Origin of the sequence: Brachybacterium paraconglomeratum, assembly GCF_003994255.1 — a bacterium.
Classification (GTDB): domain Bacteria; phylum Actinomycetota; class Actinomycetes; order Actinomycetales; family Dermabacteraceae; genus Brachybacterium; species Brachybacterium conglomeratum.
In genome coordinates this window covers 1-57083 of record NZ_ML133861.1, presented here as the reverse complement: position 1 = coordinate 57083, position 57083 = coordinate 1, and the positions used below count along the sequence as shown (strand labels likewise).

48 protein-coding genes and 3 pseudogenes are annotated in these 57083 nt (G+C 71.3%); 29 read left to right on the top strand and 22 right to left on the bottom strand.

Annotated elements, in window-relative coordinates:
• Positions 1 to 147: 147 nt before the first annotated feature.
• Positions 148 to 1491 (top strand): septation protein SepH, encoded by a 1344-nt coding sequence (sepH, locus tag DS079_RS14770; RefSeq protein ID WP_126988586.1) that lies wholly within the window; start codon positions 148 to 150, stop codon positions 1489 to 1491.
• 60 nt (positions 1492 to 1551) lie between these two features.
• On the opposite strand, the gene DS079_RS14765 is transcribed toward sepH, so the two are convergent.
• The 3 genes from DS079_RS14765 to DS079_RS14755 are packed head-to-tail and all read right to left on the bottom strand — an operon-like array spanning position 1552 to position 6066.
• Positions 1552 to 2685 (bottom strand): alkaline phosphatase family protein, encoded by a 1134-nt coding sequence (locus tag DS079_RS14765; RefSeq protein ID WP_126988585.1) that lies wholly within the window; start codon positions 2683 to 2685, stop codon positions 1552 to 1554.
• A 17-nt stretch (positions 2686 to 2702) separates the two neighbouring features.
• Positions 2703 to 3278 (bottom strand): DUF5998 family protein, encoded by a 576-nt coding sequence (locus tag DS079_RS14760; RefSeq protein ID WP_053917252.1) that lies wholly within the window; start codon positions 3276 to 3278, stop codon positions 2703 to 2705.
• Between the two features lie 37 nt (positions 3279 to 3315).
• Complete coding sequence (locus tag DS079_RS14755) at positions 3316 to 6066, bottom strand: bifunctional acetate--CoA ligase family protein/GNAT family N-acetyltransferase (protein WP_126988584.1); 2751 nt, start codon at positions 6064 to 6066, stop codon at positions 3316 to 3318.
• A gap of 103 nt (positions 6067 to 6169) precedes the next feature.
• Between DS079_RS14755 and DS079_RS14750 the strand changes: the two genes are divergently transcribed.
• From DS079_RS14750 to DS079_RS14735, 4 genes are all read left to right on the top strand, one after another.
• On the top strand, positions 6170 to 8626 hold the full coding sequence (locus tag DS079_RS14750; RefSeq protein WP_164736273.1) for a DNA gyrase/topoisomerase IV subunit A: 2457 nt from the start codon (positions 6170 to 6172) through the stop codon (positions 8624 to 8626).
• Positions 8627 to 8629: 3 nt separating this feature from the next.
• Positions 8630 to 9766, top strand: coding sequence for a DUF998 domain-containing protein (locus DS079_RS14745; protein ID WP_126988582.1), 1137 nt, complete (start codon positions 8630 to 8632; stop codon positions 9764 to 9766).
• A 20-nt stretch (positions 9767 to 9786) separates the two neighbouring features.
• The gene (locus tag DS079_RS14740; RefSeq protein ID WP_126988581.1) at positions 9787 to 10695 is read left to right on the top strand and encodes a D-hexose-6-phosphate mutarotase; all 909 of its coding nucleotides are present in this window, start codon (positions 9787 to 9789) and stop codon (positions 10693 to 10695) included.
• Between the two features lie 484 nt (positions 10696 to 11179).
• Positions 11180 to 11440: a hypothetical protein gene (locus DS079_RS14735; RefSeq protein WP_126988580.1), complete on the top strand. Its 261-nt coding sequence runs from the start codon at positions 11180 to 11182 to the stop codon at positions 11438 to 11440.
• A gap of 154 nt (positions 11441 to 11594) precedes the next feature.
• On the opposite strand, the gene DS079_RS14730 is transcribed toward DS079_RS14735, so the two are convergent.
• From DS079_RS14730 to DS079_RS14720, 3 genes are read right to left on the bottom strand one after another with little or no spacing between them, the layout of a single operon-like run.
• The gene (locus DS079_RS14730; protein ID WP_126988579.1) at positions 11595 to 12500 is read right to left on the bottom strand and encodes a metallophosphoesterase; all 906 of its coding nucleotides are present in this window, start codon (positions 12498 to 12500) and stop codon (positions 11595 to 11597) included.
• On the bottom strand, positions 12497 to 13282 hold the full coding sequence (gene hisF / locus DS079_RS14725; protein WP_010550608.1) for an imidazole glycerol phosphate synthase subunit HisF: 786 nt from the start codon (positions 13280 to 13282) through the stop codon (positions 12497 to 12499). The genes DS079_RS14730 and hisF overlap by 4 nt, the downstream gene beginning before the upstream one ends.
• On the bottom strand, positions 13279 to 15396 hold the full coding sequence (locus tag DS079_RS14720) for a DNA gyrase/topoisomerase IV subunit B (protein WP_126988578.1): 2118 nt from the start codon (positions 15394 to 15396) through the stop codon (positions 13279 to 13281). Before DS079_RS14720 ends, hisF begins: the two co-directional genes overlap by 4 nt.
• Positions 15397 to 15549: 153 nt before the next feature.
• Here DS079_RS14720 and DS079_RS14715 point away from each other — a divergent pair, with 153 nt between their 5' ends.
• Positions 15550 to 15768: a DUF7455 domain-containing protein gene (locus tag DS079_RS14715; protein WP_010550606.1), complete on the top strand. Its 219-nt coding sequence runs from the start codon at positions 15550 to 15552 to the stop codon at positions 15766 to 15768.
• Between the two features lie 194 nt (positions 15769 to 15962).
• On the opposite strand, the gene DS079_RS14710 is transcribed toward DS079_RS14715, so the two are convergent.
• The 5 genes from DS079_RS14710 to DS079_RS14690 form a co-directional block, all read right to left on the bottom strand.
• Positions 15963 to 16553: a GNAT family N-acetyltransferase gene (locus tag DS079_RS14710; RefSeq protein WP_126988577.1), complete on the bottom strand. Its 591-nt coding sequence runs from the start codon at positions 16551 to 16553 to the stop codon at positions 15963 to 15965.
• An 86-nt stretch (positions 16554 to 16639) separates the two neighbouring features.
• Positions 16640 to 18031, bottom strand: a complete 1392-nt coding sequence (locus DS079_RS14705) for an RNA polymerase sigma factor (protein ID WP_126988576.1) — start codon at positions 18029 to 18031, stop codon at positions 16640 to 16642.
• Positions 18032 to 18215: 184 nt separating this feature from the next.
• Positions 18216 to 18614 carry a universal stress protein gene (locus DS079_RS14700; RefSeq protein WP_010550603.1) on the bottom strand — a complete coding sequence of 133 codons (399 nt, stop codon included), beginning with the start codon at positions 18612 to 18614 and terminating at the stop codon, positions 18216 to 18218.
• Between the two features lie 43 nt (positions 18615 to 18657).
• Complete coding sequence (gene metX / locus DS079_RS14695; protein ID WP_126988575.1) at positions 18658 to 19875, bottom strand: homoserine O-acetyltransferase MetX; 1218 nt, start codon at positions 19873 to 19875, stop codon at positions 18658 to 18660.
• A gap of 50 nt (positions 19876 to 19925) precedes the next feature.
• Complete coding sequence (locus DS079_RS14690; RefSeq protein ID WP_126988574.1) at positions 19926 to 21080, bottom strand: hypothetical protein; 1155 nt, start codon at positions 21078 to 21080, stop codon at positions 19926 to 19928.
• Between the two features lie 160 nt (positions 21081 to 21240).
• Between DS079_RS14690 and DS079_RS14685 the strand changes: the two genes are divergently transcribed.
• A complete protein-coding gene (locus tag DS079_RS14685; RefSeq protein WP_126988573.1) occupies positions 21241 to 22374 on the top strand; it encodes a polyprenyl synthetase family protein in 1134 nt (377 codons plus the stop codon).
• Positions 22375 to 22425: 51 nt separating this feature from the next.
• Here DS079_RS14685 and DS079_RS14680 read toward each other — a convergent pair whose 3' ends face one another.
• Entirely contained in the window at positions 22426 to 22779 is a 354-nt protein-coding gene (locus tag DS079_RS14680; RefSeq protein ID WP_126988572.1) for an Rv2175c family DNA-binding protein, read from the bottom strand.
• Between the two features lie 116 nt (positions 22780 to 22895).
• Between DS079_RS14680 and pknB the strand changes: the two genes are divergently transcribed.
• Positions 22896 to 24950, top strand: a complete 2055-nt coding sequence (gene pknB / locus DS079_RS14675) for a Stk1 family PASTA domain-containing Ser/Thr kinase (RefSeq protein ID WP_126988571.1) — start codon at positions 22896 to 22898, stop codon at positions 24948 to 24950.
• A gap of 114 nt (positions 24951 to 25064) precedes the next feature.
• Here pknB and DS079_RS14670 read toward each other — a convergent pair whose 3' ends face one another.
• The gene (locus DS079_RS14670) at positions 25065 to 26462 is read right to left on the bottom strand and encodes a class II 3-deoxy-7-phosphoheptulonate synthase (protein WP_373877737.1); all 1398 of its coding nucleotides are present in this window, start codon (positions 26460 to 26462) and stop codon (positions 25065 to 25067) included.
• Positions 26463 to 26571: 109 nt separating this feature from the next.
• Entirely contained in the window at positions 26572 to 27306 is a 735-nt protein-coding gene (locus tag DS079_RS14665) for a lysophospholipid acyltransferase family protein (protein WP_126988570.1), read from the bottom strand.
• A 72-nt stretch (positions 27307 to 27378) separates the two neighbouring features.
• On the opposite strand from DS079_RS14665, the gene DS079_RS14660 reads away from it, so the two are divergent.
• A complete protein-coding gene (locus DS079_RS14660; protein ID WP_126988569.1) occupies positions 27379 to 28152 on the top strand; it encodes an alpha/beta hydrolase in 774 nt (257 codons plus the stop codon).
• Positions 28149 to 28670: a hypothetical protein gene (locus tag DS079_RS14655; protein ID WP_126988568.1), complete on the top strand. Its 522-nt coding sequence runs from the start codon at positions 28149 to 28151 to the stop codon at positions 28668 to 28670. The genes DS079_RS14660 and DS079_RS14655 overlap by 4 nt, the downstream gene beginning before the upstream one ends.
• Before the next feature lie 84 nt (positions 28671 to 28754).
• Here DS079_RS14655 and DS079_RS14650 read toward each other — a convergent pair whose 3' ends face one another.
• Complete coding sequence (locus tag DS079_RS14650; RefSeq protein ID WP_010550593.1) at positions 28755 to 29690, bottom strand: ROK family protein; 936 nt, start codon at positions 29688 to 29690, stop codon at positions 28755 to 28757.
• A gap of 168 nt (positions 29691 to 29858) precedes the next feature.
• Between DS079_RS14650 and DS079_RS14645 the strand changes: the two genes are divergently transcribed.
• The 3 genes from DS079_RS14645 (at position 29859) to DS079_RS14635 (ending at position 33845) form a co-directional block, all read left to right on the top strand.
• Entirely contained in the window at positions 29859 to 31667 is a 1809-nt protein-coding gene (locus tag DS079_RS14645) for an AMP-dependent synthetase/ligase (RefSeq protein WP_126988567.1), read from the top strand.
• Between the two features lie 181 nt (positions 31668 to 31848).
• The gene (locus DS079_RS14640) at positions 31849 to 33513 is read left to right on the top strand and encodes a DEDD exonuclease domain-containing protein (RefSeq protein WP_126988566.1); all 1665 of its coding nucleotides are present in this window, start codon (positions 31849 to 31851) and stop codon (positions 33511 to 33513) included.
• Between the two features lie 50 nt (positions 33514 to 33563).
• Positions 33564 to 33845 carry an Lrp/AsnC family transcriptional regulator gene (locus tag DS079_RS14635; protein WP_010550590.1) on the top strand — a complete coding sequence of 94 codons (282 nt, stop codon included), beginning with the start codon at positions 33564 to 33566 and terminating at the stop codon, positions 33843 to 33845.
• Positions 33846 to 33855: 10 nt separating this feature from the next.
• Here the strand turns inward: DS079_RS14635 and trpD are convergent, their stop codons facing one another.
• On the bottom strand, positions 33856 to 34938 hold the full coding sequence (gene trpD / locus DS079_RS14630; RefSeq protein WP_126988565.1) for an anthranilate phosphoribosyltransferase: 1083 nt from the start codon (positions 34936 to 34938) through the stop codon (positions 33856 to 33858).
• Positions 34939 to 35175: 237 nt separating this feature from the next.
• On the opposite strand from trpD, the gene ctaE reads away from it, so the two are divergent.
• The 4 genes from ctaE to qcrB all read left to right on the top strand — a co-directional run bounded on the left by ctaE (position 35176) and on the right by qcrB (position 39541).
• Positions 35176 to 35910 (top strand): aa3-type cytochrome oxidase subunit III, encoded by a 735-nt coding sequence (ctaE, locus tag DS079_RS14625; protein WP_126988564.1) that lies wholly within the window; start codon positions 35176 to 35178, stop codon positions 35908 to 35910.
• 85 nt (positions 35911 to 35995) lie between these two features.
• Positions 35996 to 36796: a cytochrome bc1 complex diheme cytochrome c subunit gene (gene qcrC / locus DS079_RS14620; protein ID WP_029360453.1), complete on the top strand. Its 801-nt coding sequence runs from the start codon at positions 35996 to 35998 to the stop codon at positions 36794 to 36796.
• An 8-nt stretch (positions 36797 to 36804) separates the two neighbouring features.
• A complete protein-coding gene (gene qcrA, locus DS079_RS14615; RefSeq protein WP_126988563.1) occupies positions 36805 to 37866 on the top strand; it encodes a cytochrome bc1 complex Rieske iron-sulfur subunit in 1062 nt (353 codons plus the stop codon).
• Between the two features lie 4 nt (positions 37867 to 37870).
• The gene (gene qcrB / locus DS079_RS14610; RefSeq protein WP_010550585.1) at positions 37871 to 39541 is read left to right on the top strand and encodes a cytochrome bc1 complex cytochrome b subunit; all 1671 of its coding nucleotides are present in this window, start codon (positions 37871 to 37873) and stop codon (positions 39539 to 39541) included.
• Between the two features lie 173 nt (positions 39542 to 39714).
• On the opposite strand, the gene DS079_RS14605 is transcribed toward qcrB, so the two are convergent.
• The gene (locus DS079_RS14605) at positions 39715 to 39888 is read right to left on the bottom strand and encodes a hypothetical protein (RefSeq protein ID WP_192808033.1); all 174 of its coding nucleotides are present in this window, start codon (positions 39886 to 39888) and stop codon (positions 39715 to 39717) included.
• Positions 39889 to 39992: 104 nt separating this feature from the next.
• Positions 39993 to 41261 carry an IS256 family transposase gene (locus tag DS079_RS14600; protein WP_126988562.1) on the bottom strand — a complete coding sequence of 423 codons (1269 nt, stop codon included), beginning with the start codon at positions 41259 to 41261 and terminating at the stop codon, positions 39993 to 39995.
• A gap of 109 nt (positions 41262 to 41370) precedes the next feature.
• Between DS079_RS14600 and DS079_RS14595 the strand changes: the two are divergent.
• Positions 41371 to 41568: pseudogene (locus DS079_RS14595) on the top strand (IS3 family transposase); the annotation flags it as partial.
• A gap of 224 nt (positions 41569 to 41792) precedes the next feature.
• Here DS079_RS14595 and DS079_RS14590 read toward each other — a convergent pair.
• From DS079_RS14590 to DS079_RS14580, 3 genes and pseudogenes are all read right to left on the bottom strand, one after another.
• Positions 41793 to 42803: pseudogene (locus DS079_RS14590) on the bottom strand (PepSY-associated TM helix domain-containing protein); the annotation flags it as partial.
• The gene (locus tag DS079_RS17655; protein ID WP_126988560.1) at positions 42761 to 43168 is read right to left on the bottom strand and encodes a PepSY domain-containing protein; all 408 of its coding nucleotides are present in this window, start codon (positions 43166 to 43168) and stop codon (positions 42761 to 42763) included. The gene DS079_RS17655 and the pseudogene DS079_RS14590, both read right to left, overlap by 43 nt.
• Before the next feature lie 45 nt (positions 43169 to 43213).
• Positions 43214 to 43705 (bottom strand): DUF5134 domain-containing protein, encoded by a 492-nt coding sequence (locus tag DS079_RS14580; RefSeq protein ID WP_126988559.1) that lies wholly within the window; start codon positions 43703 to 43705, stop codon positions 43214 to 43216.
• A gap of 244 nt (positions 43706 to 43949) precedes the next feature.
• On the opposite strand from DS079_RS14580, the gene DS079_RS14575 reads away from it, so the two are divergent.
• The 11 genes from DS079_RS14575 to DS079_RS14525 all read left to right on the top strand — a co-directional run bounded on the left by DS079_RS14575 (position 43950) and on the right by DS079_RS14525 (position 56114).
• A complete protein-coding gene (locus tag DS079_RS14575; protein ID WP_029361023.1) occupies positions 43950 to 44333 on the top strand; it encodes a BlaI/MecI/CopY family transcriptional regulator in 384 nt (127 codons plus the stop codon).
• Positions 44333 to 45181, top strand: coding sequence for a M48 family metalloprotease (locus DS079_RS14570; protein WP_053917221.1), 849 nt, complete (start codon positions 44333 to 44335; stop codon positions 45179 to 45181). Before DS079_RS14575 ends, DS079_RS14570 begins: the two co-directional genes overlap by 1 nt.
• A gap of 138 nt (positions 45182 to 45319) precedes the next feature.
• Complete coding sequence (locus DS079_RS14565; protein ID WP_234695668.1) at positions 45320 to 47194, top strand: cytochrome c oxidase assembly protein; 1875 nt, start codon at positions 45320 to 45322, stop codon at positions 47192 to 47194.
• Positions 47191 to 49464 carry a heavy metal translocating P-type ATPase gene (locus DS079_RS14560; protein ID WP_010552341.1) on the top strand — a complete coding sequence of 758 codons (2274 nt, stop codon included), beginning with the start codon at positions 47191 to 47193 and terminating at the stop codon, positions 49462 to 49464. The genes DS079_RS14565 and DS079_RS14560 overlap by 4 nt, the downstream gene beginning before the upstream one ends.
• 207 nt (positions 49465 to 49671) lie before the next feature.
• On the top strand, positions 49672 to 50049 hold the full coding sequence (gene cmtR, locus DS079_RS14555) for a Cd(II)/Pb(II)-sensing metalloregulatory transcriptional regulator CmtR (RefSeq protein WP_053917220.1): 378 nt from the start codon (positions 49672 to 49674) through the stop codon (positions 50047 to 50049).
• Between the two features lie 407 nt (positions 50050 to 50456).
• A complete protein-coding gene (locus DS079_RS14550; protein WP_306609766.1) occupies positions 50457 to 52184 on the top strand; it encodes a heavy metal translocating P-type ATPase in 1728 nt (575 codons plus the stop codon).
• Complete coding sequence (locus DS079_RS14545; RefSeq protein ID WP_010552338.1) at positions 52163 to 52813, top strand: DsbA family protein; 651 nt, start codon at positions 52163 to 52165, stop codon at positions 52811 to 52813. Before DS079_RS14550 ends, DS079_RS14545 begins: the two co-directional genes overlap by 22 nt.
• Positions 52814 to 52862: 49 nt before the next feature.
• Positions 52863 to 53465, top strand: a complete 603-nt coding sequence (locus DS079_RS14540) for a vitamin K epoxide reductase family protein (protein ID WP_269366800.1) — start codon at positions 52863 to 52865, stop codon at positions 53463 to 53465.
• Positions 53466 to 53514: 49 nt separating this feature from the next.
• Positions 53515 to 54114, top strand: coding sequence for a TlpA family protein disulfide reductase (locus DS079_RS14535; RefSeq protein ID WP_010552336.1), 600 nt, complete (start codon positions 53515 to 53517; stop codon positions 54112 to 54114).
• Positions 54111 to 54950, top strand: a complete 840-nt coding sequence (locus DS079_RS14530) for a cytochrome c biogenesis CcdA family protein (RefSeq protein WP_029361016.1) — start codon at positions 54111 to 54113, stop codon at positions 54948 to 54950. Before DS079_RS14535 ends, DS079_RS14530 begins: the two co-directional genes overlap by 4 nt.
• 336 nt (positions 54951 to 55286) lie before the next feature.
• The gene (locus DS079_RS14525) at positions 55287 to 56114 is read left to right on the top strand and encodes a C40 family peptidase (RefSeq protein ID WP_010552334.1); all 828 of its coding nucleotides are present in this window, start codon (positions 55287 to 55289) and stop codon (positions 56112 to 56114) included.
• Between the two features lie 286 nt (positions 56115 to 56400).
• Here DS079_RS14525 and DS079_RS14520 read toward each other — a convergent pair.
• A pseudogene (locus DS079_RS14520) lies at positions 56401 to 56952 on the bottom strand (transposase); the annotation flags it as partial.
• Positions 56953 to 57083 lie beyond the last annotated feature (131 nt).

Below are 57083 nucleotides of genomic sequence, written 5' to 3'. Positions count from 1 at the left end.
ACACGACGTCCCCGCCCCGTCGGCGTCCGGTGCCGACGGCCCGGGCGCGTCCGGCGCGCACCCAGGCGTCGCACTGTAGGGTCACGGCCTAGACTGTGCCTGCGAGCGACCAGGCTCCGAGACCAGGCTCGGACGGAGAGGACGACGATGCGCGAGCTCGATCTCGACGGGATCCACGACGACGGGGAGCATCTGCTCCTGGTCGACTCCGACGGCGATCGGTACACCCTGCGGATCGACCGCGCGCTGCGCGCCGCGGTGCGCTCGGACCGTCCCGCGCTGAACATGATCCAGGCGGCCGACGCGACCCCGCTGCGCCCCAAGGAGATCCAGGCGATGCTCCGCGCCGGCCGCAGCGCGGAGGAGATCTCGGAGACCTCCGAGATCCCCCTCGAGCACGTCCGCCGCTACGAGGGGCCGGTGCTCGCCGAGCGCGAGTGGACCGCCCAGCGGGCGCGCACCTTCCCCGTCGGCCGCGGCGGCCCCGCCCTCCAGGAGGTCGTCGCCGAGCGGCTCGCCGCCCGCGAGGCGACCGGCGAGAGCGCCTGGGACGCCTGGCGGCGCCCCGACGGCACCTGGACCCTCGAGCTGACCTTCTCCGCGGGCGGTCGCACCCGGCAGGCCCACTGGGCCGCCGATGTCGAGACCCGCTCCGTGTCCCCGCTGGACGACGAGGCCCGATGGATCAGCGACGAGGACGCCCCGCCGGAGCCCAGCCGCGGCCGCGGCCGGCTCCAGGCCGTGAAGTCCTCCGTGTACGACCTCGAGGCCGACGGCTCGCTCGAGGGCGAGTCGCCCCGCGCCCGCACCTGGCCGCCCCGCCGTCCCGTGGCGGACGAGCACCCCTCCGCGCTCGAGGACAGCGAGCTCGATGCGCTCAACGCCCGTCGCGGGATGCGCTCCGTGCCCCGCCCCGACGACTCCGCGACCGTCTGGTCGGGGCTCGACGAGACCGTCGAGGAGCCCGGCGACGACGGCACCGATGCGCAGGGCTCCGGGCTCGCCGCCGATCCCGCTCCGCACACCGATCACGCGCGTCCCGTCGCACCGGTGCTCGCCGGCCCGGCGCCGGCTGAGGCCGGATCGGGCGCCGGGGCGGACGAGTCCCCCGCCGACCACGACCCGGACGCGGAGGCCCTGCGCGAGCACTCCTCGGCGCCGGAGGAGCAGGACGGGCAGGCCGCCGACGAGGAGCTCGCCGCCGAGGACCCCTCGGACTCCCCGAGCGCGCAGGACGGCGCCGACGACCCGGCCGAGGAGACCTCCGACGAGGCGGGCGACGAGCCCGAGGAGCCGGGGATCCAGTACCAGGACACCGTGGACCTCACGCCGCTGCCCGGCTTCGACGACGCCTCCGCCGCCGCGCGGGGAGAGGGCTCCGGCGAGTCCGAGGAGCCCGCGAAGCCGGCCCGGAAGTCCTCCCGGTCGAAGAGCAAGCGCGCCTCGATGCCCAGCTGGGACGAGATCGTCTTCGGCTCCCGGAACGACTGAGCCGTCTCCCGGGGCCGCCGCGGGTGGCCCTGCCCACCGGGCATCGCGCCGCGGCAGGGCTCAGGTGATCGTGCGCAGCAGCGGCACGACCGCCTCCGCCGAGGTGAGCGATCCGTGCACCCCGATCATCGACCGGGCCGTCTCGGGGCGGCGTGAGAAGTCGTCCACGCCCCAGCGTCCGCGGGCGAGGACGAGCACGTCGGCGATCCGTCCCCGGACGTGCGCGGGGATCGCCGTGGCAGCCGGGCCGAGCAGCCCCGAGGCGAGCACCTGGTCCCGGGTGAGGACCAGGGCGCGCTCCCCCATCAGCACGCGCATCCGCTCGGCGAGCTCCTCGGCGGCGCCGTCGCCGGGCACCGCGTGCAGGGCGAGCGCCCTCGCCTCCCCCGTCACCTCCTCGACCAGGGACAGGATCGCCGGCTCCTCCGCGAGGTCGACGGTGTGCGCGGCGGAGGTGTCGACCATCCCGTGATCGGCGGTGAGGTGGACGCGGGTCCCCCGGGGGACGCGTCGAAGCAGCGTGCCGATCAGCGCGTCGACCTCGGCGAGCGCGGTGCGCCACGTCTCGGAGTCGATGCCGTGCGCGTGGCCCGCGTGGTCCACGTCGTCCACGTGCAGGTGCACCAGCGCGTCCGGGCCGCCGCGGTGCAGCGCGGTGCGCACCGCCTCGACGCGGTCCCCGCGCCCCTGGGCGAGGAACTCCCAGCCGCGATAGGCGACGCCGCTGAGATGGGAGCGGGCGTGCTTGGCGGGGGCGACCTGCACGGCGCGGCGCGCCCCGGCCTCCACCGGGGTCGTGAGCGGCATCCAGGCGTGGGGGTCCAGGCCCGGGGCGCCGGTCAGCTGGTTGACGGCACGGCGGCCCACGGGGTCGAAGCCGAGATAGCCCAGCACCCCGTGCTCGAGCGGTGCGAGCCCCGTGTGCAGGGAGACCATCGCGCTGGCGGTCGTCGACGGGGTGACCGTGCGGATCCGCTCGACGGAGCCCTCGAGGCGCCTCAGCGTCGGGGTGAGCGCCCGGTGCTCGGCCAGCAGGTCCGCGCCGACGCCGTCGAGCAGCACCACCAGGTCCCGTCCCTCCTCGGGCGCGGAGGCGAGGGGGGCGAGCACGTCCAGCAGGCCCGGCCGCTCCCCCGCGGCGAAGGGCGGGGGGAGCAGGTCCTCGGGCCAGTCGGGCAGGGCGGGATCGTCCATCTCGGCCATGCTCCGGCTCAGGCCCCGAGGTCGTCGATCGCCTCGAGGAGGCGGTCGTGGAAGGCGAGCGCCTCCTCGACCGCGGCCTCGCCGTCGGCCAGCGCGCTGACCCGCAGCGCGAGGTCCGCGGGGGCGGAGCTGCCGGTGTAGCCGTGGTCCGCCTGGCAGGTGGGGTCGCCGCAGTCGGCCGGCTCGAGGTCGAGGCGACGGCTGCCGTCCCAGGTCACTCCGAGGGTGATCTCGGACTCGCGGCCCGTGGCGAGCTGCCCGTCGGTGTCGAAGACCTGGGACAGGCCCGTCGAGGTGATGCGGCGCAGACGCACCCGCTCGGTGGTGGAGACGACCTGGCTGGGGTTCAGCGCGTCCGCGGGGTCGTCGTCGAGATGGGTGATCAGCAGGTGCGTCGCGGTGAGCACGACGACGGTGAGGTGCCGTCGCACCTCGGGGCCGTCGAAGGTGGTCTCGGCGCGCACGAGGTGCGTGAGCACGGCCGCTCCGCGCAGGGAGCGCTCGATGCTGCGGGAGGCGGCCTGGGGGAAGTACCCGGCGGTCTCGAGGTCCTTCCGGAGGTCGGCGGGCAGGGCGGTGGTCATCGCCCCAGTCTCCCACGCGGCGGCGGCCGCACGGTCCTCAGGCACCGGGCGGTCCGGACAGCGTGCGGCGCGCCCCGTCGGTGCGGTTCGGCGCGGGGGCGAGCCGTGCTCCTGCCCCGACCACGGTGAGGCCGTGCTGGGCGACCAGCACCGGGTACAGCTCGAGGAAGGCGAGCTCGGGCAGGTCCTCGGCGAGGAGGCCCACCCGGACCACCAGGTCGGCGAGCGCGTCGCGGTCCGCGGGCGGCAGCCCCCGGGTGCCGCGGAGCTTCACGGCGCTGGCGGGGGCGTCGACGAGCCGGTGCGCACCGGCCTCGCTGAAGGGCGGGATCGCATAGGCGATGTCGTCCAGGAGGTCGGTCGCGTCCCCCGCCACGGACAGGGAGAGCACCGGCCCCAGGGAGGGGTCCTCGACGCTGCGCACCACCATCGGCACCCCGGCCGGCGCCATCGCCTGCACCTCGAGCGGTGCGGAGGAGTAGGAGAGGTCCTTGTGCATGGCCTGCACCGCATGGCGCAGCTGGACGGCGTCGGGGATCCCCAGGCGCACCCCGCCGAGGTCCGCACGATGGCGCAGCACGGGATCGGTGCTCTTCAGCGCGACGGGATATCCGATCTCGGCGGCGCGCGCGAGCGCCTCCTCCTCGTCGACGACGCGTCGGCCCTGCAGCAGCTCGATGCCGTAGGCGGCCAGGAGCGCGGCGACGTCGTCTCCCCCGACCTCGACCTCGGCGCCGGTGCGGTCCCCGGGGTCCGACGGGCTCCCCGCGCCGGGGTGGTCCCTCAGGAGCCGCTCGGCGATCTCCCGCGCCGCGACGCGGTCCACGTCCTCGCGCCGGGCCGGCTCCTCGTCGTCGGCCGCAGGGCGCAGCGCCGCCTCGAGCAGGCCGGAGGCGGCGCGGACGACGGCGAAGGGGGTGGCGTGCACCGGCGGGAGCTGCGGGTCGACGCGCACCCGGCCGCGCAGCGCGTCGAAGCGGTCGCTGCCGGTGACCACGCACACCAGCAGCACCACCTCGGAGTGGCGGGCGACGATCGCCATCTGGCGCAGCACCTCCTCGGCGTCCTCGCCCTGCGCGTCGAGCACCCCGGCGATCACGAGGTCCACCTCGCCCAGCGCCGCCATCGTGGTGAAGGCGCGCTGGATCAGACGCGGGTCCGGCGAGAGGGGGACGGAGCGGTTCTCGGCCACGATGCGCAGCCCGGCACGGTCAGCGGCGCCGCGCAGCGAGGCGCCGAGCGCCGCCGTGTTGGAGAGGATCCCGACCCTCGGCCCGAGCGGGAGGCCCTGGCGCTCGATGCCGTCCACGACGTCCAGGAGGTGGTCCACTCCCCCGGTCTGCACGACCCCGGCGGAGTCGAGCACCTGGTCCAGGGCGCGCCGAGGCAGGGTGGAGCGGCGCACGTCGTGGCCGGGCGGCAGATGGGACTCGCTGCCGGGCGGGCGCAGCACGATCAGCGGGGTGCGGCGGGTCAGGCGCCGGGCGATCCGGGTGAACTTGCGCGGGTTCCCCATCGACTCCAGGGCCAGCCCGATCACGCCCACCTCCTCGTCGTCCTCCCAGTGCTGGAGGGTGTCGTTGAGAGAGACGTCGGCGCGGTTGCCCACGCCCACGAACTCGTGCAGGCCGATCCCGCGGGCATCGGTGCCGGCCAGGAGCATCGCGGAGAGCGCGCTGGACTGGCCGGCGAGCGCGGCCCGCCCCGCGCGCGGCATGTGCGGGGCGAGGGAGAGGCTGAGCGGCGAGTCGCCGGTGCGCAGCATGCCGAGGGATCCCGGGCCCAGCAGCCGCATGCCGTGGCGTCTGATCCGCGCCACCAGCTCGCGCTGGAGGCTCCGGCCGCGCTCGCTGTCGGCGAATCCCTCGGTGGGGATCACGACGCTGCGCACCCCGATCTCTGCGCACTCCTCGACCGCGTCGAGGCAGGCCTCGGGGCGCAGCGCGATCACGGCGAGGTCGACCGGTCCGGGGACCTCGGAGATCCGCGCCCAGGCGCGTCGGCCCCGCAGCTCGAGCGCCTCGCGGGAGACGAGGTGGACGGTGCCGGCGTAGCCGGATCCCTCCAGCGCGGTGAGGAAGCGGCCGCCGACGGAATCGCGGTGGGAGGAGACCCCCACCAGGAGCACGGACTCGGGGTGGAGCAGCCGCTCCATGGCGCGCGCCTCGGCGCGGTGCTCCCGCTCCGCCATCACCGCGAGGGACCGGGCGGTGGGGTCGATCCGGAAGGACACCATCACCACCCCGTCGTCGAGGGTGCGGTCGACGTCGAAGCCCGCCTCGGTGAAGACCTTGATCATCTTCGTGTTCTGCGGGAGCACCTCGGCGGTGAACACGTCGATGCCCTGCTCCCGCGCGGCGGCCGCGAGGTGCTCGAGCAGCACGGACCCCAGGCCCGAGCCCTGCCGGGAATCGGCGACGTTGAAGGCGACCTCCGCCGAGCGCGGGGAGGTCCGGTCGTAGCGGCCGACGGCGACGATGTCCTTTCCCACGAGCACGACGAAGGCGACCCGGTCGCGGTGGTCGACGGTGGTGAAGCGGGTCAGGTCCCGCTCGGACAGCCGCGGCATCGGCGCGAAGAACCGCAGGTACCGCGAGTGCTCGGACTGGCGCTGGTGGAAGGCCTGGAGCGCCTCGGCATCCTCGGGCAGGATCGGGCGCAGGTGCGCGGCCGAGCCGTCGCGCAGGGCGATGTCCGCCTCCCAGTGCGCGGGATAGGCCGGGCCGGCGTCGGTGCCGCCCCGGGCACGTCGTCGCAGTGACCGCAGGCCGTCGCGTCTGTCCGCCATGGCGCGATCCTAGTCCGGCAGGGGCGGGCGTTGACGGGATTCACGTCCCGTCGGGGGCGCGGGATCCCGGGATCATGGCCGGTCATGCGCCATGATGTCCTCCATGGCACGATCACGCAGCACCGCACCGCCCGCAGGGGACGACGCCGTCGACGAGACCATCGTCGACATCGACGTCACCAGCGAGATGGAGTCCTCGTTCCTCGAGTACGCCTACTCCGTGATCTACTCCCGGGCGCTGCCCGACGCGCGAGACGGCCTCAAGCCCGTCCAGCGCCGCATCCTCTACATGATGGCGGAGATGGGCCTGCGCCCCGAGAAGGGGCACGTCAAGAGCCAGCGCGTGGTCGGCGAGGTGATGGGCAAGCTCCACCCCCACGGCGACACCGCGATCTACGACGCGCTGGTGCGCATGGCGCAGGGCTTCAACATGCGCCTGCCGCTGGTGGACGGGCACGGCAACTTCGGCTCCCTGGACAACGGCCCCGCCGCGGCCCGGTACACCGAGGCGCGCCTGGCGAAGGCCGCGCTGCTCATGACGGACTCGCTGGACGAGGACGTCGTGGACATGGTCCCGAACTACGACAACCAGCTCACCCAGCCCGAGGTGCTCCCCGCGCAGTACCCGAACCTCCTGGTCAACGGTGCTTCCGGCATCGCCGTCGGCATGGCCACGAACATGGCGCCGCACAACCTGGTCGAGACGATCGCCGCGGCCCGCCATCTCATCGAGAACCCGGAGGCGGATCTCGAGGAGCTGATGCGCTTCGTGCCCGGCCCGGATCTGCCCACGGGCGGTCGGATCGTGGGCCTGGACGGGATCCGGGACGCCTACCGCACCGGTCGCGGCTCCTTCAAGATGCGGGCCACCACCCGGATCGAGAACGTCACCTCGCGCCGCAAGGGCATCGTCGTCACCGAGCTGCCCTACCAGGTCGGCCCCGAGCGCCTCGCCGAGAAGCTGCGCGATGCGGTGCAGGCCAAGAAGGTCACCGGTATCACCGACTACCAGGACCTCACCGACCGCCACCACGGCTTGCGCCTCGTGCTCACGGTGAAGTCCGGCTTCGAGCCCGAGGCGGTGCTCGAGCAGCTCTACCGCTTCACCCCGCTGGAGGAGTCCTTCGGCATCAACAACGTCGCCCTGGTCGACGGGCAGCCCCGCACGATGGGCCTCAAGCAGCTGCTGGAGGTGTTCGTCGCCCACCGCCTGGCCGTGGTGCGGCGCCGCACCGAGCACCGCCTCGGCAAGCGCAGGGCGCGCCTGCACCTGGTCGAGGGCCTGCTGCTGGCGATCCTCGACATCGACGAGGTCATCCAGATCGTGCGCCAGAGCGACGACGCGGAGACCGCCCGCACCCGCCTGATGCAGGTCTTCGACCTCACCCAGGTGCAGGCCGAGTACATCCTCGAGCTGCGCCTGCGCCGCCTGACGAAGTTCTCGCAGATCGACCTCGAGGCGGAGCGGGACGAGCTGCGGGCCGAGATCGAGCATCTCGAAGAAATTCTGCGATCCGAAGACGTCTTGCGCCGCCTGGTCTCCGACGAGCTGGCCGCCGTCGCGGCCGAGCACGGGGACGCGCGCCGCACGGTGCTGCTCGAGTCCGCCTCCGCCCCGTCGGCGAAGGCGGGCGCCTCCCTCGAGGTCGCCGACGAGCCCTGCGGCGTGCACCTGACCGGCACGGGGCTGATCGCCCGGGTCTCCGGGGAAGGGCCGCTGCTGCGGGAGGGCCCGCGGGGCGCGCACGACGTGATCGTCTCCTCGGTGCGCAGCACCACCCGCGCCGAGGTGGGCGTCGTGACCGATCGCGGCCGGGTGCTGCGGCTGTCCGTCGTGGACCTGCCGAACCTCGCCCCGACCGCCTCGGCGCCCTCCCTCGCCGGCGGCACGCGCCTGGTCGACCTGCTGGAGCTCGAGCGGGACGAGCGCCCGCTGGGCCTGATCCGCCTGGCCGAGGCGGACATCGCCCGCGGCGGCGCGATCGCGCTGGGCACCCGCCAGGGCGTGGTCAAGCGGGTCCAGCTCGACTTCCCCCGCACCGACGGCTTCGAGATCATCTCGCTGAAGGACGGCGACTCCGTCGTCGGCGTCGTGGACCTCGAGGACGACGCGGACCTCGACCTCGTCTTCGTCACGACCGACGCGCAGCTGCTGCACTTCCCCTCCTCCGGCGTGCGCCCCCAGGGCCGCGGGGCGGGCGGCGTGGCCGGGATCAAGCTCGCGGGCGACGCGCAGGTGCTGTCCTTCGGCGTGATCGACGTGACCGCGCCCGCGGACGTCGTCACCGTCGCGGGCAGCTCGGCGACGCTGCCGCTGCTGCAGACCGGCTCGCTCAAGGTCTCCTCGCTGACGGAGTTCCCGGCGAAGGGCCGCTCCACCGCCGGCATGCGCTGCCATCGCTTCCTGCGCGGCGAGGACTCCCTCATCGGCGCGTGGGTGGTGCCGCATCCGGCCCGCGCCTCCTCCGAGGCGGGCCAGCCGATCGACCTTCCCGAGCCCACCGGTCGACGCGACGGCTCCGGCACCCCCGTCCCGGTGCCGATCGCCGCGGTCGGCTGATCCGTGGCCGCCCCCGCCGCGCACCGGGGAACCGGGGCGACCCGCGCCGAGAACGGGCATGTCGCGATCGGCGTCGCCGGCGCGGTCGTCGGCCTCGTGGTGGGTCTGATCGCGCTGCGGGGCACCGCGGCGCTGTCGGGGACCGGATCGATCGGCCAGGTCGCGGCGCTCTCCGTGGCCGGATGCGGGACCGCGACCTCGGTGCTGGTGCTCGTCGCGGACCGGGTGCGCACGATGCCCTGGTTCGGCTCCCGGCCGCTCTGGCGGCGCGCCCTGGACGTGGTGGGGCTCTCTCTCATCCACGGCCTGCTGGGCCTGTTCCTCACCGGCGCGCTGTTCGCGGTGTTCCAGCAGGCCTTCCAGGGCGTGGCGCTGGACCGCTTCGCCGGCACCTTCTGGGTCGCGGCCGCCAGCGGCGGCGCCGCCTACATCGCCTCCTCCTCGGTGATGGCGCTGACCGGCCGCTCGCTCGCGACGCTGCTGGCCGCCTTCGTCACCGTCGGCGTGCTCGCCAGCGCGCTGAGCGCCCCGGACCCGTACTGGTGGGAGCGCTACTTCTCCGAGCTCGGCGAGGGGACCGGAGCCTCCAGCACGATCTTCAACCTCACCCTCCTGCTGACGGGCATCGCCCTGCTGACGGTGGTGGAGTTCATCGCGCACGACCTCGACCGGTGGGCCCGCGCCACGGGCGAGGACCATCGCGCGGTGACCGCGGTGCGGGTGATGCTCACCCTCGTCGGCGTGCTCGTCGCGCTCGTCGCGCTGGTCTCGCGGAGCGTGAGCGTGCTCTGGCACGACATCGTCGCCCAGTCGCTGGTGGTGGTGTTCGGGCTGACGCTGCTGGTGCTGCCGGTGCTGCTGCGCCGCCTGCCCGGGGCCCTGATCGGCTTCACCGCCGGCGCCTTCGCCCTGCTGATGATGGTGGTCGTGCTGTACGCCGGGGTGGGCTACCTGAACTTCACGGCCTTCGAGATGGGAGCGGCGGTGATCGTGTTCGTCTGGCTGCTGCTGCTCATCCGCGCAGTCTCGGCCGCCGCGGAGGGCCTGCCCGAGGACGGCGCCGGGGCCGCGGGTTCGCCGCAGGAGGGTCCTGCCGTGATGCCCGGCCACGAGGACGAGGAGCCCGGCATCTCCTCCTGAGGGCGTGGGACGATAGGCCCATGAGCACCGATCCCCAGTCCCCCGCCGTCCGGGACCCTGCGGCCGCCGCCGCCCGCGACGCCGCCGTCCCGCTCCCCGAGGGCGTCGCCCTCGGCATCGCGCACGGCGTCGACGCCGTCCTGGTCGACTCCCCCGCAGCGACCGGCGTTCTCCTGCTCGACGGCGCGCAGCTGACCAGCTGGGTCCCCGCCGGCGGGCAGGACCTGCTGTGGATGAGCCCGAGCTCCGAGTTCGGGCCCGGCGTCGCCGTCCGCGGCGGCGTGCCCCTGGTCGGCCCCTGGTTCGGGCCCGGCCGCGATCTCGCCCGCACGGTCAAGCACGGCTGGCTGCGGAACATCCGCTGGGAGCTCGCCTCCGCCCGCCGCGAGGGCGACGACGTCGAGATCACCCTCGCCACCCCCGAGGACGCGGTCGCGCTGCGCGGCGAGGCCGTCTTCCGCCTCGGCGCGCAGCTGGACGTGGACCTCACCCTGACCGCCGGCTCGCGCCCGGTCGAGCTCGAGGCGGCGCTGCACACCTATCTCGCCGTCGGCGACGTGCGCGAGATCGAGATCCTCGGCCTCGAGGGCGCCGCCTATCTCGACAACACGCGGGACCTCGCCGCGGACGTGCTGCCCGAGGAGCCGCTGCGCCTGACCGCCTCCACCGACCGGATCACCGAGGCGACCGGCGAGGTGACGGTCGTGGACCCGGTGCTCGGCCGACGCCTCGTCTCCACCCCGCGCGGCACCTCCCGCACCGTGGTGTGGAACCCCTGGGACACCCTGGTGACGGGGATGGCGGACATCCCCGATGCGGACTGGCCCCGCTTCGTCTGCCTCGAGCCCGCCGTCGCCAAGGACGGCTTCGTCGCGCTCGAGCCCGGCGCCTCCCACCGCCTCGGCGTCACCTACCGCATCGAGAGCTGAGCACGGCTCCTCCCCTCGTCGGGAGCCCTCCAGGGCCCGGTCGTCCCCAGCGGACGGCCGGGCCCTCGCCTGTTCGGCCGCCGGCCGCCGGGTCCCCGCGGTTTATTCGCTGGCCCCGTCGGTCGCGGGATGGTGGACTGTGGTCATGGAGATGCACCCGACCTCGACCCCGGCCCCGACGGGTCCGCGCGCGTCGACGCTCGGCACCACGGCATCCCTCCACCGCCCAGGCGGAGCGGTCACGGCGTCCGCCGCGTCCGACGGGGGCCGTGCCCCCGTCGTCCTCGCCGCCGGCGCCTGCTGACGCCGACCCGCCCCTGACCCGCCCTGCCGCTCGCCGCCGCGCGAGCGCGTCCCGGTGCGCCCTGGCGCGCCGCGTGCCGCACACGGCCCGGCCCGCACCCTCACCCCGCCGCTCGGCGGACAGCATCTGTCCGCCCGCGGCGGCAGACTCCTTCACGTCCCTGTTCCCAGGAGGAACGCCATGTCCACTCTCCAGCTCCCCACCACCAGGCCCCCGACCGTCCAGGACCTCCCCGTCCAGGACCTCCCCCAGCTCGTCGACGCCGCAGTCGCCGATCCCTCCCGGGACCGGCAGCTCGACCGGCAGCTGCGCGGCGTGCTCGCCGAGCTCCGCGCGCGGCGGCGGAGGCGCCGGGCGCTCGAGGCCGAGCGCGCCCGCCGCGAGCACGAGCGCACCGCCGAGCACGCGCTGCTCCTGTTCGGCCAGCTCCACGTGCGCTGACCCCCGGCCCCTCGGGGCCCCGCCGCGCGGCCCGTCCGGCTCCCCTGCCGGGCGGGCCGTCGCGCGTCCCGGGATCTCGCGGCCCAGGACGGGCGCGGCGCGGCCGGGTCGCTGCCGGCCCGGAGCCGCAGCGCGCGGTCCGGCCCCTGGCGGCTCAGCCCTGCGGGGATTCCTGCAGGAGATCGACGACGACGAGCTCGCGCGGGTTGTTCACCCGTACGCCGACGACGCTGTTGCCGAGCCCGCGGCTGATCACCAAGGCGGTGTCTCCCTGGCGGTGCACGCCCTCGGTGAGCGCCGGGAACCATCCCTGGTGCGGGGCGAAGAGGGGACCGATCAGCGGCAGCCGCACCTGCCCGCCGTGCGCATGCCCCGAGAGGACGACGTCCGCGCCGTGATCGGCGTACTGGGCGAGGAACTCGGGGCGGTGGGCGAGCAGCACCGTCGGGCCCGGTGCGGACTCGAGCGCGAACCGGTCCAGCACCGCGGCGGGCTGGGCCGGGGTGCGTCCGTCGACCACGGCGACCCGTCGGTCCTCGAGCCCCGCGACCGTCACCTCGGTGCCGCGGATCTCGAGGCTCGTCACCTCGTCGCGCAGGATCGTCACCCCGGCGTCCTCGAGCCCCGCCAGAAGCTCCTCGCGCAGGGCGGAGTCGCCCTCGTGGTTGCCGAGCACGAAGAAGGTGGGGGCGACGGCGCTGAGGTGCTCGGCGAGGTCCAGGACGGGGCCGAGATCGGTGGTGCGCATGTCGATCAGGTCGCCGGTGAGCGCGACGAGATCGACGTCCCGCTGCTCGATCTCGGCGGCGAGCCGGTCCTGGAAGTCGCCGTGGTCGGCGGCGTGCAGGTCGGAGACGTGCGCGATGCGAAGCCCGCCCTCCGGGGTCGCGGCGACCTCGACCGCCTGCTCGGTGACCACGAGTCGACGGTTGTCCCAGAGCAGCCAGCCGGCACCGAGCAGAAGCACGAGCGCCGCGACGAGCGCACCGACGACCAGGCGCTGACCCCGGGCGCGGCCGGTCCCGGCGCGCCGCGGGGCGACGGACAGCGGGGCGCTCACCGCACGGTGATGCCGTCGGCCGCCATCGCGGCCTTCGCCTCGCCGATCGTCATCTCCTGGAAGTGGAACACGCTCGCGGCGAGCACGGCGTCGGCCCCGGCGTGGACGGCGGGGGCGAAGTGCTCGGGCCGTCCGGCGCCGCCGGAGGCGATCAGCGGCAGGCTCGTCGCCTCGCGGGCGACGGTGATCAGCTCGAGGTCGAAGCCGTCCTTGGTGCCGTCGGCGTCCATCGAGTTCAGCAGGATCTCTCCCGCGCCGCGCTCGGTGACCTCACGGATCCACTCGATCGCGTCGATGCCGGTGCCGCGACGGCCGCCGTGCGTGGTGACCTCGATGCCGGAGCCGGTGCGAGCGGTGCCCTCGGGGGTCTCGTCGGTGACGCGGCGGGCGTCGATCGAGAGGACCAGCACCTGGTTCCCGAACCGGCGGGAGATCTCGGAGATCACGCCTGGACGGGAGATCGCGGCGGTGTTCACGCCGCACTTGTCGGCGCCGGCGCGCAGCAGCTGGTCGACGTCCTCGGCGGAGCGGACCCCGCCGCCGACGGTCAGCGGGATGAACACCTGCTCGGCGGTGCGGCGCACGACCTCGATCATCGTCTCCCGGCCGCCGGAGGAGGCGGTGACGTCGAGGAAGGTGAGCTCGTCGGCGCCCTCGGCGCCGTAGCGCGCCGCGAGCTCGACGGGGTCCCCGGCGTCGCGCAGGTCCTTGAAGTTCACGCCCTTGACGACGCGGCCCGCGTCGACGTCCAGGCACGGGATCACACGGACGGCGACACTCATGCGTCGATCCTCTCCAGGTCGAGCTCTTCGGCTCCTTCGATGATGAACTGCTTGCGCGGCGCGACCTCGGAGCCCATCAGCAGCTCGAAGACGGCGCTGGCGGCCTCGGCGTCCTCGATCCGCACCCGCCGCAGCATGCGGTGGCGCGGATCCATGGTGGTGTCCGCGAGCTGATCGGCGTCCATCTCGCCCAGGCCCTTGTAGCGCTGGATCGGCTCCTTGTACTTCTTGCCGCGGCGCTCGAGGTTCTTCAGCAGCTTGTTCAGCTCGGCCTCGGAGTAGGTGTAGACCAGCTCGTTCTTCTTCGAGCCGCCGTGGACGATCTCGACCCGGTGCAGGGGCGGGACCGCCGCGTAGACGCGGCCCGCCTCGACCAGGGGGCGCATGTAGCGGTGGAAGAGGGTCAGCAGCAGGGTGCGGATGTGGGCGCCGTCCACGTCGGCGTCGGTCATCATGATGATCTTGCCGTAGCGGGCGGCCTCGAGGTCGAAGGTGCGCCCGGAACCGGCGCCGATCACCTGGATGATGTTCGCGCACTCGGCGTTCTTGAGCATGTCCGTGATGGACGCCTTCTGCACGTTGAGGATCTTGCCGCGGATGGGCAGCAGCGCCTGGAACTCGGAGGAGCGGGCGTTCTTCGCCGTGCCGAGCGCGCTGTCGCCCTCGACGATGAACAGCTCTGAGCGGTCGACGTCGTGGGTGCGGCAGTCCGCGAGCTTGGTCGGCATCGTGGAGGACTCCAGCGCGTTCTTGCGCCGCGAGACCTCCTTGTGCATGCGCGCCGCGATGCGGGCCCGCATCTCGGAGACGACCTTGTCGACGACGAGCGCCGCCTGCTCCTTCTCCCCCTTCTTCGTGGAGGTGAGGAAGTCGGTGAGGCGGTCCTCGACGACCTTCGCGACGATCTGGCGGATCGCGGGGGTGCCGAGGACCTCCTTGGTCTGGCCCTCGAACTGCGGCTCGTCGATGCGGACGCTCACCACGGCGGTGAGGCCGGCGAGGGTGTCGTCCTTCTCGATCTTCTCGTTCTTCGCGTTGAACTTCACGCGGCGGGCCTGGTTCTCGACCTGCTTGCGCATCGTCTTGACCAGCGCCTGCTCGAAGCCGGTGACGTGCGTGCCGCCCTTGGGGGTCGCCACGATGTTCACGAAGGAGCGCAGCGTCGAGTCGAAGTCGGAGCCCCAGCGCAGGGCGATGTCGACCTCGCAGGTGCGCGCGACGTCGGTGGAGACCATGTGCCCGTTCTTGTCGAGGACAGGGATCGTCTCGGTGTAGTCGCCCGAGCCCTGGAGGCGGATCACGTCGGTGATCTTCTGGTCCTGGGCGAGGTACTCGACGAACTCGCTGATGCCGCCGTCGTACTTGTAGGTGCGGGTGGCGGGCTGGTCAGGGTTCGCCTCGGGACGGTGGTCGGTGACCGAGAGCTGCAGGCCCGGGACGAGGAAGGCGGTCTGGCGGGAGCGGCGGGTGAGGTCGTCCAGGGAGAAGTGGGAGCCCTTGACGAAGATCTGCGGATCGGCCCAGTAGCGCACGCGGGTGCCGGTCACGCCGCGCTTGGCCTTGCCGACCACGCGCAGCTCGCCGGGACCGTCGGCCGGGGTGAACCGGGACTCCGGCGAGGGCTCGCCCTCGTCGGCGAAGACGCCGGGCACGCCGCGCTGGAAGCTCATCGCGTAGGTCTTCCCGCCGCGGTCCACCTCCACGTCGAGGCGGCCCGAGAGCGCGTTGACGACGCTCGCGCCGACGCCGTGCAGGCCGCCGGAGGCGGCGTAGGAGCCGCCGCCGAACTTCCCGCCCGCGTGGAGCTTGGTGTAGACGACCTCGACGCCGGTGAGGCCGGTGCGGGGCTCGACGTCCACCGGGACACCGCGGCCGGTGTCGCGCACCTCGACGGAGTGGTCGGGGTGGAGGATCACCGCGATCGACTCGCCGTATCCGCCGAGCGCCTCGTCGACGGCGTTGTCGAGGATCTCCCAGAGGCAGTGCATGAGGCCCCGGGAGTCGGTGGAGCCGATGTACATGCCGGGACGCTTGCGCACGGCCTCGAGGCCCTCGAGGACCTGGAGGTTGCGGGCGTCGTAGGCGGACTTCTTCGCGGCGGTGGTGGTGGACACCCTCCGGATCCTACGACGAACGACGCCGCGAACAGCGCATCCGCCGCTCGCGGTGCGCGGCGGCGCGGTCCGGCTCACAGGGCTTTGCGCCCCTGGCGAACCAGGGCTGTGGACGCTCCCGTCGGCGCCCGGGTCGGTGCTACAAAGGATCCCATGAACCTCACTCTCGAAGCCCCCCGGCTCACTGCCCACGACCGCTGCGACCGCTGCGGCGCCCAGGCGTACGTCAAGGTGCTGCTCGAGGCGGGCGGCGAGCTCATGTTCTGCGCCCACCACGCCCGCGCCCACGAGGACGCCCTGAAGGGCATCGCCTCCGAGGTCATCGACGAGACCGAGCGGCTCCACCTCAAGCCGGAGCCCGTCGAGGACTGATCGACGTGCTGCGAGGAACGAGCGGCAGGAGATCAGTCGGAATGACACAGGACTGATCGACGTGCTGCGAGGAACGAGCGGCAGGAGATCAGTCGGATTGACACAGGACTGATCGACTCCCCCTCCCCGCTTCCACGAAGGGTGCCCGCCATCTTGGCGGGCACCCTTCGTCGTGTCCGGGGGCGGGCCGCGCCTCAGCCGCGCAGCAGCTCCTCCGCGCCGAGCACGTACTCGATCCAGGCGCTGTCGCGGCCCTCGCGCGGCTCGCGCTGGCCGGTCGCGCGGAAGCCGAGGCGCTCGTAGACGGCCCGTGCAGAGGAGTTGGTGTCGTCGACGTCGAGGCTCAGCTCGGGCCGGCCGATCGAGAGCGCGAGCTCCGCGACGCTGCGCAGGAGCAGCGTGGAGATGCCGCGGCCCCGCGCCGTCGGCCGCACCCAGAGCGAGACGATGTTCGAGCGGTCCTCGGGGATCGGGTGCTCCGGCGTGTAGCCCTCGGGCAGCAGGGCGATCCCGCCGAGCACCGTCTCGCCGGCGCGGGCCTGGAGGTGGATCCGGGGTCCGGCGATCTCCTCCCGCCACTGCGCCTCGGTGCGGGAGCGCACCTCGGCGAGGTCGGCCCAGAAGGCGTCCGGGTCGGCCTCGAGCATATCCAGGCGCAGTTCGCGGTGCGCACGCCACTGCTCGGGCAGGACGCGGTGCACCTCGACTGGCAGCGGTGCGGCGTCGTCGAGCGCGGCGCGAGCGGGCTCGACGGTGTGCGGCGCTGCGCCGCGGTGCTGCGACATGGCTCCTCCTGCGTGGTCCGACGGAGGGCGGGCCCGGGATCCGCGGAGGATCCCGGGCCCGCCCGGTGATGAGAGGTGCGCCCTGATCAGTCCAGGTAGTCGCGCAGCACCTGGGAGCGCGAGGGGTGTCGCAGCTTGCTCATGGTCTTGGACTCGATCTGGCGGATCCGCTCACGGGTGACGCCGTAGACCTTGCCGATCTCGTCGAGCGTCTTGGGCTGGCCGTCCTCGAGCCCGAACCGCATGGAGACCACGCCGGCCTCGCGCTCGGAGAGGGTGTCCAGCACCGAGTGGAGCTGCTCCTGCAGGAGGGTGAAGCTCACCGCGTCCGCGGGGACGACGGCCTCGGAGTCCTCGATCAGGTCGCCGAACTCGCTGTCGCCGTCCTCGCCCAGCGGGGTGTGCAGGGAGATCGGCTCGCGACCGTACTTCTGGACCTCGACGACCTTCTCGGGGGTCATGTCGAGTTCCTTGGCGAGCTCCTCCGGGGTGGGCTCGCGGCCCAGGTCCTGGAGCATCTGGCGCTGCACTCGGGCGAGCTTGTTGATGACCTCGACCATGTGCACCGGGATGCGGATGGTGCGGGCCTGGTCCGCCATGGCGCGGGTGATCGCCTGTCGGATCCACCAGGTGGCGTAGGTGGAGAACTTGTAGCCCTTGGCGTAGTCGAACTTCTCGACCGCGCGGATCAGGCCCAGGTTGCCCTCCTGGATGAGGTCCAGGAACAGCATGCCGCGGCCGGTGTAGCGCTTGGCGAGGGAGACGACGAGGCGGAGGTTCGCCTCGAGCAGGTGGTCCTTCGCGGCGCGGCCGTCGTCCGCGATCATCGTCAGCTCGCGGCCGGCCTTGGTGAGGCGGCCGTTCTTGTCGCGATAGGACTCGTCGCCCTTGAGCTTCTGCTCGGCGTAGAGGCCGGCCTCGATGCGCTCGGCGAGCTCGACCTCCTGGGCGGCGTTGAGCAGCGCGACCTTGCCGATCTGCTTGAGGTAGTCCTTGACCGGGTCGGCGGTCGCGCCGGCGGTGACGACCTGCTGGGCAGGGGCATCGTCCTCGGCGGCGTTGTACACGAAGCCACCGGACTCCTCGACCTTTCGGTCGCCGGGGGAGGCCTTGGGCGCCTCGGCCTCCTCGGCGGAGTCCTCGGCCTCGGGGGCCTCGGCCTGATCGGAGGTATTCGCGGCGGCCTTGGCGCTGGTGCGCTTGGCGGAGGCTCCCCGGCTCGAGGGGGCGGCCTTCTTCGCGGCCGTCTTCTTCGCGGCCGTCTTGGTGGTGGTCTTCGCGGCACCGCCCTCGTCGGTCACGGGGGCACCGCCCTCGACGGCCTCGTCGGTCGTCGAGGCCGCGGCGCTGGTGCTGTTCTTCGCCGCGGGGGCGGTCTCAGCAGTCTTGGAGGAGGTCACAGAGTTCCTTCTTCCGGCGGCGGCCCGGTGCGGGCGGTCCGCCGCACTCGGGCGATCGGTCTTCTCGGCGCGGCTCACGGTGTGCGCCGCGTGTCGCGTTCCCGGTCTGTACCGCGGAAGGGGCGCACGAAGGCACGGTGCCGTCAAGCCTGCTCAGTGTAACGCTCTTCAGGGGCAGGTATTCCCGCACCCCGCTCCCCGGCCGCGCGGCACGTGATCGGCGCCTCCGCGCCGTCGCGTCCCGGGCAGCCCCGGCCGCGGCTCAGGCGGGGTCCTGGTCCTTGACGGTGAGCACAGGGCAGGGCGCGCCGAGCACGACCCTGCGGGCCGAGGCGCCGAGGTTCAGCTTGCCGATCGGCGACTTGCGGCGCAGGCCGATCACCACGAGCTCGGCCTGGACGTCCTCGATCGTGGCGAGCAGGAATTCGCCGATCTCGCGGTCGGGGCCTCGGCGGATCGTGACGCCCTCGAGGTCCGCGCCCTGCTCCTCGAGCTCAGCGCGCACCTCCTCCTCGGTCGCGGCGGCCCCTCCGCTGCCGGGCACGGCGTGCTGATGGGCGGCGACGAGCAGCGGCGAGCCCGTGCGCTCGGCGTAGCGGATGCCGGCGCGCAGCGCGGCCCTCCCCTGCGTGGACGGGGCGTACCCCACGACGATGGTCACGCGACGTCTCCTCCCTGCGCAGCGGTGCTGCGGCGCGGCCAGCTTAATGGTCCAGCAGGTCGCCGATCCACTTCTCCAGTCCCGGATGGGCCAGCAGGAAGGCGTCGTGCCCGATCGGCGAGCTCGCCAGCTGCCAGCGGGCGACCGGGACGTGCTCGGCGATCTCGCGCACGAGCTCCGGCGGGAAGAGGCGGTCGGAGTCGATCGCGACGACCAGGGTCCGGGCACGCACGCGCCGCAGGGCCGCGGCGGTGCCCTCGCGGTCGCGGCCCACGTCATGGGTGCTCATCGACTGGGCGAGGGTGGCATAGGAGTTCGCGTCGAAGCGGCGGGAGAGCTTGACCGCGTGATGGTCGAGGTAGCTGGTCACCTGGTGCCGGCCGCTGCCGTCGAGGGGGTTCTCGGGGCCCTGGGAGCGGTTGCCGAAGCGCGCCTCGAGCTCGTCGGCGGTGCGATAGGTGGTGTGGGCGATGCGGCGGGCGATGCCGAGCCCGGCGTGGGGGCCCTCCTCCGGCGGGAGGTGGTAGTAGTCGCCGCCGTGGAAGGCGGGGTCGACGCGGATCGCCGCGACCTGGGCGCTGTTCCAGGCGATCTGGTCGGCGCTCGCGCGGGCCGACGAGGCGATCACGGCGAGGCGCTCGACCTGCTCGGGGTGGGTGACTCCCCATTCGATCGCCCGCATGCCGCCCATCGAGCCGCCGATCACCAGCGCCCAGCGGGGCAGGCCCAGCTCCTCGGCGAGGCGGTGCTCGGCCGCGACCTGGTCGCGGATCGTCACCTGCGGGAAGCGGGAGCCGTAGGGCCGTCCGTCGGGAGCGGCGGAGCTCGGTCCGGTGCTGCCCTGGCAGCCGCCGAGCACGTTGGGGGCGATGACGAAGTACCGGTCGGTGTCGATCGGCCGCCCGGGGCCGACGATCTCCTCCCACCAGCCGGGCGTGGGGTGGGACGGCCCGGCGGCGCCGCGCACATGGGAGTCGCCGGTCAGGGCATGGAGGACGAGGACGGCGTTGCCGCGGTCGCGGTCGAGGGTCCCCCAGGTCTCGTAGGCCATCGTGACGTCCTCGAGCACCTCGCCGCTCTCGAGCGGCAGCGCGCCGATCGAGGTGAACCGTCGGTCTCCCGCGCCGCGGTCGGGGTGCCATGCCCCGAGCAGGGCGGGGGTCCCCGTGCGGTGCTCCGCCGCGGCTTGGGCGGCGGGCCCTCCGTCGCCCTGCGGGTCGGTCGGGGCGTCGGGGCCGCGGTGCTCTCCGAGGAGGGTCATCGGCAGCGTTCCTTCCTGCCCGGCGCGGTGCTCCCGGGCTCCCCCTCCCCTCAGGTGCTGGGCCACCAGGCGGGGAAGACGGGGGTGTCGGTCATTCTCGACAGCAAGGGTGCCAGAGTGGAGTCCGGTTCCCGATGCCGGAGCTCGTCGACGAGGCTCCCCGCGGTCGCGAAGCGGTGGTTCCACCAGGCGAGCAGGACCAGCAGAGCGGTCAGCGCCCGCCACGCAGGGCGCGCAGTGCCGCGCGCGGCGGGCCCCGCGGCATCGAGCGCCGCCGAGGCCACGCAGCGCATCTCCTCGAGCAGCACGTACACCCTGCCACCTGCGCAGACGTCCGGGTGGGGGCGTCTGGTGGGATCGGCGACGAGCTCCTGGAGGAGGGTCTCGCGGGCGATCGGCGGCGCCCCGCCGTGCTCGACCAGCTGGGCGAGGAGCTCCCAGTGGAGGCGGTCCACGGCGAGCGCCGCGAGCAGCTGCGCGATGTGTTCACACTTCGTCATCCCGTCCGCGCCGACAGCCCCCGGCCGGCCCCGCCGCAGGGCACGGAGGGCCGCGCCGGCCTCGGCGAGGAGGAGGCCGGGATCGGCGGCGGAGGCGAGGTCCGGGGGCGGCAGGTGCAGGGCGCGCCCGATCTCCTCGAGCAGCGGCTCGGGGCGGGCCTCCTGGGGGATGGCTCGCCCCGCCAGGACCGCGCGGGCCGCGGCCTGCGTCGCGGCGAAGTCGCGCAGCGGCCCGGCCGGCACGGCCAGAAGCTCCTCGTCCCCGCCCGTCGCCGCTCGGAGCTCCCAGCGGCGTCCGTCGGCGGCGCCGCGGAGGCTGAGCAGCTGCGCCCCGCCCGGGCCGAGCGCGGCGGCGGTGGCGGCCACGAGGCCGCCGGCGCGGGCGAGCACCTCGCGCACCAGCGGCTCGAGCACGCTCTGCCGGCCGTCGCCGATCACGATCAGGGCGTGCATCCCCTCCGCTCCCCGCTCGGCGACGAGGCGGACGTGGCGGCGGAGATTCTCGCCGCCGCACGGAGCGAGGAGGTCGTGCAGGGAGGACCGGGTGATCAGGGGCTGGCGGCCCGGTGCGGCGGTGCCGGAAAGGAGCAGGCAGTCCGAGGGGGCCTCGTACAGGCTGAGCCGCGCCTCGGCGAGGAGTTCGGCGGGGTCGGCGGCCGCGCCGAGGTGGCGGCCGGGATCGGCGGGGGTGATGTGCGTCGTCATGCCCCGACCCTGCGCGATCGGGCGGCCGAGCGGGCGGGAGGAGCGCGCCCTGGGGACGGAGCCCCGGTGGGGAGGAACGGTCGCGTCGCGCCCGGGCGTGCGCGGGAGGTCCCAGGCGTGCATGGGAGGATCAGGGGCACCCGTGCGAAAGGACCCCTCGATGACCGCTGCCTCGCCGACTCCCCCCGCCGCTCGCCTCTCGGATCTCGACGCGCTGCTCGTCTCCCGGATCGAGGAGGTCACGTCCGCCGAGCTCTCCGAGCGCAGGGCGCAGCTGGGGCGGATCTCGATGGAGAGCGCGGCGCTGGTGGACGACCTCAAGGCCTTCCTCGAGGGCGGGAAGCTGCTCCGTCCCCGGTTCTGCTTCTGGGGCGGGGTCGCGGCGCTCCGCCGGGAGCCGACGGCAGAGGAGGTGGAGGCGCTCGCGAGGCTGGGCGCGGCGATCGAGCTCGTGCAGGCGGCGGCGCTGCTCCACGACGACGTGATCGACCACTCCCCCGTGCGGCGGGGACGCCCGGCGCAGCATGTCCGGGCCCAGCGCTCGCACGAGGCCGCCGGGCTCTCCGGCTCCGCCGAGGAGTTCGGCGTCGCGGTCGCGATCGTGCTCGGCGACCTCGCCCTGACCTGGGCGGAGCAGATCGCAGCGGCGATCCCGGGTCCCGCCGCACGCGTCGCGGCGGCCCGCGCCGAGTTCGAGGCCATGCGCACCGAGGTGATGTCCGGGCAGCACCTCGACATCCTCCATCAGGCGGGCGGCTTCGCCTCCGCCCCCGATGCGGAGCAGGCCGCGCTCTCGGTGATCCGCTGGAAGACGGTGCCGTACACCGTGCTGCGGCCCGTGCGGATGGGGGCGGCGCTGATGGGCGCCGAGGAGCCGGAGCTCGAGGCGCTCTCCAGCTGGGCGATCGAGGTGGGGACCGCGTTCCAGCTGCGCGACGACCTGCTCAGCGTGGTCGGGGACCAGGACGCCACCGGCAAGCCGATCGGCGGCGACATCGTCGAGGGCAAGCGCACCGTGCTCCTGGCCCGCACCGAGGCCGCGGCCGACGCCGAGGGACAGCGCCTGCTCTCGCGCGTGGTCGGCGATGCCGAGGCGGACGAGGCGGCCGTCCACGCCGTGCACGAGCTCATGGTCGCGACGGGGGCCGTCGCCTCGGTCGCCGCCGACGTGCGCGCTCGCGCCACCCGGGGCCGGGAGCTCCTGGAGGCCGCCGAGGGGCTGGGAGAGCTGGGCCGCGCCGGGCTCGAGGCCCTCGCAGTGCGTGCGACGGACGTCGACTCGCTGCGGGCCTGAGGCCGGCGCCGACCGGGACGGGACGTCCTGGTCGGCCTGCCAGGCGGCGACTCAGAGGGCGAGGGCGAGCGCCCGGCGGCGCACCTCGCCGCGCTGGCCCCGGCGGAGGTGGTCGATGGGACGGCCGGGGAGCGAGTCGTCCTCCTCGAACAGCCAGGCCAGCAGCTCCGCGTCCTCGAAGCCGCCGTCGCGCAGCACGGTGATCGTGCCGGGCAGGTGCGGGGTGATCTCGCCGTCCTTGAGCAGCAGCGCCGGCACCATGCGCACCACGGGATCCCCGCGCCGCACGGCGACCAGCTGGCCCTCCTCGATGAGGCGGCGGACGCGCGAGACCTCGACGTCGAGATGCTCGGCGACGTCGGGGAGGGTGAGCCATTCGGTGATGAGGGTGTCCAGGTCGTTCACGGGACCAGAGTGCCACGGCTCCGGCGGCCCGCGCATCCCGTCGACCCCGTCACTGTGCCGCGCGCCGCGTGTGTCGTTCCCGGTTCCGGGGCCCCCCGCCCCATAGATTCGGACACGTGAGCTCGGCGACGTCGACTTCCCCCGGCATCAGCCTGCTCCTCGACGACCGCTACCGGGTCGAGGAGCCGATCGCGCGCGGCGGAATGGCGACCGTGCACCGCGGGCACGACCAGCGGCTGGACCGCGTCGTGGCCCTGAAGATCATGCATCCCCACCTCGCGATGGACGAGGACTTCCGCCGTCGCTTCGGACGGGAGGCGCGCTCCGCCGCCCGCCTCGCCCACCGCAACGTCGTCGGAGTCTTCGACCAGGGCGAGGACGAGGACCGCATCTACCTCGCCATGGAGCTCATCGAGGGCGAGACGCTGCGCGCCCGGATCGTGGAGCGCGGCCGCCTCACCGTCGGCGAGTCCCTCGAGATCACGGCGCAGGTGCTGGAGGCGCTGGTCGCCGCGCACGGGGCCGGGATCGTCCATCGGGACATCAAGCCCGAGAACATCCTGCTGGACCGGCAGGACACCGTGAAGGTCGCCGACTTCGGGCTCGCCCGCGCGATCGGCGCGAACAACTCCTCCACCGGCGCCGCCCTGCTCGGCACCGTCGCCTACATCAGCCCCGAGGTGGTCACCCGCGGCGAGGCCGACGAGCGCAGCGACCTCTACTCCCTCGGCGTGGTCCTGTTCGAGATGCTGACCGGACGGCAGCCCTTCCGCGGCGAGCAGCCGGTGCACATCGCCTTCCAGCACGTCCACGAGGACATCCCCGCGCCCTCGACGCTGGTCTCCGGCATCCCCCGCCCTCTGGACTCCCTGATCACCTGGGCCTGCGCGCGCGGGGTCGAGCAGCGACCCGCCTCCGCTGCGGACCTGCTGAAGGCGGTGCGGGAGCTCCTCCGCACGCTCCCCGCGGCGGTGCTCGCCGCCCGGCCCGAGGAGATCGAGCCGAGCGACACCGGCGACGTCCCCCACCCCACCTCCTCACTGGACGAGGTCGCGGCCGACATCTCCCGCGGCCCGCGCGTCTTCGCGCCCGGCGGCGCCGATGCCGAGACCACCGCGCCCGACGCCGGCGCCGGTGGGGAGGCGGAGGACGAGGACGGGACGGACGCCGAGGAGCCCGAGGGCGCCGCCGCCGAGGAGGACGAGAGGACGCGCAGCCTCGTCGTGCGCGCTCCCCGCGCCCGGCGCGGACGGCACCTGCCCGTCGGCGCGCGCCGCCGCTCCCGGCCGATGGCCGCGCTCGCCGCGCTGAGCCTCGTGGCCGTGCTGGCGGGCGGGGCGTGGACCGGCGCCGACTGGTATCTCGAGACCGGCCCCGGCGCCGACCGGACCGTCCCGCTCGTCACCGGCACCCCGCTGCAGGACGCGGAGGCGGAGCTGACCGCCTCCGATCTGACCGTGCGGACCCAGGAGCGCTTCGACGACACGGTCCCGGCCGGGCACGTGATCTCCGCGGAGCCCTCGACCGGCACCACCCTGAAGAAGGGCAGCGACGTCCACCTCGTGGTCTCCAAGGGGGTGGAGACCTTCCCCGTCCCCGCGCTCGAGGGCACCGGCCTCGAGGAGGCGCGCGAGCAGGTCGAGGCGCTCGGGCTCGAGCTGGTCGAGGACGAGGCGGAGTACTCCGAGACCGTCCCCCAGGGCGTGGTGATCTCCCAGTCGGCCGACGCCGAGGCGCTCCCCGAGGGCGGCGAGGTCCACGTGGTCGTCTCGCAGGGCCGTCAGCCGCTGTCCGTGCCGGACCAGACCGGCGCCCCCGCGGCCTCGGCGCGCTCCACCCTCGAGGCGGCCGGCTTCCGCGTCACGAGCGCGGAGGCGCACTCCCCGTCGGTCCCGAAGGGCTCGGTGATCTCGCAGTCCCCCGCCTCCGGCACCCTGCACCGCGGGGACACCGTCCACATCGTCACCTCCCTCGGCCCCGAGATGGTCACGGTCCCGGACGTCTTCAAGAAGCCCGAGGCCGAGGCCCGCTCCGCCCTCGAGGCGGCCGGGTTCACGGTCGAGGTCGTCCATGACAAGGGCGAGCCGGTCTTCGGCCAGGTCTACGAGCAGACCGCCGCGGCGGGAAGCCAGCAGGCCAAGGGCTCGACGATCACGATCAAGGTCTTCTGAACCCCGGAGCCGGGGCGGCGAGGCTCCGGCGCTCCCGCCTCCCGGGCACGACGACGGCGCCGCCCCGATCGGGGCGGCGCCGTCGTCGTCGGGCTACCGGGTGCGCGAAGCCGCTCAGCGGCGGGAGAGCATCTCCGCGACGAGGAAGGCGAGCTCGAGGGACTGCTGATGGTTCAGCCGCGGGTCCACGAGGGTCTCGTAGCGACGGGTGAGGCCCTCCTCGTCGATCTCCCCGGTGCCGCCCAGGACCTCGGTGACGTCGTCGCCGGTGAGCTCCATGTGCAGGCCCGCCGGGACGGTTCCGAGCTCCTGGTGCACCTCGAAGAAGCCCACGACCTCGTCGAGGATGTCCTCGAAGCGGCGGGTCTTGTAGCCGTTGGAGGAGGTGATGGTGTTGCCGTGCATCGGGTCCGTCACCCAGGCGACCTGGGCGCCGGAGTCCCGCACGCCCTCGACCAGCGCCGGGAGCCGGTCACGGATCTTCCCGGCGCCCATGCGGGTGATGAAGGTGAGACGGCCCGGCTCGCGCTCGGGGTCGAGGCGGTCGATCAGACGCAGCGCGTCGTCGAGGGAGGCGTCGGGGCCGAGCTTCACCCCGATCGGGTTGCGCAGACGGGACATGAACTCCACGTGCGCTCCGTCGAGCTGACGGGTGCGCTCGCCGATCCACAGGAAGTGGCCCGAGCAGCCATAGATCTCGCCGGTGCGGGAGTCGATGCGCGCGAGCGCCTCCTCGTAGTCCAGCAGCAGCGCCTCGTGGGAGGCGTAGAACTCCACGACCTTCAGCGCGTCGAAGTCCGCGCCGATCGCGTCCATGAAGCGCACGGCCTTGTCGATCTGCACCGCGAGCTCCTCGTAGCGGTCGTAGCCGACGCCCGAGGAGGTGAAGCCCCGGTTCCAGGAATGGACCTCGCGGAGGTCCGCGAAGCCGCCGTTCGTGAAGGCGCGCAGGAGGTTCAGCGTGGAGGCGCTGGTGGTGTACGTCTTCCACAGGCGGCGCGGATCCGGGATCCGGGCCTCCTCGGTGAAGGCGTGCTCGTTGACCGCGTCGCCGCGATAGGTGGGCAGTGTCACGCCGTCGCGGGTCTCCTCGTCGGCGGAGCGGGGCTTGGCGAACTGTCCGGCCATCCGGCCCATCTTCACGACAGGCACGGAGGCGCCGTAGGTGAGCACGGCCGCCATCTGCAGGATGGTGCGGATCTTGTTGCGGATGCGATCCGCGGTGGAGTCCGCGAAGGTCTCGGCGCAGTCGCCGCCGGCGAGGAGGAAGGCCTCGCCGCGGGCCGCGGCGGCGACGCGCTCGCGCAGCACGTCGACCTCGCCGGCGAAGACCAGCGGCGGCGCGGCACGCAGGTCGTCGAAGACCTGGGCGCGGGACCCCTCGTCGGGCCACACGGGCTGCTGCACGCGCGGGAGCTCGCGCCAGGCGCCGAGCGCCGCCAGGCCGTCATCGGCCGAGGACAGCGAGAAGTCGTGGGCGCGGGCGGGGGCGTCGGGGCTGAATGGAGTCACGCCGACAGGGTAGCCAGTTCCGCACGGGTGCGTGCGCAGGGACCGATCGCCGGGCAGTGCGCGGCCCGTCGCGGGCACGGCGCGGGCCGGGCGAGAGCCCGTCACGGGCTCAGCGCCGTCGGCGCCGCGTCCCCGCGGGTTTCGCGGCGGCCTGCTCCGCGCGCAGCCGGCGCTTCACGTCGCTCGCGTACTCCGGGGCCCGCTCCTGCCCGGAGAGCGCGGCGATCCGGTCCATGACCTCGTCGGTCACGGCGCGCAGCCGTGTCGCCTCGTCGGCTCCGGGATGGCGGGCGAGAACCTCCGCCGGATCGATCGGCGCCCCGACCTCCACATGGATGCGGGGTCGGCGGCGCGGGAAGTACTTCCGTCCCCGCTGCGCCTCGAAGGCGCCGATCATCGCGACCGGCACGATCGGTGCCTCCGCGGCGAGGGCGAAGCGCGCCACCCCGGTCTTCCCGCGATGCAGCCGGCCGTCGGGACTGCGGGTCCCCTCGGGATAGATGCCGAGCACGTCGCCGCGGGAGAGCACCTCGAGCCCCGCCTGGATCGCGGTGCGCGCGGCACCGCCGCCGCTGCGGTCCACGGGCATCACGTGCAGCCCCCGCATCACCGCGCCGGCCAGCCGCGCGATCGGCGAGCGGCCGGAGAAGATGTCGGACTTGCCCAGGAAGTGCACGCTGCGCCGCACCTGTCCGGGAAGGAACACGGTATCGGCGTAGGTGAGATGGTTCGACGCCAGGATCACCGGTCCCTGCTCGGGGATGTTCTCGTGGCCGCTGAGCGTCGGCGCCCACACGGCCCTCACCACCGCCATGACGAAGGGCTTGGCGATCTCGTACAGCACGTCGGCCCTCCTGCGGGCGCTCGAGGACGGGGCGAGGATGCCCCGGGCGGAATCGGATGCGACGATGTCCCCATGGCTTTCAGCGAACTGTCCCTGCCGTGGCGCGCGCGGGGTCACTCTAACCCGCGCGGCGGGCTCCTCCTGTGCCACGGGTTCACCGGCTCGCCGCAGTCGTTGCGTCCCTGGGCGGAGCACCACGCCGCGCTCGGCTGGGAGGTCGAGCTGCCGCTGTTGCCCGGCCATGCGCGCACTGAGCAGGACCTCGCGCGCACCAGCTGGCAGGACTGGTACGGATGCGTGCGCGAGGCGGCGCTGGAGCTGTCCGGCGAGCTCGGGCCGATCGCGGTGGGCGGGCTGTCGATGGGCGGGAACCTCGCCCTCGCGCTCGCCGAGGACGAGGAGCTCGCCGGGGCGATCTCCGCCGTGGTCGCGGTGAACCCGGGGATGACGCTGCCCCGGATCGCGGCCGCGGCCGATCTGCTCGCCCCGGTGGTGCGCACCCTGCCCGGGATCGGGTCGGACATCGCGCGCGCGGACGTCTCCGAGGAGGCGTACGAGCGGCTGCCGTTGCGCGCCGTCGGCCAGCTGCGCCGGCTGTTCCGCCGCACCCGCGAGGGACTCGGCGCCGTCGAGGCGCCGCTGCTGCTGGCGACCTCCCGCGTCGACCACACCGTCCCGCCCTCCGACAGCGATCTCGTCGCCTCCCGGGTCCGCGGGCCCGTCGAACGGCTCTCGCTCACCCGGAGCCACCATCTCGCGACGCTCGACCACGACGCCCCGATCTTGTTCGAGACCTCGGCCCGGTTCCTGGACGCCCATGTCCCGTTCCCCGAGGGGTCCCGATGACCGGGGAGGACGGCCGCTCCCCCGAGCCCCGCGACGTTGACGCAGAGTTCGCCCGGATGCTGCGCGACGAGGGGCTCGCGCTCGGCCCCGGCAGGGCGCCGCGCGAGCCGGCCGCGCCGGAAGACGAGGACGGCCCCGGCCGCTTCGCCACTGAGGAGGACGAGGACGGGCAGCCGACCGAGGCGGCCCTGCAGGAATCCCGTCGACGTGCCCGCGAGGCACACCCCTCGAGGGGGCCGCGGGACGCCCCGCCGCGCGAGCTCGACGACGACGAGGTGCTCTACGGCGACTTCGACCCGCCGGACCCGGACCTCCCCCAGCCCTCCTCCGCGGTGCTGTGGTCGTGGACCGCGCTGCTCGGTGGCTTCGTGCTCCTGCTCGCCGTGACGCTCTCGTCCTCGCTGCCCTCCGTGCTCGGATGGGCCGGCGGCGCCGCGGCGCTCGGCGGGATGGTCTCGCTGCTGCTGCGGCTGCCGCGCCGCCCCCGCGACGAGGGGGACGACGGCGCCGAGGTCTGAGCCGGCCCCCGCCTGCGCGGCTGCTTTCCCCGCCTGCGCGGCAGCGCTCCCCGCCTGCGCGGCTGCGCTCCCCGCCTGCGCGGCTCAGCGGGCGAGGTCCGCGGCGCCGACGATCCCGGCACGGTTCCCCATGCCGGCGAGCACGAAGGGCGCCAGGGGCCGGTGCGCGCGGGCGGTGAGGCTCGCGGAGTACGCCTGCCGGGCGGGATCCAGCAGCAGGTCCCCGGCGGCCGAGACGCCGCCGCCGACGACGATCACGTCGGGGTCCAGCAGCGCGGAGATCGTCGCCGCGCCGCGTCCGAGCCAGGTCCCGATCTCGGCGATGAGCTCCCGCGCGCCCGGGTCTCCCTGCTGGGCCAGTCGCGTGACGAGCGGGCCGTCGATCGCGCGCCGGTCCCCGCCCGCGGCCTGCACCAGCGGACCGAGCAGCGGGTCGCCGCTCGCGGCCCGGCGCTTCGCGGCGCGCACGAGCGCGGTGCCGGCCGTGTACTGCTCGAGGCAGCCGCGCAGCCCGCACCCGCACCACTGCCCGTCGGGCACCGCGGTCATGTGGGCGACCTCGCCGGCGAAGCCCGCGCTGCCGCGCAGCAGGACCCCCTCCATCACGGCCGCGCCGCCGAGCCCCGTCCCGACGGTGAGCATCAGCATGTGGCGCGCCTCCCGGGCCGCGCCGAAGCGGAACTCCGCCCAGCCGGCGGCGTTCGCGTCGTTCTCGACGACGACCGGGAGCCCGGTGAGGCGCTCGAGCTCGTCGGCGAGGGGGTGATCGCGCCAGGCCAGGTTCGCGGCGAAGGTGACGGTGCGCCGGTCCGCGCCGATGAACCCGGCCGCGCCGACGCCGATCCCGCCGACGGCGTGCTCGCCGCGCAGCTCCGCGACCGCATCGGCGACCGCGGCCTCGAGCAGCGCCGGGTCCGTCGCCGGCGTGCTGCGCGTGGTCGCGGCGATGATCTCGCCGTCCTCGTCCACGACCCCTGCCGCGATCTTCGTGCCGCCGATGTCGACTCCGATGGAGAGCATCCGTCCCTGCCTCGTTCCCCTGCGCGCCGCGCGCATCCGGTCGTCGCGCAGCTGTCGCGCTCATCGTAGTGGCGCTCTGCCGTAGACTCGTCACGACCCCACCAGCGCTTCCGGCCAGGTCGTCCGGTACGCCGGTCACGTGCACCCCGCCGGATCGAAGGAGATTCGATGAAGCAGTACACCACGCCGCCCCAGCATCACAGCAGCCCCGACGAGAACTCGACGGACCTGCTGCTGGGGCGCCTCAGGGCGGATCCCTCCGTGCCGATCTTCGAGCTCGCCCAGGAGGGCGGCGGCTACCGACCGATGCGGACGGCCGACTTCGTCGAGGACGTCAAGGCGGTCGCGAAGGGGCTGATCGCCTCCGAGGTCGCCCCTGGCGACGTCGTCGCGATCCTCTCCCGCACCCGCTACGAGTGGGCGCTGGCGGACTGGGCGATCTGGTGGGCCGGCGGCGTCAGCGTCCCGATCTACGAGTCCTCCTCCCCGAGCCAGATCCAGTGGATCGCCTCGGACTCCGCGGCGAAGTTCGCCCTCGTCGAGTCCACGCGCCACAAGGAGGACATGGAGTCGGTGCGCGGCGAGCTGCCGGCGCTGCAGCGCATCGGCGTGCTGGAGGACGGGATCCTCGAGGACCTCAGGCAGCGCGGCGCAGGGATCAGCGACGAGGAGCTCGAGTCCCGGCGCACCGCGCGCCGTCTCGACGACGTCGCCACCATCATCTACACCTCCGGCACGACCGGCCGTCCCAAGGGCGCCGAGCTCACGCACGCGAACTTCGTCGACACCACCCGCAGCGCGGTGACGCTGCTGGGCGAGAAGGTGCTGCCCAGCGGCTCGCGCCTGCTGATGTTCCTGCCCATGGCGCACGTCTTCGCCCGTCTGATCACGGTGCTCGCCGCGGCCTGGCCGGTCACCACGGCCTTCACCCCGGACACCAAGAACCTCCTGCCCGACCTCGCCGCCTTCAAGCCCACGTTCCTGCTCGCCGTGCCGCGCGTGTTCGAGAAGGTCTACAACGGCGCCGAGGCCAAGGCGATCGCCAGCGGCAAGGGCAGGATCTTCGGCGCCGCCGCGAAGACCGCGATCGACTACTCCACCGCGCTGGCCGACGGGAAGGTCCCGCTCACCCTCTCGCTCAAGCACAAGCTCTTCGACCGTCTCGTCTACGGCACCCTGCGCGAGGCGATGGGCGGTCAGGTCAAGTGGGCGGTCTCCGGCGGCGCTCCGCTGGGTGCGCGGCTGTCCCACTTCTTCCGCGGCATCGGCGTGACCGTGCTCGAGGGCTACGGCCTCACCGAGACCACGGCGCCGATCTGCGTGAACCTGCCCTGGGACGTCCGCCCCGGCACCGTGGGCCCGCCCCTGCCCGGCTCCTCCGTCGCGATCGACGACAGCGGGGAGCTGCTGGTCAAGGGCGTGATGGTGTTCAAGGGCTATCACAACAACCCCGAGGCCACCGCCGAGTCCCTGAAGGACGGCTGGTTCCACACCGGTGACCTCGGCTCCCTCGCCGACGACGGATCGATCACGATCACCGGACGCCGCAAGGAGGTCATCGTCACCGCGGGCGGCAAGAACGTCTCCCCGGCGCAGCTCGAGGACCAGCTGCGCTCCCACCCCCTGGTCAGCCAGTGCGTGGTGATCGGCGACCAGAAGCCCTTCGTCGCCGCGATCCTCACGCTGGACGCCGAGATGCTCCCGACCTGGCTGAAGAACAACGGCAAGCCGGAGATGAGCCTCACCCAGGCCGCGGAGGACGCGGAGATCCGCGCCGAGCTGCAGAAGGTGGTGGACCGGGCGAACGAGTCGGTCTCCCGGGCCGAGTCGATCCGCTCCTTCGTGGTCATCGACTCCGACTTCACCGAGGAGAACGGCTATCTCACGCCCTCGCTGAAGCTCAAGCGCAACGTGGTCGTGAAGGACCTCGCCCCGATCATCGAGAAGATCTACTCCGCGCCCAAGCCCCAGGGCTGAGCGCGGGCGCGCCTCCCGACGGCCGACGGGCCCCGGCACCCCGGCGGTGCCGGGGCCCGTCGTGCGTCGTGGGGCCCGTCGCGCATCGCGGGGCCCGTCGTGCGTCCGGGCTCGTCGCGGACCGGTGCCCGCGCAGCCTCCCGACGTCCGGCTGTCGGGGCCGCGTCGTAGCCTGTCCCCCATGCCCGCACGCCGTCAGCTCAGCTTCGAGGACCTGGGCACCCCGCTCGCGGAGGCGACGCTGGTGGTGGTCGATCTCGAGACCACCGGGACGGATCCCGCCGCGGACGCGATCACCGAGATCGGCGCGGTGAAGGTGCGCGGCGGCGAGGTGCTCGGCGAGTTCCGCACCTTCGTGGACCCGGAGCGTCCGATCCCGGCCTACATCGCCTCCCTCACCGGCATCTCCGATGCGACCGTGCGCGGCGCCCCCTCGATCCGGACCGTGCTGCCGATGTTCCTGGACTTCGTCGGGCCCGAGGCCGCGCTGGTGGCCCACAACGCCCGCTTCGACATCGGCTTCCTGCGCGCCCGCGCTGCCGAGTGCGCGCTGGAGTGGCCCGCGCCGACCGTGCTGGACACCCTCGCACTCGCCCGGACGGTCTTCCGCCGCGACGAGGTGCGCGATCACAAGCTCTCGACCCTCGCCGCCCATGTCGGGGCGGCGGTCACCCCGGACCACCGTGCCCTCTCGGATGCCCGCGCGACGGTCGACGTGCTCCACGCGATCATCGCCCGGCTGGGCCCGACCGGCGCCTCGACGCTCGAGGACCTCGGCACGGCCCACCGCCGGGCCAAGCCCGTGCAGCTGCGCAAGAAGCACCTCGCGGCCGACGTCCCCTCGGTCCCCGGCGTCTACCAGTTCCTCGATGCGCACGGCTCGGTGCTGTACGTCGGCACCTCCCGGAACCTGCGCTCCCGGGTGCGCACCTACTTCACCGCGAGCGAGACGCGCCGCGCGATCCTGGACATGCTGCCGCGCGCGGAGTCGCTGCGCGTGATCGAGTGCGCCACCGCCACCGAGGCCGCCGTGCGCGAGCTGCGGCTGATCGCGCAGGAGAAGCCGCCCTCTAACCGGCGCGGGCTGCGCCCGGAGGCGGCACACTGGCTGCGGCTCGGGCCGACGGGCGAGGGGCTGCGCGGGGCGCGGCTGGCCCGTACGGAGGCCGACGGCTCGGCGCACATCGGCCCCCTCGCCTCCCGGCACGACGCCCAGCCGCTGCGCGGGCTGCTCACCGACGCGGTCATGGGGCGCGGTGCCGCGCTGGAGGCCGATCCCGCGCGCAGCGCCGCCCCGTCGAGCGGGCATCACGAGCGGCTGCGCCGCGCCATGGTCGCCGACCCGCGCGAGGTGCTCGACCATGCCGCCTCCCGGCTGCGCGCCCACGTCGACGCGGGACGCTACGAGGAGGCGGAGAAGCTGCGCCGACTAGCTCTCGCCTATCTGGACGCCGCCCGTCGCGCCTCCCGGCTGCGCGCCCTCGCGGAGGTGCCGCTGCTCATCGCGGCCCGGCCCAGCACCGAGGCCGTGATCGGCGGACGCGGCTGGGAGCTGCTGGCCGTGCGCTACGGACGGTTCTCCGGGACCACCCTGGTGCCGGCGGCGAAGGACCCCCTGCCCTTCGCGCGTTCCCTGGCGATGACGGGGACCGGCGAGGCCGAGCTCGCCGCGCCCCTGTGCCAGGGGTATCACCAGGAGGCCGAGATCCTGCTGGGGTGGCTCGAGGGCGAGGGCGTGCGCACGGTGCTGTGCGAGGGGTCGTGGCAGGTGCCGGCCCGGGCCCGCTTCGAGGCGGAGCACCTCTCCCGGCGCTTCGCCATGACCTCGACCGCTCCGGGGGAATAGGCTCACGGGAGAAGCCGCTCGGCGCCCCCGCGCCCGTCGAAGGAGAATCCATGATCACCGCCATCGTCTCGATCGTCGTCGACCCCCAGCGCATCCCCGAGGTCGCCGAGGCGATCGTCGACATCGACGGGATCGAGCAGGTCTACTCCGTCACGGGCGACGTGGACCTGATCGCGGTGGCCCGTGTGCGGAACCACGAGGACCTCGCCGGCGTGATCGCCGGCTCGCTCAGCCGGGTCGAGGGCGTCCGGGACACCACCACCAACATCGCCTTCAAGACCTACTCGAAGCGGGACCTCGACGCCGCCTTCGACCTGGGTCTCGAGGGCTGAGGGAGCGCGCTCAGCCGTTCGCGGCGAGCGACTCCTGGGACGCCGCCGCCCAGCGCGCGAGCAGCGTCGCCGGCGCCCCGCTGTCGAGCGTGGAGACCGCCTCCGCGTGGGCGGCGCGGAAGCGGTCCTCGAAGCCGTCGGCGGCCGGCTGTCCGATGCCGTCGTGGGCGAGGATGCCCGCCGCGGCGTTCAGCAGCACCGCATCCCGGATCGGGCCCATCCGCCCGTCCTTCGCGCCCGCGTAGAGGTCACGGGCCACCTGTGCGTTCTCCTCGGCCGTGCCGCCGCGGAGCGCGTCGTGGGGGCTGCGGGGGATGCTCAGCAGCGCCGTCGGGTCCAGCAGGTGCGAGCGCACCTCCCCGCCGCGGACCTCCCAGACGTCCGAGGAGACGCTCACCGTGAGCTCGTCCAGGCCGTCCTGACCGCGGAAGACGAGGGCGCTGGTGCCGCGCGAGGCGAACACGCCGGCGACGGTCGGGGCGATGGCCGGATCGGCGACCCCGACGGCGCTCGCGAGCGGCCGCGCGGGGTTCGTGATCGGTCCCAGGATGTTCATCACGGTGGGGATGCCCAGGCCCTTGCGCGCCTCGGCGGCGAAGCGCATGGAGGGATGGAACACCTGCGCGAAGAGGAAGGTCATGCCGACCTCGCCGACCAGGCGCTCGACCTCGGGCACGGGGAGGTCCAGCCGGACGCCGAGCGCCTCGAGCACGTCGGCCGAGCCCGAGCGCGAGGTCGAGGCGCGGTTGCCGTGCTTGACGACGGTGCGGCCGGACGCGGCGATCACGACCGAGGCCATCGTGGAGATGTTCACAGTCTGCGCGAGGTCGCCCCCGGTGCCGACGATGTCGATCGCATGCCGCTCCACCGCGACGGGACGGGCATGGGCGACCATCGAATCGGCCAGAGCCTCGAGCTCCATGCTGCTGACGCCCTTGGCCTGGAGCGCCACGAGGAAGCCCGCCAGCGGGACGGGACCCGCCTCTCCGGTCATGATCTCGTCCATCGCCCAGCTCGCCTCGGCGTGCTCGAGATGCTCGCCGCGCACCAGGCGCGCGGTGAGCCGGGACCAGGTCGGGGTCTGCTCGCTCATGCCTCGATCATCGCACCTGCGAGCGGGTGCACCGTCGCCCTGGTCACGGATCGGATCACGGAACGGTCACGACGCACGCACATGGTCGATCACCTGGGCGTATCGACGCGTGTCCTGGTTCGTGACAGGCCGTCAGGAGGGCTATGCTGGCACGGTCCGCCCGGGGCGCAGGCCCCGCGATGTGCTCGGTCGTCGTGAACCGACACACCGAATCTGACGACACGACATAATGGTGACGTGACTACTGCGACTCTGCCTGTGCGCTCCTCCCCCGCTGCCGCCCCAGCGGTCGGCCGCCCGAACCCGACGCAGATCGGCACCCTCGTCTGGCTCGCCAGCGAGCTCATGTTCTTCGGCGGCCTGTTCGCGATGTACTTCACGCTGCGGTCGTTGGCGCCGGAGACCTTCGCCGAGGGCCAGTCGAACTTCACCCATGGCTTCGCGCTGCTGAACACCTCGATCCTGGTCTTCAGCTCCGTCACCTGCCAGATCGGCGTCTTCGTCGCCGAGGGCCGCTTCCCCTGGGGGCAGTCCTTCTCGCCGCGCAAGCGCCGCGAGGGCTCGATCTTCAACATCGCCGGCTGGGGGATGATCGAGTGGTACACGCTCACCTTCATCCTCGGCGCGATCTTCGTCTCGGGCCAGGCCTACGAGTACGCCGAGCTCATCCACAGTGGCGTCACGATGTCGTCCTCGCCGTTCAGCTCGGTCTTCTACCTCGCCACCGGCTTCCACGGCCTCCACGTGATCGGCGGCCTCGTCGCCTTCCTGATGGTGCTGATGCGCGCCTACGTCGCCGAGAGCTTCACGGCCCACGAGCAGGTCTCGGCGATCTGCGTCTCCTATTACTGGCACTTCGTCGACGTGGTCTGGATCGTGCTCTTCTTCGTCGTGTACATGCTCGACCCGATCCTGACCGGCACCTCCTCCGGCCACGTGGTCCCGGTCGACTTCGACTGGACGATCTTCTGATCCGCGCAGCGGCCCCCGGGCCCCAACGCACCCCCGAACTCCTGTCCCTCCCCGCCCGCCCCCTCCACGAATCGAGGTCCGAACCGTGAAGGCTCTCGCCGCACGTCGTCATCACCCGATGGCGCTACTCGTGATCCTGCTGCTCGCGCTCGTCGCGACCGGCGGGCTGTACGCGGCCCTGCAGCCGCAGGCGGCCCAGGCCGAGGCCTACACCGACAGCGAAGTCGAGCAAGGTCGTGCCCTCTTCCTCGCCAACTGCGCGACCTGCCATGGACTTGATGCCGCGGGTCTCAGCGACCCCGACGGTCAGACCCTCGGCCCCTCGCTGATCGGCGTGGGCGCCGCCGCCGTCGACTTCCAGGTCGGCACGGGCCGCATGCCCATGCAGGCCTCCGGCGCCCAGGCCCGCCAGAAGCCGCAGCAGATGAACGAGGAGCAGACCCGTCAGCTCGCCGCGTACGTGGCCTCGCTCGGCCCCGGCCCGTCGGTGCCGGACGAGGAGTGGCTGGACACCAGCAAGGGCAACGCCGAGCGCGGCGGCGAGATCTTCCGCATGAACTGCGCCATGTGCCACAACGCCGCCGGTGCCGGCGGTGCGCTGACCCGAGGCAAGTACGCCCCGCCGGTCGTGGGCGTCGAGGGCAAGCACGTCTACGAGGCCATGGACACCGGTCCCCAGAACATGCCGGTCTTCAACGAGACCAACCTCTCGCCCGAGGACAAGCGGGACGTCATCACCTACCTCGAGACCCTCGAGGAGACCGGCTCCCCCGGCGGCATCTCCCTGGGCTCCCTCGGCCCCGTGACCGAGGGCCTGTACGCCTGGACGATCATCCTGTCCCTGCTCCTCGGCGCCGCCGTGTGGCTGGGGGCGAAGGCCAAGTGAATGCGAGCATGAACACCAACACCGACGGCAGCTCCCCCACCCGGGTCAGCACCCTCGCCCCCAAGGAGGGCGGCGGGTTCCCGAACCCGGGTCTGCCTCCCCACACCCCCCGTCAGACCGACATCTCCAAGCCCGCGGAGAAGCGCGCCGAGCGACTCGTCGCCTTCATGTTCCTCCTCAGCGTGGTCGGGACGGTCATCTTCATCGCGGCGTACTTCCTCGTCACGCCGCTGGACACCAACATCTTCGCGGAGGAGGGCACTCCCCGCGCGCTGTGGTGGTCCAACCTCGTCACGGGCCTCGGTCTCGCGATCGCGGTGTTCTTCATCGGCGCCGCAGCGGTGCACTGGGCCAAGACGCTCATGCCCGACGAGGAGTGGGTCGAGGAGCGCCATGACGTCCGCGGCTCCGACGAGACGCGCAAGGCCGCTGCCGAGATGATCACCAGCGGTCTGGCGGAGACCGGCATCGGCCGTCGTCCCGTCATGGTCACCGCGATGGTGGCGGCTCTCGCGGCCCTGCCCATCGCCGTGCTCGCCCCGCTGTCGACGCTGGGCCCGCTCCCGGGCAACAAGCTCCACCACACCTTCTGGGGCCAGAACCCGGGCCAGCGCCTCGCCCGGGACCACGACGGCACGCCGATCAAGCTCTCCGACGTCGCGATGAACTCGATCTTCCACGTCATGCCCGAGGGCCTCACCGACGAGACCCCGCACCGCCTCGAGGAGCGCGCGAAGGCCGCGGCCGTGATCGTGCGCATCGACCCCAAGCTCGCGAAGAACGACGAGTCGATGTCGATGGGCGTGGAGGGCGTGCTCGCGTTCTCGAAGATCTGCACGCACGTCGGCTGCCCGGTCGCGCTGTTCGAGCAGCAGACGCACCACATGCTCTGCCCGTGCCACCAGTCCACCTTCGACGTCACCGACGGCGCCAAGGTGATCTTCGGCCCGGCCCACCGTCCGCTGCCGCAGCTGCCGATCGAGGTCGACGCCGAGGGGTATCTCGTGGCCCCCGGCGACTTCACCGAGCCGATCGGTCCCAGCTTCTGGAACATCCACAAGGACAAGTGATCTCATGACGACCACGACTCCCAGCTCCCGGAAGCAGTCTTCCGACGACTCCCGCCTGCTCAAGCTCGGCGCGGTGGGCGGAGACTTCCTCGACCAGCGCCTCTCCGGCGCCGGCTTCGTGAAGTTCTTCGCGCGCAAGGTCTTCCCGGACCACTGGTCCTTCATGTTCGGCGAGATGGCGCTGTACAGCTTCGTCATCCTGCTGATCTCCGGCGTCTTCCTGACGATGTTCTTCGACCCCTCCATGGAGGAGGTCATCTACAACGGCCCGTACGAGGCGCTCCAGGGCGCCACGGTCTCCCGCGCCTTCGAGTCGACGATGGAGATCGCCTTCGAGGTGAAGGGCGGACTGCTGTTCCGCCAGATGCACCACTGGGCGGCGCTCGTGTTCATGGTCTCGATCTTCGTGCACATGTTCCGCGTCTTCTTCACCGGCGCCTTCCGCAAGCCCCGCGAGCTCAACTGGCTCATCGGCTTCTCGCTGATGATCCTGGGCATGGCGGCCGGCTTCTCCGGCTACTCGCTCCCGGACGACGTGCTCTCCGGCAACGGCCTGCGCATCGCCGATGGGCTGATGAAGGCGATCCCGATCGTCGGCACCTACCTGTCGATGCTGCTCTTCGGCGGCGAGTTCCCGGGCACGGACATCATCCCGCGCCTGTTCACGATCCACATCCTGCTCGTGCCTGCTGCGATCCTCGGACTCATCGCGATCCACCTCGTGCTCGTGGTCGTGCACAAGCACACCCAGTACGCGGGCCCGGGCCGCACGAACCGCAACGTGGTCGGGCACCCGGTCCTGCCGGTGTTCGGAGCGAAGGCCGGCGGCTTCTTCTTCCTCGTCTTCGGCATCATCACGCTGATCTCGGCGACCACGTCGATCAACGCGATGTGGGTCTACGGCCCGTACGACCCCTCCCCCGTCTCGGCCGGCTCGCAGCCGGACTGGTACATGCTCTGGACCGACGGTGGCCTCCGCCTCATCCCGGGCTGGGAGATCACGGTCTTCGGGTACGTCCTCTCGCTGAACATGCTGATCCCGATGGCGATCTACGGCGCGATGCTGGCGTTCCTCGCCCTGTTCCCCTTCATCGAGGCCTGGGTCACCGGTGACGATCGCGAGCACCACCTCGCGGACAAGCCGTACAACGCGCCGGTGCGCACCGGCATCGGCGTCGCCTGGATCGTCTCGTACCTGATCCTCGCGCTGGCGGCGACCAACGACCTGATCGCGATCGCCCTGCAGCTCTCGATCAACGACCTCACCTGGCTGTTCCGTGTGTCGTTCTTCGTGGCCCCGGTGCTCGCCTTCTACATCACGAAGCGCCTGTGCCTCTCGATCCAGCGTCAGAAGCGCGATCTCGTGCTGCACGGCCGGGAGACCTCCCGCATCGTCCGCACCGGCTCCGGTGACATGATCGAGATCCACGAGCCGCTGGACGAGTACGAGCGCTGGGAGCTCGTCGCCCACGACGACTACCGTCCGCTCAAGGCGGGCAAGGGAGTCTCCTCCCTGCGTGCCAAGGCCACCAGCTTCTTCTTCAAGGACCGCATCGAGCCGGTCACCCCGGCGTCGCTCCGCGAGGCGCTCGAGCATGCCGGCCACGAGAAGCACGTCATCGACGAGGCCACGGGCGGCGACTACCGCACCCCGGCCGAGAAGGTCGTGCACTGACCGTTCACTGACCACCGCAGCGGAGTACGCGAGAAGGGCCCCGAAGATCGATCTTCGGGGCTCTTCCCTGTGTGCTGCGGGAGGAGTCGCTCGGCGGAGCGCGTACGCACGTCGGCGGGCACGGGCTCGGACCGTCCTAATCTGCCGAGCCCCCGTCGGCGGTGGGTGCACCGTCAGTGCATCAGGCGACTGCGCCGCATTCCCCCATCGCCCCGCTCCCCGCGACCTGCGACGGCGTCGACGAGATAGCGGGCGGTGATCAGACCGAGGCGCCGCTCGGCACGGCGGAGGGCGCGCAGCGAGCGCAACGGGCTCCGGGCGGCGTCCAGTCTGTCCTTGGTGAGCACGTCACGAGCCCAGGCGACGGCATGCTCCTCCCCCTCGGCGCTGTGGAAGAGCTGCGCTAGCTGCGCTCATCCCGGTCAAGTCCCGTTGTGTGGTGGCTTTTGGGTCAGGCGGTCATGAGGAGCCGGCTGGTGGTCTCGGGGGTGTCGTTGGTGAGCATGTCGGCGAGTCGGCGTAGGGAGATGTCGCTGATGTAGCGGCGTTCGCCGTATTGCCATTCCTCGTGCTGGTCCTGGAGGACTGCGCCGACGAGTCTGGTCGCAGAGTCCCGGTTCGGGAAGATCTGGACGACGTCTGCTCGGCGCTTGATCTCCCTGTTCACCCGCTCGATGGGGTTGTTCGACCAGATCTTTCGCCAGTGCTCGATGGGGAACGCCGCGAATGCGGTCAGGTCTGCCTCGGCGTCCTTGAGCATGGCCGCGATCTTCGGGAAGGAGGCCTCGAGTGAGGCCGTGACCTGCTGATAGGCCTCGCGGACCGTTTCCGGGCTGGTCTGGGCGAAGATCGTGGAGACCAGGGCGTTGACGGGCTTGGAGCGCGCCGAGCCGAGCGCCTGGGTGATGTTGCGTGCGAAGTGGACCCGGCAGCGCTGCCATGACGCTCCCGGAAGCACTGCCTTGATCGCATGCTTCAGCCCCGCGTGCGCGTCACTGGTCACCAGCAGCACGCCTTCCGGTGCGGCGGGGGTGGAGACCCTCAACCCGCGTTCGCGCAGGCTGCGGAGGAACTCGGTCCAGAAGCCGGTGGTCTCCGCGTCACCGATCGCCATCCCGAGCACTTCTCGGTGACCGGTCGCGGCCACGCCCGTGGCGACGACGACGGCTTGGGAGACGACCCGGCCGCCCTGGCGGATGTCGAGATAGGTCGCGTCCAGGAACAAGTAGGGGAACCAAGTGTGGTCCAGGCGGCGGTGGAGGAACTCCGCGACGACCTCGTCGATCTCGCCGCAGATCCTCGAGACCTGGGACTTGCTGATCCCGGACTCGTTGCCCAGCGCCCGCACGAGGTCCTCGGCCTTCCTGGTGGAGACGCCGTCGATCCAGGCCGTGCAGATCACCGCCCAGAGCGCTTTGTCGACCCGGCGACGAGGATGCAGCAGCGCGGGATAAAACGAGCCGGCCCTTAGCTTCGGGATCGCCAGATCCAGCTCTCCCGCCGGGGTAGCCAGGCGCTTTGCCCTGGTGCCATTGCGACGGGTCGAGCGGGACGGGGAACGTTCGTAACGCTCCGCACCGATCTTGACGGACGCTTCGGCATCGATGAGGTCCTGGAGTCCGGCCTGGAGAAGCCGGCGGAACAGCTCCTCATGAGCGAGGTCGGGGTCCTGGAGCAGTTCACTGACGAGGGTCGAGAGTGCAGACTGGTGGTGGGTCATCGCGGGTCCCTATTTCTTGGTCGATTTGGGAGGTCCCGCGATGACCCTTCATCGCCTACCAGCAGCTCCACGCCACCCCGGGATTGCCACCACGCTAAGGGACACACCCATGGAATCCTTCTTCGCACTGCTCCAGAAGAACGTCTTGGATCGAAAGCGCTGGAGGACCAGAGAGGAACTGCGGATCGCGATCATCACCTGGATCGAGCGGACCTACCACCGTCGTCGCCGACAGGCCCGCCTGAGCCGATTGACCCCTATCGAGTACGAGACCATCATGAACCCGACCGTCAGACTGGCGGCCTAACCCCAGCTGACACCTGATCGCGCATCAGTCCCGGTACTCCTGGAGGTGCTCCCTGACGAGCCGAACGCACCTCGCGCGCAGCTGGGGATCGATCTTCCACGGGTGCCTGTCCATCCTTCCGGACTCAAACAGCAGCGGCACCAGACCTGGGCCGATTCACTGTGAGATCCCCTCAGACTGCGGATGGGGCGTGCGGACTACGTCCTAACGCGCCGGGAGCGAGCTCATGCGGACTCATTCTTTCTCGCGCTGTCCATTCCCGGGACGATCCTTCGGGTGAGGTCGAGCGCGATGAAGGCGAGGAGCGTGACTCCGAGGAGGGGGAGGGCGAGGCCGACGACCGCAGCGATCGCGATGAGGATGCCGTAGGCCGCCGCGGTGTCGACGCGACGACCGAGAGGGCGAGGGAGGCCTGTGCGTGGCGGCTTGGGGCGGCGTCGCCACCACATGCGGTACCCGATCACGATGAGCGCGATTACCGCACCGGCGATGGCGATGAGCAGGAGCTGGTTGGGCCAGCCGAAAAGGATGCCCATGTGGAAGGAAATCCCAGCTTCGGCGAGCTTCCCGGCAACGGGCCAGTCGGCGAAGCGCACGCTCCCGACGACAGCTTCGGAGGTGGGGTCGATCGCCATGGAGTCCTGCTTCAGGGGCCATGATCGCTGCACCTGGGAGACGAGCCACGCTCCTCCGTCGGTGCTGGGGGTGATCGCTACCGGGTCGGTCAGGCCCTCTGGGCGGGCCGCCTCGAGCACGCTCTGCGCGGTGGCAGGCACTTCGGTTTCTGCGATCGGGGTGGTGGTTGCCGCCTCGGAGGAGAGGTAGGGCGTTGACCAGCTCAGGCTCTGGCGCAGTGCGCTGACGTTGCCGCCCGCGAATTGGGACCAGGTCAGTCCGGTGGCGGAGAGGAAGAACGTTCCGATAGCGGCCCAGACGCCGATGGTGGCGTGGAGGCTTATGGAGCGTTGGCGCTGCGGTCCCTTACGCTGGGGCAGGAGGTAGGCGCGTGCAGAGCGAGTGCGGACTTTACGTGTGACCCAGAGGGTGAGTCCGCTGAGGGCGAGGACCCACAGCCAGCTGGCCGCGACTTCGCTGTACCAGCGGCCGGCGTCCCCGAGGTGGAGATTGCGGTGGAGATCGTCGAACCAGGTCCGCAGCGGCAGCCACTCCCCGAAGGTGTTCAGCACGCCGGTCACCTCCCCGGTATAGGGGTCGACGAACGCGGTGAGCTGGCGATCCTCGCGAGCCGAGGGGAATCGAACGTGACGCGCGTGGTGGACTCGGCATCCTTGGGCGGACGGATCTGCGTGATCGTGCCGTCTGTGACCTCGCTCCGCGCCGCCTCGACCTGCTGCGCCAGCGGCACCATCTCCGCGCCGGCCGGGGCACTGGCGTGGAGTTCCTTGTCGTAGACGACCTGTTCGATCTGCGGGGTCAGCGCGTACAGGATCCCGGTCGCCGCGGCGACCAGGAGGAACGGCGCAATGAACAGCCCCACGTAGAAGTGCAGGCGGAGCGTGAGCTCTCGCAGCTCATCGCGCAGTCGGCGCGGGCGAGAGGTGTTGCCACCGGTGGGGCGGGGCGAGGCTTGGGTGGCCATCGGGTCGAGCCTTTCGCTGTGACGGAGAGGTGGCGTGGGCCGGGTTCACATGAGGGCGAGCATGAGCGCCATTCCTGCGGCCATCAGGAGGTGGCAGGCCGAGTGGGCGCGGTGCCCCGGATCGCGGAGCAAGCGCACGAGCCACCACGCGGTGATCACGGCGCTGAGCACGACGGCCCCCCAGTTCACTGCCTCCGCCCAGGCAGGGGCCGGCGCCATCTCCATCGCCATCTCGTCCCCGGTCCCGCCGCCGTGGTGTCCGGCGTGCGCATCGGCGGAGCCGCCCATGGCGTGGCCCATCAGCAGGGGCATCGCCAGCAGCATCCAGATCATCACGGAGTTGAGCACCACGTGGTTAACCACCCCCACGCGCTCACTCACCCCGTGGACAGTGGGGAGGCCGAGCAGCATCACGACGGTGAAGAGCGCGAAGAGGGCGACCTGGATCCAGGTCCCGGCCGTGCCGACCGGCCGCCACACCATCAGCAGCATCGCCAGGCTCATCACGAGATGGTTGACGTGCACCGCCGTCGCCACCGGCCCATGATGGGAGGAATGCACTGACCCAGTGATCACTGCGGCGGAAGCGCCGCGGCTCTGTGCGAGGTGAACTGCGCAGAACACGGCCGTTGCGAGGAAGATGGCGGTCAGCACGAATGACCAGGGAGACTCGATCACAGCACTGGACTCTACAGGAAGTAGAATTAGAGATGTACGGCGACACCCGTGCGCGGTACGGTACTCGGACTGAGGCGTTACACGGGGAGGGAGTGGTGACGAGATGGCGGGAGTGAGGTCTCGATCCTCCGGCGCACTGGAGGCACTGGTGATGCGAGCTTTATGGACTTCCACCGGCTCCCTTAGCGCGAGAGCGATCCAGGCATCTTTTGAGGATCCCGCGCCAGCGCAGACCACGGTTCTGACAGTGCTCTCCCGGCTCGAGGCGAAGGGGATGGTTTCTCGCCGAGCCCGGTCACCTCGGCGCGTGACCTTCGAAGCGGTCGTGAGCAGTGCGCAGGCGCATGCCGCGGACATGGTTGAGGTCCTCGATGACGCTCACGATCGTGAGGATGCGCTGATGGCGTTCACCGACAACCTCTCTGAGTCCGACCTTGATCTGGTGATGGATGCGATCACGTCACGGCGGTCTCGCCGAGGTCGCTGATGGTCTGGACCGTGGTCGGGCCGTTGCTGGCTGGCCTGATTGCATGCCCGCTCTCCGCGTACCTCGTATCCCGTGGGAGGTGGCAGATCCGCCATCCCCGGCGGGCGCTGATGGTGTGGGCCTCGGTTGGTGTTGTTGGGCTGGTCATCGCGATCGCGTCCATTCTCCTGGCGGCCGCGCTCTCCCTGTCGGCGAGCTCCGCGAGCGCTGCGGCCGAGGGGCTTGCTCTCACGTTCATCGCCTGGGCCGGTCTCGGGGGGTTAGGGATCGTGGGATCGCTCGCCCACCTGGGCAGGGTCGATCCCGGCAAGGATGATGACGAGCGGCCGAGCGTCGCGGAAATGCTCTCGCGCCGCCGAACGGACTCCTGGCAGGTCGGCGCTGTTGCCGTGGTCGAGATCGAGGATTCTCGCTATGTCGCGGTGGCCGTCCCGGGCGCGACGCCGTCGATCTTCGTCTCGCGCGCCGTTCGGCACGCGCTTCCGCCCTCCTACCTGTCCGCGGTTCTCGCCCACGAAGCAGCACATCTCGATCAGCTTCACGCGCTGGTGAGGGGGGTCGGAGCGTGGCACGTAGCGTGCCTGCCCAAGAGGTCCCGGCTGCGACGAGAGCTTGCTTCACGGATCATGCTGCTCACCGAGCTGGCGGCCGACGATGTCGCTGCCGAGAAGGTCGGCCCCGCCCATCTGCACGACGCCCTCGTCGCACTCCATCACCTCGCCCCCTCCCGCGAGCTGGAAGTTCGTGCCGCTCGCGTTCGAGCGCTCCACAGGACTTACCCTCTGCCGCAGGGGAGGGTACTGGTGGCTTCCCTTCCGGGGCAGAGACTGCAGCGAAAGCAGCGTTGAGATGCGTGCGGGAGACGTCAGCAACAGCATGAGCGGCCATCTCGTGCTGCGTACTCGACATCTTGTAGATTCGGTGAGGTGAAGCAGAGAGTAGTACTCCTGGCGGTGGGCTCGCTCCTCCTAGCGGCGCTACCCGCGGTGGCAGCGAACCTGCTCAGCGGCCCGGCCGTCTATGAGGACATACACCGGGAGTTCCCCGGGCTCGGGACAGCCGTGGTAGCTGCAGGTCTGCGTGGCGCCGCCGATCTCGCAGCACTGGTCTCCCTGGGCGCCGTCGTCGCGGTGCTGTTTCTGCATCCGCGCTCTATCCGCTCGGCAAGCAGTGTGCGGTTCGGCCCCGACCTGACCCTCCTTACCTGGGCTTCGGGCGCGTGGGTCGTACTGGCGGCGGCGAACGTGATCGTCTCGGCGCCCGAGTCCAACGGCCTCGGGATGGGCCGTCTCTTGGAGCCGGGATCGTTTGGGCCGCTCTACATGTTCGGCTACATGCCCCGGGCATGGACCGTCACACTGGTCGGGGCCCTGGTCCTGTGGCTGTGCTCCTACTGGGGTACACGCTGGACAACGCTGCTGCCGGGTCTGTGGGCGGGAATCGTCGGCGCATTGGCGCCGGTGGTGGTGGGGCAGATCCTCGTCGGCCCGGACCACGACATCGGTGGAGATGCTGGTGCACTTCAGGTCATCGCGGGTGGGGTGTTGCTGGGCCCGATCCTCGTCACTGCGGCATTGCAGGTCATCCGTCATGACGAGGGTGGACGGCTGCCCCTGTTAGTGGGACGCGTTTCCCGCATGGGCTTGGTGGGGGCGGCTGTCGTGCTTGTGACGGAGCTGGTGGTGACGTGGTTCAAGCTCGCCGGCACCACCCCTTGGGGCTCAGTGACCGGTGTCCTCGCTCTAGTGCGTTTGGCGCTGCTGGTCGCGCTCATAGTGGCGCTCGTGGTCATGCAGCGCCGGAGCGTGCACAGGATGGCGGTCCCGGCCCTGCTGATCATCATGTGGGTGGCGATCGGTGCGGCGATGACTCGCATTCCGCCGCCGCAGTACTTCGTGCCCACGAGCATCCCGCAGGTGTTCATGGGGTTCGAAGTCCCGGATGCGCCAACCCTCGGGACGCTGATGAGCACGTGGCGGCTCAACCTGCTGTTCGCCGTCCTCGCGGTCGCCGGTATCGCGTTCTATCTCGCGATGGTGATCGCCCTGCGCCGGCGCGGCACGAGCTGGCCGATCAGCCGCGTGCTGTTGTGGTGCGGCGGCTGGCTGGTCGTCCTCGCGGCCACGAGCTCCGGGTTCGGGAAGTACTCCGCCCCGGACTTCGGCGTGCACATGGTGGTGCATATGAGCCTGTCCATGCTCGCTCCGATCCTCCTGGTCCAGGGCGGGGTGATCACTCTGGTCCTGCGTACCGCGCGCGTGGATCGACGGCGGGCGGGCGTGCACTCCTGGGTGACGCAGATCCTGCACTGGCGACTGCTGCGCGTCCTGTACCACCCGGCGTTCGTGTTCATTATCTTCATCGGCTCCTACTACGGCCTGTACTTCACCCCCCTGTTCGAGACGATGATGAGTGTTCACTGGGCACACCAGCTGATGAACCTCCACTTCCTGGCCACGGGGTACGCGTACTACAGCCTGATCATCGGCGTGGACCGTCCCCCGCGGCCCCTGCCGCACATCGGGAAGCTCGGCTACACCTTCGCTGCGATGCCCTTCCACGCCTTCTTCGGCGTCGCGATCATCTCGGCCCCTTCGTTGTTCGCAGAGAACTACTACCGATCTCTGGCTCTGCCCTGGGCGGACCTCGAGCGCTCCCAGCAGACAGCAGGCGCGGTGGCCTGGGCAGGCGGGGAGATCCCTCTGATCATCGCAATCGTCGCACTGTGCATCCAATGGGCGCGTCAGGACGACAAGGAGGCCCGCCGACGGGATCGGCACCTCGACCGCGGCCTGGACACCGAGTTCGACGCCTACAACGACATGCTCAAGAAACTCTCGGACAGGGAGCGCACACGATGAACCACACCCCCACCGCCCTGGCCGCCCCGCCAGCCCTCTCCCTGGAGGAGCGGTACACCTTCGACATCTCCGGGATGACCTGCGCGGCGTGCGCGAACCGCATCGAGCGGAAGCTCAACAAGCTCGACGGCGTCAGCGCCACCGTCAACTACGCCACCGAGCGCGCCGTCGTCACGGGCATCGCCTCCCCGGCTCAGGCGGTCGAGGTCATCCGCGGCGCCGGCTACGACGCGGCCGAGCACGACGACCAGGACGACGAGTGGTCGCGCCGCGCCAACGAGAATCGCATCGTGACCCTGCGGCGCAGGCTCATCACCGCAGCTTTGCTCACCGTTCCGCTGATGGACCTCACCATCGCCCTCGCACTCGTGGAGCAGTGGCGGTTCCCCGGCTGGGAGCTGCTGTGCGTCCTCCTCGCGGTCCCCGTGGTCACGTGGGCGGCCTGGCCCTTCCACCGGGCCGCCTGGCGGAACCTGCAGAACCGCTCCGTCAGCATGGACACCCTGGTCTCCCTCGGCATCGTCACCTCGTTCGGCTGGGCCCTCGTCGCGATGATCGCCGGGATCGAGCCCAGCGACGGCGTGTGGCTCGGCATCGGAGAGGTCCCCGACGGCGCCAACGCCCTGTACCTCGACGTCGCCGCGGGACTGACGACCTTCCAGCTCGCAGGCCGCTACTTCGAGACCCGCAGCCGGCGCCGCGCCGGCGACGTGCTCAGCGCGCTGTCCGCCCTCGGGGCACGAGAGGCCCGCCGCCGACGAGACGGGGTCGAGACGATGGTGCCGGTCGAGGAGCTCCGCACCGGCGACATCGTGCTCGTACGCCCCGGCGAGACGATCGCCGCCGACGGCCGGGTCATCGAGGGCACCGCCTCCCTCGACACGGGCGCCATGACCGGAGAATCCCTCCACCGCACGGTCGGTCCGGGCGACGAGGTCATCGGCGGCTCCGTGTCCACGGACGGGATCCTCGCCCTCGAGGCGACTCGAGTGGGTGCCCACACACAGCTCGCGCAGATGGCCGCGATCGCAGAGCAAGCGCAGATCCGCAAGGCCCAGGTCCAGCACCTCGTCGACGCGGTGGTGCGCGTGTTCGTCCCCGTCGTCCTCATCCTCACCGTGCTCGTCGCACTCGCCTGGCTCCTCGCCGGCGCTGACGTGTCCACTGCGGTGACCAACGGGATCAGCGTGCTGATCATCGCCTGTCCCTGCGCCCTCGGCCTCGCCACCCCTACCGCGCTCATGGTCGGCGTCGGGCGCGGCGCGCTGCTTGGGGTCCTGGTCAAGGGACAGGACGCGCTGGAAGCCAGCGGCAAGGTCACCACCGTCGTCCTGGACAAGACCGGAACCCTCACGCTCGGCGCCCCGCGCGTCGTCAGCATCCATGCAGACGGGGTCACCGCAGAGCAGCTCATGCGCCTGGCTGCCGGCGTCGAAGCGGCTTCCGAACATGCCGTCGCCGAAGCACTCCGCACCCGCGCCGCGACCATGGTCGCCGACATCCCGACAGCTACCGATCACATCGTTTCCCCCGGCCACGGGATTAGCGCCACGATCGACGGGGAGAGCATCGCTGTCGGCAGCCGGGCCTTCCTGCGCGAGCTCGGCGCCCACGTCGGCGAAGCGCTGGCGCAGACCGTCGCAGATGCCGAAAGGGCAGGGCACTCCACCGCGCTGGTCGCACGGGGCACGGAGGCGATCGGGGTGATCACGCTCTCCGACGTGATGAAGGAGGACGCCGCGGAGGCCGTCGCCGCGCTGCACGAGCTCGGGCTGCGAACTGTACTGCTGACGGGAGACACTCCGGCAGCCGCCGAGCGGGTCGCCGACTCTCTCGGGATCCCGGAAGTCCGTGCCGGCGTCCTCCCCACGGAGAAGGTCGCCGTGATCGAGCAGCTCCAGGACGAGGGGCACCGGGTCGCCATGGTCGGCGACGGCATCAACGACGCTCCCGCCCTCGCGGCCGCCGACCTCGGGCTCGGGATCGTCACCGGCACCGACGTCGCCCTGAAGTCGGCCGACATCATCCTCGTCCGGGATGATCTCTACTCGATCGCCGACGCCATCACCCTCGCCCGCGCCACCCACCGCACCATCCGCACCAACCTGATCTGGGCCTTCGCCTACAACATCGCGGCCATCCCGATCGCCGCCGCCGGTCTGCTGAACCCCCTGATCGCTGCCGCTGCAATGTCCCTCTCCTCCGTCTTCGTGGTCCACAACAGCCTCCGACTCCAGAACGTCACCTCACTCCGGCCGACACGAAGGTAAGGAAGGGCACTAGACCACTCCACCAGATCCGATCATTCATGCGAGTAACCCGCCGCGGTGTACCGTGCTCATCCTGAGAATCGCCCGGCCAAGCTAGAGGGCTGCAGCAACACGGCCATCTACATGAGAACTGCGGCGGCGGGGAGAGAGGTCGCCACTACTGGTCATCGCTTGCTGACTGGTCACTGCACACTGTATGGTCACCGCATGCTGACTATAGCTACGCAGCTCGATGTGATGAATCGGCTTGGCCGCGCCATGGCCGACCCCACGAGATCGCGCATCCTGCTCTCTCTTCTCGATCGTCCGAGCTATCCAGCAGCCCTCGCCGATGAGCTGTCGCTGAGCCGCACGAACGTCTCCAATCACCTCTCCTGCCTGCGTGGATGCGGGATCGTGGTGGCGACACCTGAGGGTCGGCGCACCCGCTACGAGATCGCCGATGGGCACCTCTCCCGGGCGCTTTCCGCGCTGGTCGAGACCGTGCTCGCCGTCGACGACGGCGCCCCTTGCACCGACTCGGACTGTGACGTCCCTCTGTGCTGCAACTCCCCTATCCCCGCCGCTGAGGAGATCGCCAGATGAGCGATGAGTGCTGCGGCCCCGCCCGTCCCGCTGCTACTACCCGGACTCCGCTTGCTTTCTCACCACCTCCGGCCCCCGATGGGGAACCCTGCTGCGGCCCCGCAACGGCGTCGCAACCAGCGGAGGACGGGGATGCGTGCTGTGGGAGCACTGCCCCGGCACCAATCGGCGAGCCGCTTGAGGTAGAGCGTTCGACGCCTTGGTGGCGCGACCGCTCCCTTCTGCTTCCCGTTACTGCCGGGGTCCTGTGGGTCGCCGGTCTGCTAATCGACTGGGCGAACTTCGAGCTGGCGGCCCTGGTCGTGCATGTCCTGGCCCTCCTTGCCGGGGCCTGGACGTTCGTGCCCGGCACGTTGCGGCGCCTTGTGCAGGGTCGCGGCCGGGGCCGGCTTGGTGTGGGTCTGCTGATGACGATCGCTGCAAGCGGGGCTGTGCTGCTCGGTCACGTCGGTGAGGCGGCGGCTCTCGCGTTCCTGTTCTCCCTGGCCGAGGCGCTCGAGGACCGTTCGATGGACCGTGCGAAGCAGGGTCTCCGCGCGTTGCTCGCCCTGATGCCGGAGACCGCCCGGGTCCGGCGGCCCGACGGGCCTCGGACCGTTCCCGCCGCAGAGGTCAGCGCCGGGGATGTGCTCCTGCTGGGTGCCGGCGATCGCGTGGCCACTGACGGCGTTGTCGAGACCGGTCGCTCATGGGTGGACACCTCGGCGATCACTGGGGAATCCATCCCCGTCGAGGTGGGGCCCGGGGATGAAGTTCATGCCGGCTCCGTGAACGGCTCCGGCTCGATCTCGCTACGGGCCACGGCAGACGGACGCGACAACTCCCTCACCCAGATCGTGCGCCTGGTCGACCAGGCCCACGCCGCCAAGGGCGAGCGGGCACGCCTCGCCGACCGCATCGCTCGGCCCCTGGTTCCCACGGTGCTCGTGGTCGCCGTGCTCGTCGCCCTCGTCGGCGTCGTCACAGGTGATCCGATGACCTGGGTCGAACGCGCTCTGGTGGTGCTGGTGGCCGCTTCTCCCTGCGCTCTCGCGATCGCCGTCCCGGTGACCGTCATTTCCTCGATCGGCTCTGCCAGCAAGCTCGGTGTGGTCATCAAGTCCGGCGCCGCTTTCGAGCAGCTCGGCACGATCCGCACCGTGGCCCTGGACAAGACAGGCACCCTCACCCGCAACCAGCCGTGCGTAGTGGATGTCGCCGTCACCGAGGGGCACAGCGATCTTGATGTTCTCGCAATCGCCGCGGCACTTGAGTCCGTCAGCACCCACCCGCTGGCCACCGCAATCCTCACTGCCGCTTCCGGTTCGTCGGTGCAGGCCGACGACGTCCAGGAGATTCCCGGTCACGGCATCACCGGCACGATCCGGGGAGGCGTGGTGCGCGCGGGAAGTCCTCGCTGGATCACCCCAGGTGCTCTCGGGGACCAGACTCGAGACATGGCCTCCCAGGGCATGAGCGTGGTCATGGTCGAGGAGGACTCCCAGGTGATCGGCGCGATCGGGATCCGCGACGAGTTGCGCGCTGATGCGGCCGAGGCCGTTGCCGCCCTGCACGCCCAGGGGATCCGCACCGTGATGCTCACCGGCGACAATGAGCTGACGGCCCGGGCGATCGCCGCAGAAGCCGGGATCGACGAGGTCCACGCAGAGCAGCTGCCCACCGATAAGGCCTCCCATATCCGCCATCTGACCGCACAGAGCCCAACCGCGATGATCGGCGACGGCATCAATGATGCTCCCGCGCTCGCTTCAGCAAGCGTCGGCATCGCCATGGGAGTGACCGGGACGGCCGCTGCGGTGGAGTCGGCCGACGTCGCGTTCACCGGCACGGACCTGCGCCAGCTCCCCGCAGCCTTGGCCCATGCTCGTCGGGGACGTCGCATCATGACGGGGAACATCGGCCTCGCGCTGGCGATCATCGTGGTGCTGTTCCCGCTGGCCCTCTTCGGAGTGCTGGGACTCGCTGCCGTGGTGCTTGTGCACGAGGTGGCCGAGGTGGTCGTCATCGCGAACGGCATGCGCGCCGCGCGGGCCGAGGGAGTGCACTCGCAGGGGACACCCAGCCGCGCCGGGCAGGATAACCGCGAGACGCCCCCCACCCGAGAGGCCGCCGAATGCGCCGCAGCACAAAACTGACCATCGGACTGCTTGCCGTCGCGGCGCTGATGCTCGCGGGATTCCTCATCGTCCCCGACACCGGGCGCGACACGACAGCGGATGAAGACGCGTCGGATGCACCGACCTCTCAGCTCGTTCGAGAGGACAGCCCCCGACTCTCGGAGGGAAGCAGCGACGTCGTCTTCGTGGAGTACCTCGATTTCGAGTGCGAAGCATGCCTTTCCCTGTACCCCACCGTCGAGGAGCTCCGCGCCGAGTATGGAGACCGTGTCACCTTTGTGGTGCGGTACCTGCCACTGCATGGAAACTCTGTCGAGGCTGCCCAGGCCGCGGAGGCTGCGAAGGAGCAGGGCGAGTTCGAGGCGATGTACAAGGCCCTGTTCGACAATGCTACCGAGTGGGGACACCAGGAGACGTCCCAGCGTGAACTCTTCTTCTCCTACGCGGAGGAGATCGGGCTGGACATGGAGCGGTTCGAGCAGGTCTACGACGACCCCGCCACGACCCAGCGCATTGAACAGAGCGCCGCGGACGCCGAGGCTCTCGGCGTGACCGGCACCCCCACGTTCTTCGTCGACGGGAAGCCGCTGGAGCCCACCCGTGTCGAGGACCTCACGAACCCTCTCGATACCGCTCTCGAGGGCTGAGGCGGTGTCGACCGCGTCTGGCGCCGGAGAGGCGTCACGGGGGGACATCGTGACCGATGCAGAAACTCGGCCGCGCCTCGGTCTCGGCCTGTTGTTCACGATCACCGGGGGAACAGGCCTGGTGATGGCCGTCGTGCTGCTGGTCGAGAAGATCGCGCTGATCGAGGACCCCGCCTACGTCCCCTCCTGCAGCCTCAACCCGGTCCTGTCCTGCGGATCAGTGATGTCCACCCCTCAGGCCTCGGCCTTCGGCATTCCCAATCCGATCCTCGGCATCGCCGGATTCTCCGCCGTCTTGGCCCTAGGCACAGCTTTCCTGGCTGGTGCCCGCATGGCGCGCTGGATGAGCGTGGTCATTCAGGTCGGTGTCACGTTCGCGATGCTGTTCGTGCATTGGCTGATCGGCCAGAGCCTGTACGAGATCGGGGCGCTATGCCCCTACTGCATGGTCGTGTGGGCGGTGACGATCCCCCTGTTCTGGTTCACCACCCTCCACCACCTGCGCCGCTGGACCCGCGGGGCCGCACCCGTCACGCGTCGAACCGTTTCGCTACTGATCGAGTTCCGGCTCCCGGTGCTCGTGGCCTGGTACCTCGTGATCTTGTCTCTCATTGCAATGAGATTCTGGGACTACTGGTCCACGGTGCTCTGACCCCTCCCCACTCATCTGTCCGTCCCCCTCGACCGGAAGGAGTACGTCCATGCGCTCCCGCTCTCGGCGGCAGCTGCTCCATGCCACAGGGCTCGCTGCAGCCATCGGCCTGGCCACGGCCTGCAGCAGCGAGGACACCAGCGACCGCTACGACTCCGAGAACTCCGGATACGTCTCCGGCAACGGTGTCACCACAGAGATCGCTCCCGCCGACCGTACGGAGCCAGTGGAGTTCTCCGGGACCACCTACGACGGCGACGAGTTCGACTCGATCGAGCACCTCGGCAACGTGCTCGTGGTGAACGTATGGTATGCCTCCTGCCCACCGTGCCGGGTCGAGGCACCTGACCTCCAAGCCATCCATGAGGAGTACACCGACCAGGGCGTCGTATTCATCGGCATCAACCTCCGCGACGAGGCGGGGCCCGCCCAGGCCTTCGAGGAGAACTACGGCATCACCTACCCCTCAATCCCCGATCAGCAGTCCGAGATCCTGTACCAGCTTCGTGGACATGTCGCACCCAATGCCGTCCCCACGACCCTCGTCCTCGATCACGATGGACGGGTCGCTGGCCGGATCTCCGGAGCGATCGATCCCTCGATCCTGCGTGCGATGCTCGACGGCGTTCTCGAAGAGGCTGCCGAGTGAGCGGGGGCGGACTCGCTGAGACCTTCCAGTCGATCGCCCTGTCGGGCTCTCTCATGCTGGCAGTCGCGGTGGCGGCGATCGCGGGACTGATCGCGTTCCTCTCACCGTGCGTGCTGCCGATCGTGCCCGGCTACCTCGGCTACGTCTCCGGGCTCGCGGGCCAGAACACGGGGATATCTGCATCACCCCGCAAGGATCCAGGTACTGGCCGGAAAACCGCTCGAGGTGAGGCTTACCGAGCGGGAACTGGACGAATGCTGGGAGGCAGCGCTCTATTTGTTGCGGGATTCACAGTAGTTTTCATGGCTCTCGGCGGATTCGCCGGGGCGATGGGATACCTGCTTCAAGCTCACGCCGAATGGATCAACCGCATCGCCGGCCTCATCGTCATCTTCATGGGAATCATTTTCATGGGTGCCCTGCCTCGGTTTTCAGGGAACATCCGGGTCACGAAGAGACGGCCCGACGCAGGCCTCCTGGGCGCCCCGCTGCTCGGGTTCGTCTTCGGGCTCAGCTGGACCCCGTGCATCGGCCCCACGTACGCCGCGATCATCGCCCTCTCCCTCGACTCAGGAGCAGAGGGCTCCGGAGCGACACGCGGTGCCGTCCTAGCTCTCGCGTACTCCCTTGGCCTAGGCATCCCCTTCGTGATCAGCGCCCTCCTTCTCGACAAGGCGATGGGCGTGAGCAGGGCCCTTTCGCGACACCGACGACTCCTCGGGATTCTCTCCGGCGCGCTGTTGATCACCATCGGACTCCTTCTTCTCACCGGGACGTGGGCCACCTGGATGGATCACCTGCAAGGCTCCATCGCCACGTTCCAGCCAGCCGTGTGAACCCCGCGGAGCCTTTGGCGCCACCTGCCGAGAACGTTTCGCAGTACAGAGCCCGGGCGTCGGACGACCGACGTGACACACACACCACCGAGACGCCGGACTCAAGTAAAGAGAACGTATGGAGACTCGGGCCGATGCGTCCTCGGTTCAAGAACTGGTGAAGTCATCAGCCAAGGTCTCCCTCGAGTGTTCCCCAAGCCCGCGCCCGTCGGTATGTTGGTCTTACCGGTTACGAGGTACGAGAGTTTCTTCCCGATACTTGCACTGCTTTTGCGTTGCCGCGACCCAATGCCCGAATCTCCCCGAACATTTCGGGGATCATCACGGAGAACATTCATGGCCACGAGCAATTCCCACCGCGCGCCTGGCCGCGCAATCACCCCCCTCCGCCACAGCGGACGCGCCCTGCGTGGCACCGGAGGCGCGGCCGTCCTCGGCACCGTGCTGCTCGGCTCCGCCTTCGCTGGCGGCACCGCCCAGGCAGCCCCTGCTGTCCCCGCGTCCACCCCCGCCGTGGCCTCGCCGGCTGCTGCGCCCGCCGCCCCGACCCCGGCCAAGGCGCTCCATTCCTCGAAGAAGCTCCGCTGGGGCTCCCAGGGATCTTCGGTCGAGAAGCTCCAGTCCGCGCTGAACAAGGAGGGCGCCTCGCTTGCTGTGGACGGCAAGTTCGGGAAGCTCACCCACGGCGCGGTGAAGGACTACCAGCGAGACAACGGCCTCCAGGTCGACGGCGTCGTAGGCCCCGAAACCCGCGGCTCACTCAATGGCGGCGCGTCCGTCGGCGGCGCAGGCACCTCCGTCCCGACCCAGGGCGCATCCTCGTCCTCCAGCAGTGGTGAGGCGATCGTCGACGCCGCGCGCACCCAGATCGGCGCCTCCTACTCCTGGGGCTCGAGCAAGCCGGGCGTGAGCTTCGACTGCTCCGGCCTGACCCAGTACGCCTACAAGCAGGTCGGCATCGACCTCCCCCGCACCTCCGGCCAGCAGGTCGCCGCGGCGACCCAGATCTCCAAGTCCGAGGCCCAGCCAGGCGACATCGTCGTGTGGCCCGGCCACATGGGAATCTACGCAGGCGGCGACAAGGTCGTCGATGCGGGTCGATCCCCCGGCGCCGTCACCGAGCGCACGATCTGGGGCAACCCCACCTTCATCACCTTCCGCTGACCCCAACAGCGCTGAGCGACGTGCAGTCCCCTTCGACGACGGGCTGCACGTCGCTCGTGGTTCTGCGGGTGGTGAAGACGCGGAAGTCCAGCGCCTCCATCGCGGCTGTTCATGGCGCGGGCAACGCAACGGGAAGCATGCAGCGAAGACGCCTCCGGCGATCGCGGCGCGGCGTTCGATCCAGCGAAGGCGCAGCCAATGGGCTCTTGCCCTGATGAAGGTGGCGGTGCCGACCAGCGCACACCTGGTGTCCTCAGCGCGGACGAGCGCGTCCAACTCCGTGCAACTATGGACCCGCCGGGTCAAGTCCCTGGAAGTGGTGTAGCGATCCTTTGCTGAGAGGGCAGGCGGTCAGTGCGGGCAGGGGGTTAGTGGTGACCTCCTCGGTGCTGGTGTCAGGGACGAGAGTGAGGCGGCAGCGAGTGAGAACGTCGAGGCCGAGATAGCGGGGTCCTTCGGCCCACTCGTCGGCCTGTTCGGCCAGGACCGCGCCGACAAGACGGACGATCGCCTCGCGGGTGGGGAAGATGCCGACAGAGTCCGTGCGGCGGCGGATCTCCTTGTTCAGCCGTTCGGTGGGGTTGTTCGACCAGATCTGGCCCCACACGTCCTTGGGGAACACTGTGAACGCGAGGAGGTCCGCGCGGGCCGCGTCGAGGCGCTCTGCCACGGCCGAAAGCTTCTCGCTGACATAGTCCAGCAGTCGGTCGAACTGGGCGTTCACCATTGCGGCGTCGGGCTGGTCATAGACGCCGTGCAGCATCGCTTTCACCGCCGACCACATGCTCTTCGGCGCCACGGCCACGAGGTTCGCGGCGTAGTGCCTGCGGCACCGCTGCAAGCCCGTTACCTTGTGAGCACCCCGATGGACGGGGTCTGGTCGCTCGGCCGGGTATGGCTATGTTGCCCTGCCATCAATGGTCCGGGGGGGTGTTGCCGCCCGGTCGAGAGACACGCGTTGACCGCTGA

Excerpts from the sequence above, each read along its gene's own strand:
- DS079_RS14755 (WP_126988584.1), bottom strand. The coding sequence starts at position 6,066 with ATGGCGGACAGACGCGACGGCCTGCGGTCACTGCGACGACGTGCCCGG.
- DS079_RS14545 (WP_010552338.1), top strand. The coding sequence starts at position 52,163 with ATGCGCCGCAGCACAAAACTGACCATCGGACTGCTTGCCGTCGCGGCG.
- DS079_RS14570 (WP_053917221.1), top strand. The coding sequence starts at position 44,333 with ATGGTCTGGACCGTGGTCGGGCCGTTGCTGGCTGGCCTGATTGCATGC.
- qcrA (WP_126988563.1), top strand. The coding sequence starts at position 36,805 with ATGAACACCAACACCGACGGCAGCTCCCCCACCCGGGTCAGCACCCTC.
- DS079_RS14550 (WP_306609766.1), top strand. The coding sequence starts at position 50,457 with ATGACGATCGCTGCAAGCGGGGCTGTGCTGCTCGGTCACGTCGGTGAG.
- DS079_RS14645 (WP_126988567.1), top strand. The coding sequence starts at position 29,859 with ATGAAGCAGTACACCACGCCGCCCCAGCATCACAGCAGCCCCGACGAG.
- cmtR (WP_053917220.1), top strand. The coding sequence starts at position 49,672 with ATGCTGACTATAGCTACGCAGCTCGATGTGATGAATCGGCTTGGCCGC.
- DS079_RS14525 (WP_010552334.1), top strand. The coding sequence starts at position 55,287 with ATGGCCACGAGCAATTCCCACCGCGCGCCTGGCCGCGCAATCACCCCC.
- DS079_RS14715 (WP_010550606.1), top strand. The coding sequence starts at position 15,550 with ATGAACCTCACTCTCGAAGCCCCCCGGCTCACTGCCCACGACCGCTGC.
- hisF (WP_010550608.1), bottom strand. The coding sequence starts at position 13,282 with ATGAGTGTCGCCGTCCGTGTGATCCCGTGCCTGGACGTCGACGCGGGC.
- DS079_RS17655 (WP_126988560.1), bottom strand. The coding sequence starts at position 43,168 with ATGGCCACCCAAGCCTCGCCCCGCCCCACCGGTGGCAACACCTCTCGC.
- DS079_RS14650 (WP_010550593.1), bottom strand. The coding sequence starts at position 29,690 with ATGCTCTCCATCGGAGTCGACATCGGCGGCACGAAGATCGCGGCAGGG.
- DS079_RS14760 (WP_053917252.1), bottom strand. The coding sequence starts at position 3,278 with ATGACCACCGCCCTGCCCGCCGACCTCCGGAAGGACCTCGAGACCGCC.
- DS079_RS14750 (WP_164736273.1), top strand. The coding sequence starts at position 6,170 with ATGGCACGATCACGCAGCACCGCACCGCCCGCAGGGGACGACGCCGTC.
- DS079_RS14690 (WP_126988574.1), bottom strand. The coding sequence starts at position 21,080 with ATGACGACGCACATCACCCCCGCCGATCCCGGCCGCCACCTCGGCGCG.
- DS079_RS14685 (WP_126988573.1), top strand. The coding sequence starts at position 21,241 with ATGACCGCTGCCTCGCCGACTCCCCCCGCCGCTCGCCTCTCGGATCTC.
- sepH (WP_126988586.1), top strand. The coding sequence starts at position 148 with ATGCGCGAGCTCGATCTCGACGGGATCCACGACGACGGGGAGCATCTG.
- qcrB (WP_010550585.1), top strand. The coding sequence starts at position 37,871 with ATGACGACCACGACTCCCAGCTCCCGGAAGCAGTCTTCCGACGACTCC.
- DS079_RS14655 (WP_126988568.1), top strand. The coding sequence starts at position 28,149 with ATGACCGGGGAGGACGGCCGCTCCCCCGAGCCCCGCGACGTTGACGCA.
- trpD (WP_126988565.1), bottom strand. The coding sequence starts at position 34,938 with ATGAGCGAGCAGACCCCGACCTGGTCCCGGCTCACCGCGCGCCTGGTG.
- DS079_RS14660 (WP_126988569.1), top strand. The coding sequence starts at position 27,379 with ATGGCTTTCAGCGAACTGTCCCTGCCGTGGCGCGCGCGGGGTCACTCT.
- DS079_RS14740 (WP_126988581.1), top strand. The coding sequence starts at position 9,787 with ATGAGCACCGATCCCCAGTCCCCCGCCGTCCGGGACCCTGCGGCCGCC.
- DS079_RS14575 (WP_029361023.1), top strand. The coding sequence starts at position 43,950 with ATGGCGGGAGTGAGGTCTCGATCCTCCGGCGCACTGGAGGCACTGGTG.
- DS079_RS14535 (WP_010552336.1), top strand. The coding sequence starts at position 53,515 with ATGCGCTCCCGCTCTCGGCGGCAGCTGCTCCATGCCACAGGGCTCGCT.
- DS079_RS14635 (WP_010550590.1), top strand. The coding sequence starts at position 33,564 with ATGATCACCGCCATCGTCTCGATCGTCGTCGACCCCCAGCGCATCCCC.
- DS079_RS14765 (WP_126988585.1), bottom strand. The coding sequence starts at position 2,685 with ATGGACGATCCCGCCCTGCCCGACTGGCCCGAGGACCTGCTCCCCCCG.
- metX (WP_126988575.1), bottom strand. The coding sequence starts at position 19,875 with ATGACCCTCCTCGGAGAGCACCGCGGCCCCGACGCCCCGACCGACCCG.
- DS079_RS14735 (WP_126988580.1), top strand. The coding sequence starts at position 11,180 with ATGTCCACTCTCCAGCTCCCCACCACCAGGCCCCCGACCGTCCAGGAC.
- DS079_RS14560 (WP_010552341.1), top strand. The coding sequence starts at position 47,191 with ATGAACCACACCCCCACCGCCCTGGCCGCCCCGCCAGCCCTCTCCCTG.
- DS079_RS14710 (WP_126988577.1), bottom strand. The coding sequence starts at position 16,553 with ATGTCGCAGCACCGCGGCGCAGCGCCGCACACCGTCGAGCCCGCTCGC.
- DS079_RS14640 (WP_126988566.1), top strand. The coding sequence starts at position 31,849 with ATGCCCGCACGCCGTCAGCTCAGCTTCGAGGACCTGGGCACCCCGCTC.
- DS079_RS14600 (WP_126988562.1), bottom strand. The coding sequence starts at position 41,261 with ATGACCCACCACCAGTCTGCACTCTCGACCCTCGTCAGTGAACTGCTC.